This is a genomic window from uncultured Marinococcus sp., assembly GCF_947493875.1.
Lineage (GTDB): Bacteria > Bacillota > Bacilli > Bacillales > Marinococcaceae > Marinococcus.
On sequence record NZ_CANLSU010000003.1, the window covers coordinates 280,800 to 338,470 of the forward strand.

Annotated in this window: 48 protein-coding genes and 1 other RNA gene (1 of these 49 only partly in view); 25 read left to right on the forward strand and 24 right to left on the reverse strand. The window is 51.5% G+C overall.

The window, feature by feature from the left end:
• Positions 1–331: 331 nt before the first annotated feature.
• The 7 genes from Q0757_RS07185 (at position 332) to Q0757_RS07215 (ending at position 7,068) form a co-directional block, all read left to right on the forward strand.
• Positions 332–2,644, forward strand: coding sequence for a DEAD/DEAH box helicase (locus tag Q0757_RS07185; RefSeq protein WP_298785748.1), 2,313 nt, complete (start codon positions 332–334; stop codon positions 2,642–2,644).
• A complete protein-coding gene (locus Q0757_RS07190; RefSeq protein ID WP_298785750.1) occupies positions 2,634–3,878 on the forward strand; it encodes a ribonuclease H-like domain-containing protein in 1,245 nt (414 codons plus the stop codon). Before Q0757_RS07185 ends, Q0757_RS07190 begins: the two co-directional genes overlap by 11 nt.
• Positions 3,875–4,432, forward strand: a complete 558-nt coding sequence (locus tag Q0757_RS07195) for a DUF1273 domain-containing protein (RefSeq protein ID WP_298785752.1) — start codon at positions 3,875–3,877, stop codon at positions 4,430–4,432. Before Q0757_RS07190 ends, Q0757_RS07195 begins: the two co-directional genes overlap by 4 nt.
• A 131-nt stretch (positions 4,433–4,563) precedes the next feature.
• Positions 4,564–4,950 carry a cell division regulator GpsB gene (gene gpsB / locus Q0757_RS07200; protein WP_319631734.1) on the forward strand — a complete coding sequence of 129 codons (387 nt, stop codon included), beginning with the start codon at positions 4,564–4,566 and terminating at the stop codon, positions 4,948–4,950.
• Between the two features lie 18 nt (positions 4,951–4,968).
• Positions 4,969–5,376, forward strand: coding sequence for a ribonuclease HI family protein (locus tag Q0757_RS07205; protein ID WP_298785754.1), 408 nt, complete (start codon positions 4,969–4,971; stop codon positions 5,374–5,376).
• 71 nt (positions 5,377–5,447) lie between these two features.
• Positions 5,448–5,831: RNase P RNA component class B (rnpB, locus tag Q0757_RS07210), an RNA gene on the forward strand.
• A 91-nt stretch (positions 5,832–5,922) separates the two neighbouring features.
• Positions 5,923–7,068 carry a class I SAM-dependent RNA methyltransferase gene (locus Q0757_RS07215; RefSeq protein WP_298785756.1) on the forward strand — a complete coding sequence of 382 codons (1,146 nt, stop codon included), beginning with the start codon at positions 5,923–5,925 and terminating at the stop codon, positions 7,066–7,068.
• Here the strand turns inward: Q0757_RS07215 and Q0757_RS07220 are convergent.
• Positions 7,065–7,370, reverse strand: coding sequence for a HesB/YadR/YfhF family protein (locus Q0757_RS07220; RefSeq protein ID WP_298785758.1), 306 nt, complete (start codon positions 7,368–7,370; stop codon positions 7,065–7,067). The two genes, Q0757_RS07215 and Q0757_RS07220, sit on opposite strands and share 4 nt — an antisense overlap.
• A gap of 86 nt (positions 7,371–7,456) precedes the next feature.
• Between Q0757_RS07220 and Q0757_RS07225 the strand changes: the two genes are divergently transcribed.
• Together Q0757_RS07225 and Q0757_RS07230 are read left to right on the forward strand one after the other, a co-directional pair.
• Entirely contained in the window at positions 7,457–8,971 is a 1,515-nt protein-coding gene (locus tag Q0757_RS07225) for a carboxypeptidase M32 (protein WP_298785760.1), read from the forward strand.
• 125 nt (positions 8,972–9,096) lie between these two features.
• Positions 9,097–10,173 (forward strand): ABC transporter ATP-binding protein, encoded by a 1,077-nt coding sequence (locus Q0757_RS07230; protein ID WP_298785762.1) that lies wholly within the window; start codon positions 9,097–9,099, stop codon positions 10,171–10,173.
• A gap of 43 nt (positions 10,174–10,216) precedes the next feature.
• Here Q0757_RS07230 and Q0757_RS16995 read toward each other — a convergent pair whose 3' ends face one another.
• Positions 10,217–10,423, reverse strand: a complete 207-nt coding sequence (locus tag Q0757_RS16995; protein ID WP_366139524.1) for a hypothetical protein — start codon at positions 10,421–10,423, stop codon at positions 10,217–10,219.
• Here Q0757_RS16995 and Q0757_RS07235 point away from each other — a divergent pair.
• The 5 genes from Q0757_RS07235 (at position 10,347) to Q0757_RS07255 (ending at position 17,276) form a co-directional block, all read left to right on the forward strand.
• The gene (locus tag Q0757_RS07235; RefSeq protein ID WP_366139522.1) at positions 10,347–11,708 is read left to right on the forward strand and encodes an ABC transporter permease/substrate-binding protein; all 1,362 of its coding nucleotides are present in this window, start codon (positions 10,347–10,349) and stop codon (positions 11,706–11,708) included. The genes Q0757_RS16995 and Q0757_RS07235 overlap by 77 nt on opposite strands.
• Positions 11,709–11,744: 36 nt before the next feature.
• The gene (locus tag Q0757_RS07240; protein WP_298785765.1) at positions 11,745–12,149 is read left to right on the forward strand and encodes a CoA-binding protein; all 405 of its coding nucleotides are present in this window, start codon (positions 11,745–11,747) and stop codon (positions 12,147–12,149) included.
• A gap of 167 nt (positions 12,150–12,316) precedes the next feature.
• Entirely contained in the window at positions 12,317–14,293 is a 1,977-nt protein-coding gene (gene parE, locus Q0757_RS07245) for a DNA topoisomerase IV subunit B (RefSeq protein ID WP_298785767.1), read from the forward strand.
• The gene (gene parC, locus Q0757_RS07250; RefSeq protein ID WP_298785769.1) at positions 14,294–16,720 is read left to right on the forward strand and encodes a DNA topoisomerase IV subunit A; all 2,427 of its coding nucleotides are present in this window, start codon (positions 14,294–14,296) and stop codon (positions 16,718–16,720) included.
• A gap of 40 nt (positions 16,721–16,760) precedes the next feature.
• Positions 16,761–17,276 carry a metal-dependent hydrolase gene (locus tag Q0757_RS07255; RefSeq protein WP_298785771.1) on the forward strand — a complete coding sequence of 172 codons (516 nt, stop codon included), beginning with the start codon at positions 16,761–16,763 and terminating at the stop codon, positions 17,274–17,276.
• Between the two features lie 871 nt (positions 17,277–18,147).
• On the opposite strand, the gene Q0757_RS07260 is transcribed toward Q0757_RS07255, so the two are convergent.
• From Q0757_RS07260 to Q0757_RS07285, 6 genes are all read right to left on the reverse strand, one after another.
• On the reverse strand, positions 18,148–19,848 hold the full coding sequence (locus Q0757_RS07260) for a DNA-binding protein (protein WP_298785773.1): 1,701 nt from the start codon (positions 19,846–19,848) through the stop codon (positions 18,148–18,150).
• A 77-nt stretch (positions 19,849–19,925) separates the two neighbouring features.
• Complete coding sequence (locus Q0757_RS07265) at positions 19,926–20,072, reverse strand: hypothetical protein (protein WP_298785775.1); 147 nt, start codon at positions 20,070–20,072, stop codon at positions 19,926–19,928.
• 317 nt (positions 20,073–20,389) lie between these two features.
• Positions 20,390–20,731: a general stress protein gene (locus tag Q0757_RS07270; protein WP_298785777.1), complete on the reverse strand. Its 342-nt coding sequence runs from the start codon at positions 20,729–20,731 to the stop codon at positions 20,390–20,392.
• A gap of 33 nt (positions 20,732–20,764) precedes the next feature.
• Positions 20,765–21,361 (reverse strand): hypothetical protein, encoded by a 597-nt coding sequence (locus Q0757_RS07275; protein ID WP_298785779.1) that lies wholly within the window; start codon positions 21,359–21,361, stop codon positions 20,765–20,767.
• A gap of 226 nt (positions 21,362–21,587) precedes the next feature.
• Positions 21,588–22,436: a hypothetical protein gene (locus Q0757_RS07280; protein WP_298785780.1), complete on the reverse strand. Its 849-nt coding sequence runs from the start codon at positions 22,434–22,436 to the stop codon at positions 21,588–21,590.
• Between the two features lie 25 nt (positions 22,437–22,461).
• Entirely contained in the window at positions 22,462–23,277 is an 816-nt protein-coding gene (locus Q0757_RS07285; RefSeq protein ID WP_298785782.1) for a uroporphyrinogen-III synthase, read from the reverse strand.
• 174 nt (positions 23,278–23,451) lie between these two features.
• On the opposite strand from Q0757_RS07285, the gene Q0757_RS07290 reads away from it, so the two are divergent.
• Positions 23,452–25,050 (forward strand): ABC-F family ATP-binding cassette domain-containing protein, encoded by a 1,599-nt coding sequence (locus Q0757_RS07290; RefSeq protein ID WP_298785783.1) that lies wholly within the window; start codon positions 23,452–23,454, stop codon positions 25,048–25,050.
• Between the two features lie 185 nt (positions 25,051–25,235).
• On the opposite strand, the gene Q0757_RS07295 is transcribed toward Q0757_RS07290, so the two are convergent.
• Entirely contained in the window at positions 25,236–26,006 is a 771-nt protein-coding gene (locus tag Q0757_RS07295) for a S1C family serine protease (protein ID WP_298785785.1), read from the reverse strand.
• Positions 26,007–26,094: 88 nt separating this feature from the next.
• Here Q0757_RS07295 and Q0757_RS07300 point away from each other — a divergent pair, with 88 nt between their 5' ends.
• Positions 26,095–26,901: a YihY/virulence factor BrkB family protein gene (locus tag Q0757_RS07300; RefSeq protein WP_298785787.1), complete on the forward strand. Its 807-nt coding sequence runs from the start codon at positions 26,095–26,097 to the stop codon at positions 26,899–26,901.
• Positions 26,902–26,915: 14 nt separating this feature from the next.
• Here the strand turns inward: Q0757_RS07300 and Q0757_RS07305 are convergent, their stop codons facing one another.
• A complete protein-coding gene (locus Q0757_RS07305) occupies positions 26,916–27,311 on the reverse strand; it encodes a gamma-glutamylcyclotransferase (RefSeq protein ID WP_298785789.1) in 396 nt (131 codons plus the stop codon).
• 100 nt (positions 27,312–27,411) lie between these two features.
• On the opposite strand from Q0757_RS07305, the gene Q0757_RS07310 reads away from it, so the two are divergent.
• A complete protein-coding gene (locus tag Q0757_RS07310; RefSeq protein ID WP_298785791.1) occupies positions 27,412–28,191 on the forward strand; it encodes a carboxylesterase in 780 nt (259 codons plus the stop codon).
• A 33-nt stretch (positions 28,192–28,224) separates the two neighbouring features.
• On the opposite strand, the gene Q0757_RS07315 is transcribed toward Q0757_RS07310, so the two are convergent.
• The 5 genes from Q0757_RS07315 to Q0757_RS07335 form a co-directional block, all read right to left on the reverse strand.
• A complete protein-coding gene (locus Q0757_RS07315) occupies positions 28,225–28,428 on the reverse strand; it encodes a DUF6501 family protein (RefSeq protein ID WP_298785792.1) in 204 nt (67 codons plus the stop codon).
• 116 nt (positions 28,429–28,544) lie between these two features.
• Positions 28,545–29,753 carry a NupC/NupG family nucleoside CNT transporter gene (locus Q0757_RS07320; protein WP_298785794.1) on the reverse strand — a complete coding sequence of 403 codons (1,209 nt, stop codon included), beginning with the start codon at positions 29,751–29,753 and terminating at the stop codon, positions 28,545–28,547.
• A 232-nt stretch (positions 29,754–29,985) separates the two neighbouring features.
• Entirely contained in the window at positions 29,986–30,474 is a 489-nt protein-coding gene (locus Q0757_RS07325; RefSeq protein ID WP_022792179.1) for a hypothetical protein, read from the reverse strand.
• A gap of 110 nt (positions 30,475–30,584) precedes the next feature.
• Positions 30,585–31,637, reverse strand: a complete 1,053-nt coding sequence (locus Q0757_RS07330; RefSeq protein WP_298785801.1) for a C45 family peptidase — start codon at positions 31,635–31,637, stop codon at positions 30,585–30,587.
• Between the two features lie 133 nt (positions 31,638–31,770).
• Positions 31,771–32,205, reverse strand: coding sequence for a hypothetical protein (locus tag Q0757_RS07335; protein ID WP_298785803.1), 435 nt, complete (start codon positions 32,203–32,205; stop codon positions 31,771–31,773).
• Positions 32,206–32,472: 267 nt separating this feature from the next.
• On the opposite strand from Q0757_RS07335, the gene Q0757_RS07340 reads away from it, so the two are divergent.
• The 6 genes from Q0757_RS07340 to Q0757_RS07365 all read left to right on the forward strand — a co-directional run bounded on the left by Q0757_RS07340 (position 32,473) and on the right by Q0757_RS07365 (position 37,948).
• Positions 32,473–32,811, forward strand: coding sequence for a CHY zinc finger protein (locus Q0757_RS07340; RefSeq protein ID WP_298785806.1), 339 nt, complete (start codon positions 32,473–32,475; stop codon positions 32,809–32,811).
• Between the two features lie 151 nt (positions 32,812–32,962).
• Positions 32,963–34,711 carry a gamma-glutamyltransferase gene (locus Q0757_RS07345; protein WP_298785808.1) on the forward strand — a complete coding sequence of 583 codons (1,749 nt, stop codon included), beginning with the start codon at positions 32,963–32,965 and terminating at the stop codon, positions 34,709–34,711.
• Between the two features lie 13 nt (positions 34,712–34,724).
• Complete coding sequence (locus Q0757_RS07350) at positions 34,725–34,892, forward strand: hypothetical protein (RefSeq protein WP_298785809.1); 168 nt, start codon at positions 34,725–34,727, stop codon at positions 34,890–34,892.
• 186 nt (positions 34,893–35,078) lie between these two features.
• Positions 35,079–36,278 carry a poly-gamma-glutamate synthase PgsB gene (gene pgsB / locus Q0757_RS07355; RefSeq protein WP_298785811.1) on the forward strand — a complete coding sequence of 400 codons (1,200 nt, stop codon included), beginning with the start codon at positions 35,079–35,081 and terminating at the stop codon, positions 36,276–36,278.
• A 2-nt stretch (positions 36,279–36,280) separates the two neighbouring features.
• On the forward strand, positions 36,281–36,730 hold the full coding sequence (pgsC, locus tag Q0757_RS07360) for a poly-gamma-glutamate biosynthesis protein PgsC (RefSeq protein WP_298785812.1): 450 nt from the start codon (positions 36,281–36,283) through the stop codon (positions 36,728–36,730).
• 12 nt (positions 36,731–36,742) lie between these two features.
• Complete coding sequence (locus Q0757_RS07365) at positions 36,743–37,948, forward strand: CapA family protein (RefSeq protein WP_298785813.1); 1,206 nt, start codon at positions 36,743–36,745, stop codon at positions 37,946–37,948.
• A gap of 151 nt (positions 37,949–38,099) precedes the next feature.
• Here Q0757_RS07365 and Q0757_RS07370 read toward each other — a convergent pair whose 3' ends face one another.
• From Q0757_RS07370 to Q0757_RS07400, 7 genes are all read right to left on the reverse strand, one after another.
• A complete protein-coding gene (locus Q0757_RS07370) occupies positions 38,100–41,396 on the reverse strand; it encodes an SbcC/MukB-like Walker B domain-containing protein (RefSeq protein WP_298785814.1) in 3,297 nt (1,098 codons plus the stop codon).
• 1 nt (position 41,397) lies between these two features.
• A complete protein-coding gene (gene sbcD, locus Q0757_RS07375) occupies positions 41,398–42,555 on the reverse strand; it encodes an exonuclease subunit SbcD (RefSeq protein ID WP_298785815.1) in 1,158 nt (385 codons plus the stop codon).
• 24 nt (positions 42,556–42,579) lie between these two features.
• Positions 42,580–46,209 carry a helicase-exonuclease AddAB subunit AddA gene (gene addA / locus Q0757_RS07380; protein WP_298785816.1) on the reverse strand — a complete coding sequence of 1,210 codons (3,630 nt, stop codon included), beginning with the start codon at positions 46,207–46,209 and terminating at the stop codon, positions 42,580–42,582.
• On the reverse strand, positions 46,187–49,684 hold the full coding sequence (gene addB, locus Q0757_RS07385; RefSeq protein WP_298785817.1) for a helicase-exonuclease AddAB subunit AddB: 3,498 nt from the start codon (positions 49,682–49,684) through the stop codon (positions 46,187–46,189). Before addB ends, addA begins: the two co-directional genes overlap by 23 nt.
• A 144-nt stretch (positions 49,685–49,828) precedes the next feature.
• On the reverse strand, positions 49,829–50,152 hold the full coding sequence (locus Q0757_RS07390; RefSeq protein WP_298785819.1) for a hypothetical protein: 324 nt from the start codon (positions 50,150–50,152) through the stop codon (positions 49,829–49,831).
• 272 nt (positions 50,153–50,424) lie between these two features.
• Positions 50,425–51,723 carry a 2-oxoglutarate dehydrogenase complex dihydrolipoyllysine-residue succinyltransferase gene (odhB, locus tag Q0757_RS07395; protein ID WP_298785821.1) on the reverse strand — a complete coding sequence of 433 codons (1,299 nt, stop codon included), beginning with the start codon at positions 51,721–51,723 and terminating at the stop codon, positions 50,425–50,427.
• 13 nt (positions 51,724–51,736) lie between these two features.
• Positions 51,737–54,583, reverse strand: coding sequence for a 2-oxoglutarate dehydrogenase E1 component (locus Q0757_RS07400; protein ID WP_298785823.1), 2,847 nt, complete (start codon positions 54,581–54,583; stop codon positions 51,737–51,739).
• A 462-nt stretch (positions 54,584–55,045) separates the two neighbouring features.
• On the opposite strand from Q0757_RS07400, the gene Q0757_RS07405 reads away from it, so the two are divergent.
• Positions 55,046–55,825 (forward strand): HAD family hydrolase, encoded by a 780-nt coding sequence (locus Q0757_RS07405; RefSeq protein ID WP_298785825.1) that lies wholly within the window; start codon positions 55,046–55,048, stop codon positions 55,823–55,825.
• A gap of 13 nt (positions 55,826–55,838) precedes the next feature.
• On the opposite strand, the gene Q0757_RS07410 is transcribed toward Q0757_RS07405, so the two are convergent.
• Positions 55,839–56,108 carry a hypothetical protein gene (locus tag Q0757_RS07410; RefSeq protein WP_298785827.1) on the reverse strand — a complete coding sequence of 90 codons (270 nt, stop codon included), beginning with the start codon at positions 56,106–56,108 and terminating at the stop codon, positions 55,839–55,841.
• A gap of 129 nt (positions 56,109–56,237) precedes the next feature.
• Between Q0757_RS07410 and Q0757_RS07415 the strand changes: the two genes are divergently transcribed.
• Positions 56,238–57,575: a YjiH family protein gene (locus Q0757_RS07415; RefSeq protein ID WP_298785828.1), complete on the forward strand. Its 1,338-nt coding sequence runs from the start codon at positions 56,238–56,240 to the stop codon at positions 57,573–57,575.
• A 57-nt stretch (positions 57,576–57,632) separates the two neighbouring features.
• Here the strand turns inward: Q0757_RS07415 and Q0757_RS07420 are convergent, their stop codons facing one another.
• Positions 57,633–57,671, reverse strand: partial view of a hypothetical protein gene (locus tag Q0757_RS07420; protein ID WP_298785830.1) — the 3' end only. 282 nt of this gene lie beyond the right edge of the window; the window shows 39 of its 321 coding nt (coding positions 283–321); the start codon falls outside the window, past its right edge; it ends in the stop codon at positions 57,633–57,635.

The following is a 57,671-nucleotide window of genomic DNA, read 5'->3' on the forward strand; positions in this document are numbered from 1 at the left end:
ATTCAAAAAAATAATGAAATAACCGTTGACTGTATTATAACAACGGTATATAATTTGAATTACATTATAACAACACTAACGAAAAGGAGCGATTTAGGATGCGTCATTTCACAAGATCGAAAGAAGACCGTTATACCCCGGAAGAGGAAAATCAGACGATTCTCGACATGATTAATGACTATCACACCAACACTAAATAACGCTCACGTCCCGAAAAGGCTTCCCGCATACCGTTGCGGGAGGCCTTTTCTGTGTTATAACAACAAAAACAGCCGGGATAGAAAAACAAACATACATTCGCTATAATGGAAGTATGCTGAGGTGAGCAACCATGAAAAAACAATCCTTACAGGAGTTAATGCAATGGATGAAAACTGACCCGTCCATTGCCCCTAATATAGAATTCTGGCATACCGTCGACGAACGACCGGCGAAAACCGCGGCATTCCCGGAACAGCTGCATGAACGGCTGCGTGCCGGCCTTGCCGCCCGCGGCATCGATTCGCTGTACACTCATCAGCATTCGGCGTTTGAACAGGCGTACGGGCGGAAAGCCAATGTCGTCACCATCACGCCGACCGCCTCCGGGAAAACCCTGTGCTACAATCTTCCGGTGCTGCAGACGATCATGGACGAGCCGGAGGCACGCGCCCTGTACCTGTTTCCAACGAAAGCCCTCGCCCAGGACCAGAAGAGCGAGATCAATGAGTTTATCGAGGAAATCGGCGCCTCCATCAACAGCTACACGTATGACGGGGACACGCCGCCAACCATCCGGCAGTCGATCCGGCGTGCCGGCCATATTGTCATGACCAACCCGGACATGCTGCACTCGGCCATTCTGCCGCACCATACCAAATGGGTGTCGCTGTTTGAGCACCTGCGCTATATCGTCATTGACGAAATTCATACGTACCGCGGGGTCTTCGGGAGCCACGTGGCGAATGTGCTCCGCCGGCTGCTGCGGATTGCCCGCTACTACGGGGCCGAGCCGACGTTTATCACGACCTCCGCGACCATCGCCAATCCGCGTGAACTCGCCGAAACCCTTACCGAACAGCCCTTTGAACTCGTGGACAACAACGGGGCGCCGCAGGGGAAAAAACACTTTGTGTTTTACAACCCGCCGGTGATTAACGAAGCGATGAATATCCGCAAGGGCGTCCTCTCTGAGGTCAACCGGCTCGCCAACACGTTTCTCGAGCAGCACGTCCAGACGATTGTGTTTACGAAAAGCCGGGTGATGGTGGAGGTGATTTTAAGCCACCTGCAGCATTTGAACAGCAGGCAGACCGGCCAGCAGAGCCTCGTGACCGGCTACCGCGGCGGCTACCTGCCAAACCAGCGGCGGGCTATTGAGGAGGGACTCCGCTCCGGCGATATCATGGGCGTGATTTCCACCAACGCGCTCGAGCTTGGCGTCGACATCGGGCAGCTGCAGGTGTGCATCATGTCCGGCTATCCGGGCTCGATTGCAAGTGCCTGGCAGCAGGCCGGACGCGCGGGACGGCGCCAGTCGGAGTCGCTGATCGTCATGATCGCAGGCTCCAATCCGATCGACCAGTATATGATCCAGCATTCCGACTACTTTCTGGAGAAAAACCCTGAAACCGCGCGCATTCATCCCGATAACCTGATCATTCTCGTGGACCATGTGAAATGCGCTGCCTTTGAACTGCCGTTCCGGGACGACGACACGTTCGGCGGAGTCGACGTGAGCGACGTGCTTGAGTACCTGTCGGAGGAAAACGTCGTGCACCACCGGGGCTCCAAATGGTACTGGATGAGCGATTCGTTTCCGGCGCACGGCATCAGCCTGCGCTCGGCCTCGCAGGAGAACGTCGTCATCATCGACCAGACGGTGCCGTCCGCGTCCAAGGTGATCGGGCAGATGGACCGCTTCAGCGCGATGACCCTGCTGCATGACGAAGCCATCTACATTCACCAGGGCGTGCAGTACCAGGTGGTTTATCTGGACTGGGACGAGAAAAAAGCGTACGTGGAAGAGGTGCGGGTCGACTACTATACCGATGCCAACATGGCCGTTGAGCTGAAGGTGCTTGAAGAGGACCACACGGCCGACTATCCGTCGTATCACGCCGGCTTCGGTGATGTGATGGTGCACGCCAAGGTGACGATTTTTAAAAAAATCAAGCTGACGACGTTTGAAAACATCGGCTCGGGGACCGTGCACCTGCCGGAGGAGGAGCTGCATACAAATGCCTGCTGGCTCCATTTTCCCGGGGAGACCGTCCGGGAATTCGGGCGCGATACCCTCGAGCAGGCGATGATGGGACTTGCGAATGTCCTGCGGCACACCGCACCCGTGCGGGTCATGTGCGACCCGTCCGACATTCACGTGGTGCCGCAGATGAAGGCGACCCATTCGGAGCAGCCGACCATCTTTCTGTACGACCGCTATCCGGGCGGCGTCGGGCTCTCGTCCACCATTTTCAAGGATCTGCCCGACGTGCTCCGCGACTGCGCGTCGCTGATTGACGCCTGTCCGTGCCACGACGGATGCCCGTCCTGCATCGGATCGGATATTATGCTGAGCGGCAACACGAAAGCGACCGTGCTCGCATTCATTCACCGGCTTCAGGCCGAACAGGAGGTGAGCTCAACCGGTGAGCATGAAAAATAAACTCAAGCGAATGAAAACGCATCTGCAGGAAGAGACCCCGGCCGCTCCCGCTCCGCCCGAAGAAAACAGGGAGGAGGCAGGCATTCGGCACCTGGAGGAATGGGAAGCCTTCGGCGCAGTGCCGAAGCACTACGACGGGGAAACGATTTTAAAACGGACCGTTACGTATCCGCTGGACTACATCCACGGGAGCGCCTCCTTTGGCGAGCTGTTTACGGTGTTTGACCGCTGGCAGCAGGAGCCCGCGTTTCATCCGCTGCATCCGGAGGGCCGGCGCCCGGAGGACCTGCTGTTTTTTGATACGGAAACGACCGGGCTGAAGGGGGGGACCGGCACCACCATCTTTCTGCTTGGCGGCGCCCGGGTGTACACCGACCGCGTCGAGGTGTCGCAGTACTTTCTCCCCGGGCCGGAGCATGAAGTGGCGCTGTATCATTATTTTCTGACCGAATGCTATTCGGCGGAAAACCTGGTCACCTATAACGGAAAATCGTTTGACTGGCCGCAGGTGCAGACCCGGCATACGCTCGTGCGCAACCAGGTGCCGAAGCTTCCGGCCTTTGGCCACTTTGATCTTTTGCACGCGAGCCGCCGCCTGTTTGCCGAGCGGCTGGAATCGTGCCGGCTGAGTGTGGTGGAGCGGGATATTCTTGGATTCGTCCGTCACGACGACACGCCGGGATACCTCGCGCCGATGCTGTACTTTGACTACGTGAACGAGGGCCTTCCCGAGTTTGTAACCGGGATCCTCGAGCATAACGAGCAGGATATTTTGTCGCTGATCACGCTTTACATTGATATTTCCAAACGAATTCTTGCCGACGGGACGGGCGAGAAGCAGTCGCTTGCCGTCGCCAAATGGTTTGACCAGCAGAAGGAGTGGGCCAAAAGCGCCCAGCACTATACGGCCATGGTCGAAAACGGGGACGAGGACGGCGAAACAATGCACCGCTACGGTCTCAATTTAAAAAAACAGCACCGGTACGACGAAGCCATTCCCTGGTTTGAGAAGGTCTGGGAGCGCAACGAGGATTCGCGGTATACGCTCGAGGCCGGCGTGGAGCTTGCCAAATGGGAGGAGCACCGGGCGAAAAACCCCGAACGGGCGCTTCTGTACGCCGCAGGGGTCCAGAGCAAGGCGGAACGGGCCGGACTCACGCTTCCGGCCGGGCAGCAGGCCGACCTGCATAAACGGCTCGGGCGGCTGATGAATAAACGGGGGCGGACGTCTTGAGGCGCCTGGCCGCAACCGGCTACAAGCCGGCAGAGCTCGGCATCTTCAAAGACGACGCCCCCGAGATTGCCTACATCCGGAAAACGCTCGAAAAGCGGCTGCGGGCCCTGATTGAAGAGGGCAGCGAATGGCTGATTATTTCCGGACAGCCCGGGGTCGAATGGTGGGCCGCCGAAGCCTGGAACGGCCTGCGGGAGGAGTACGACCATATTCAGCTCGCCGTGCTCGAGCCGTTTCTTGAGCAGGACTCCATCTGGCCGGAGCATGTCCGCACCGCCTATGCACAGCTGAAGCAGAGCGCCGACTACGTGGATGCGATTTCCAAGCGCCCGTATGTGAATCCGTCGCAGCTGAAGGCCAAAAACGACTTTATTATTTCCCATACAGACGCCCTTTTGATTCTGTATGACGAGGAGCAGGAGGGCGTGCCGAAGTATATGCTTGCCTCTGCCGAGCGCCGCCAGCAGAGCGGCCATTATCCGGTCTTTACGATTGTGCCGGAGGACCTCGAGGAAACCGTGCGCGAGGAAGCCGAACGGGAATGGGACGGATAGGGGCAGGAAGGAAATTGACTTTTCTTATGTATTCTGAAAGAATATAAGCAGATAAATGCGTGGTCGTCCGCCCGGCAGGCGCCGTCGGCCGCGAATGTATCATACAAATAAAGCAGAGGTGGTCCTTGCTGATGGAACAGACACAGTTATCTGCCAAAGACATTTTAGACAAAGATTTCAAAAACAGTGTCAAAGGCTACAACAAAGACGAAGTCGACCAATTTTTAGACGTTATTATTCAGGACTATGAACGGTTCGAACAAAAGGTGCGCGAGCTCGAAGACCAGCTGAACCGTTCGCCGGAACAGCGGACAGCCGCATCGCCGGAGGGCGATTCCCGCTACCAGCGTACCGTGACGTCATCAATTTCCACCCGGTCCGAAAGCGGCGCCGGCAGTACGGACACCGCTTCGAACACCACCGCAGCCGAACCGGCCGCCGGGACAACCAATTACGATATTTTAAAACGGCTCTCGAACCTTGAAAAAGAAGTATTCGGCAAAAAACTATACGATTAAAGGCGGGGACGCGTGAATATGCGGACGATTCATATTGACGGAGCAAGCGCCGGCCAGCCCGGGCCTTCCGGCATCGGCATATTCGTCAAGCACGATGACGGCAGCGTGGAGGAATTTTCCCGCCCGCTCGGGTGCCTGACCAACAACGAAGCGGAATTTGAAGCGTGCGTGCATGCGTACGAGCTCTGCCGCGAGCGTGGCTGGCATTCGGCCTCGATCCGGACCGATTCGCAGCTTGTGAATGCATCGGTGGAAAAGCGGTTTGTCAAGCGAAAGCTGTATCAGCCGTATTTAGCCAGAATCCTGTGCGCTGAGGAGGAGCTGCCCCTTTGTTTTCTCAAATGGGTCCCCTCCCGCGATAACCGGGCGGCGGACCGGCTGGCCAGACAGGCCGTGCTCGCTTCGGGCAGGGAAAATCCGTGCTGACCCGCAGTTTCTTTGCTTGCTTCTTCCGCCCGGAACCGATATAATAGCACCTGGCCATAAAGAGCCGGGATTCGTTCAGGTGATCGCTGTATGTACCCATACAGAGGAAAGTCCATGCTCGCACAGCCTGAGACGGCTGTAGTGTTCGTGTCTGACGAAACCATAAGTCAGAGCAGCTTCGTTTTGGAGCTGACGGCGGGGAAACAGCCTGTGTCCATCCGGATATGGCTGGAGTCCCCTGAACAGTGCCACAGTGACGTAGTCCGGCTGGAAACGGCCGGAGTGGAACGCGGTAAACCCCTCGAGCGAGAAACCCAAAATTAGGTAGGGGCGCCTTTCGGAAGGAACACAACGGAACGGAAGGGCAGAATTTTTTCTGCAGATAGATGATTACCACCCGAGTGCAAGGTGAACAGCCGTTGGCAGCACAAGGGAACAGAACATGGCTTACACGAACGGTCCCGGCTTCTTGAAGCAAAACCCCTGGAGTAATTCAGGGGTTTTTTTAGTAGATATGAACGGACATTGACGTCCAAGGAGGAACCTATGACCCAACCAACATACACCTTAATCGCCACGGCGACGATGGGCCTCGAGGCTCTGGTCGCCAAAGAAATCAAAGCACTCGGCTACCGCCACCTGCGCACCGAAAACGGCCGCGTGGAATTCGAAGCGCCCGCCGAGGGCATTGCCCGGGCCAACCTGTGGCTGCGGACCGCCGGCCGGGTAAAAATCAAAATCGGCACGTTTACCGCAGAAACGTTTGATGAGCTGTTCGAACAGACAAAGGCCCTCCCGTGGGAGAAGTTTCTGCCCGAAAATGCCGAATTCCCCGTCAGCGGCCGCTCGGTCAAATCCACCCTGTTCAGCGTGTCGGACTGCCAGGCGATCGTCAAAAAAGCGATCGTGGAACGGCTGAAGCAGTCCTACCAGAGCGAATGGTTTCCGGAAAACGGGCCGCTCTATAAGCTCGACGTGGCGCTGCATAAGGATGAAGCCGTCCTGTCCCTCGACACCTCCGGCCCCGGCCTGAACCAGCGCGGCTACCGGGAAACGCATGCCCGGGCACCGCTCAAGGAAACGCTGGCGGCGTCCCTGATTATGCTTGCCAACTGGCACCCGGACCGCCCGCTCGTGGATTTATTCTGCGGCTCGGGCACGATTCCCATTGAAGCCGCTATGATTGGCCAGAACATGGCCCCCGGCGTGAACCGCTCGTTTGTGAGCGAAACGTGGCCGTGGGCCGAAGCGATGCAGTGGGAAACAGCCCGCCAGGAAGCCGAAGACCTTCTCCGCGACGATCAGCCGCTCATGATTACCGGCACCGACCTGGATCCAAAGGCCATTGAAGTGGCAGAGGAAAATGCCAAGGAAGCCGGCATGTACGGCCTGATCACGTTCAAGCAGATGGCCGCCCGCGACTTTAAGCCAAAGGGCGAGTACGGCGCGGTGATCAGCAACCCGCCGTACGGGGAACGAATCGGGGATCTTGCCGAGGTGGAGGAAGTGTATCGGGCCCTCGGCCGCATTGCCCGGGACACACCAACCTGGTCCTACTACGTGCTGACGTCGCATGAACGGTTTGAATCGCTGTTCGGCCGGGAGGCGACCAAACGGCGCAAGCTTTACAACGGCAACATCAAAACGGATTATTACCAGTACTGGGGGCCGCGGCCGCCCCGTTCGTCCTAATTGTTCGGATGATCGGTATCCCCGAGCCGGGGATTGTCAAAATGCAGGTAGTCAATGGCCGGGTGATAGCTGATCGTCATGCCGTCAAGGTACCACTGGTCCTGCGGCTCCACAAAAAAACGCACGCCTCCCGCTTCGGTCTGGTAGCTGGGGCCGGACGGCTCCCCGGGCTCCACCCCGATGGAAAAACCGCCGGAACCCACGCCCCCGATGCGGACAAACAGGCGCACGGACGCCCCGTCGCCGAGGTCCATCTCCTGCTTGTAGTGGCGGCCTGCTTCTTCAGTAATCGTCATTTGCATACGTATCTTTCGCTCCCTTCCACTCTTTGTTATATCATGAAGGAGAGAGTCACACCAAACAGAGTTCATACCAAGGAGGAATCGCCATGCCGGATTATGCACAGATTGAACGGGATTTTTTGACCGAGCAGCGCAGCCTGAATGCCTATGACCAGGCTCTCAGCCTGCTCGGATGGGACGCCCGGACTGGAGCGCCCAAAAAAGGGGTCGAGGAGCGCTCGGAAGTGGTGGGGGCACTTGCCACCGAGCTGTTTGCCCGGAAAACCTCCGGACGCCTGAAGGAAATGAGCCAGTATCTGCTCGAGCCGGAAGCGGCGTCGCAGATCTCTGCAGTCGCACGCAGAGCCGCGGAGGAAACCCTCACCGAGGTGGAACGGATGGAGCGCCTGCCCCAGGACGAGTATCAGGCGTTTACGACGCTTACTTCCAAAACCGAATCGTACTGGGAGGAGGCGAAAGCGTCCGGGGACTTCGAAGGGTTCCGCCCGTACCTCGAAGAAATCGTGGCCTACCAGCGCCGGTTCACCGAGTACCTCGGATACAACGGGCATCCGTATGACGCGCTGCTGCATGACTTTGAGCCCGGCATGACCGTCTCCACCCTCGATGCCACCTTTTCCCGGCTCCGTGACGGCCTCCTGCCGCTTGTGGAACAGGTGAAGGGAGCCCCGGTACGGCCGGACACGTCATTTTTGCACGCCCATGTTCCGAAGGACCGGCAGCGTGCCTTCAGCGAGCACGTGCTCCGGCAGATGACGTATGATTTTGAGGCCGGACGGCTCGATGAAACCGTGCACCCGTTTGCGGTCGGCCTGAACCGAAACGACGTGCGGGTCACCACCAAATACGACGAATCCGACTTCCGCACCGCGGTGTTCGGCACCATCCATGAAGGCGGCCATGCGCTGTACGAGCAGAACCTCGGCGCGGACCTGGCCGGGACGATTCTCGCAGACGGGGCCTCCATGGGTATCCACGAATCGCAGTCGCTGTTCTGGGAAAATTTCGTGGCGCGGACCCGTTCGTTCTGGGAAAACAACTTTGGCAGGCTCCAGGAGCTGAGCGGCCGCTTCCAGCACGTGGCCCTTGACGATTTTTACTTTGCTGTCAACAGCGTCGAACCGTCCCTCATCCGGATTGAGGCCGATGAAATGACCTATTCGCTGCACATTATTCTCCGCTACGAGCTGGAAAAAGCCCTGATCGAAGGCAGCCTGCAGGTGAAGGATCTTCCGGAGGCGTGGAACGAAAAAATGAAGCAGTATCTCGGCGTCGTGCCGTCCAATCATGCGGAAGGCGTGCTGCAGGACGTGCATTGGGCGGGCGGTGCTTTTGGCTACTTTCCGTCCTACGCGCTCGGCTATATCTACGCGGCCCAGCTCCAGCAGGCAATGATGCGCGATCTCCCGGCGTTCGATGATCTGATCGCAAGCGGCGATCTTGCGCCGGTCCGGCACTGGCTGACCAATCACGTGCACCAGCACGGCCGGATGAAACGGCCGGCCGACATCATGGTAGACGCCACCGGGGAAGGGACCAACCCGGAGCCGCTGCTTGCCCACCTGTCCCATAAATACCAGAGCCTGTACCGCTGGTCCTGATCCTGCTGCCCTGTGCAGCAGGGGTTCCGCCCCGGGACGTTTGAAGGATGCGCTTTTGTGAAATAAAGTAGAGACTCTAATAATTTAGATGTCCCTTGCACCAGAACCATAAGAGGGGGATTGGCATGATTACATTCACTGACATTGCAAAGACGTTTCCCGGTGCCGACGACCCGGCCGTTCAAAACTTTAACGCCACGGTCGAGCAGGGAGAATTTTTCGTCTTGATCGGCCCGAGCGGGTGCGGCAAGACGACCACGCTGAAAATGATCAACCGGCTGATTGAGCCAAGCACCGGCACCATCCGGATCCAGGACAAGGACATCCGGGAGTGGGACCGCCATGAGCTGCGGTGGAACGTCGGGTACGTGCTGCAGCAGATTGCGCTGTTTCCGACTATGACGATTGCCGAAAACATTGCGGTCGTTCCGGAAATGCGGCGTTGGAAGAAAAACGAGATCAAAGAACGCGTCGATGAACTGCTGCAGATGGTCGGCCTCGATCCGGATACATACCGCAACCGGAAGCCGTCGGAGCTGTCCGGCGGCCAGCAGCAGCGGATCGGGGTGATACGGGCCCTTGCCGCGGATCCGGACATCATCCTGATGGATGAGCCGTTCAGTGCGCTCGATCCGCTGAGCCGCGAACAGCTGCAGGAGGACATCCGTGCCCTGCAGCAGAACATCCAGAAAACGATTGTCTTCGTCACCCACGACATGGACGAGGCGCTCGCCCTCGGCGACCGGATCTGTCTCATGAAGGACGGCGATATCGTGCAGATCGGCACGCCGCGCGAGCTTAAAAATGAGCCGGCCAACGATTTTGTGCGCGACTTTATCGGGGACCGCCGGGATGAATGGGACACTCCGGTCCGGTCGGTTATGAGCGGACGCGACAGCCAGTACATCGCAAGCGTCCACGACATGCCCGAAATGCCGCTCTACCCGGCGCCGCTGTATATTTTCGACCAGAACGACACGTTTCTCGGCCGCCGGGACGGCGACTCGATTGCGTCCCAGAAAACCGTCATTTCCCCGGATCACGTGCTGTATGACGCCCTCAAGACCTTTAATGATACCGATGCCGAAGCGCTGCCGGTGCTCGAAGAAGGACGGCTCGTCGGCGCGCTCAGCTACAAGGACGTGATGCAGTTTCTGCAGAAAGCAAAGCTCGCACCCGCGGGAGGTGACACCGAATCATGAATTTACTCAAAAACACCTATCAGCTGTTTACCGACGAGCAGGGTCAGTTCTGGACCCTCGTGTGGGAGCACGTCAATATGAGTCTGATTTCGCTTCTGTGCGCGTCCTTTATTGCGGTGCCGGTCGGCGTGCTTCTGACCCGGCGCCGGTCAATTGCCGAACCGATCATCGGGATTGCCGCAGTGCTGCAGACGATTCCGAGTCTGGCCCTGCTCGGGTTCATGATTCTCATACTCAACCAGATCGGCACGGTGCCGGCCGTGGTCGCCCTGACCGCCTATGCGCTGCTTCCGATCCTGCGCAACACCTACACCGGCATTGCCGGTGTGGATCCGGCCCTCGTGGAAGCGGCCACCGGCATGGGAATGAATTCCTTCCGGCGCCTGCGCAAAATTGAGCTGCCGATGGCCATGCCGGTCATCATGGCCGGCATCCGGACCTCCATGGTTCTGATTGTCGGAACCGCCACCCTGGCGGCGCTGATCAGCGCCGGGGGCCTCGGCGATTTCATCATGACGGGCATCGACCGGGCGGACAACGCCTACATTCTGCTTGGCGCCGTTCCGGCCGCTCTACTGGCTCTGTTTTTTGACCTGGTGCTGCGGATCACCGAACGCACGTCCCAGGGCAAAGCGCTGGCCCCGGTCGCGGTTGTCCTCGGGGTGGCCCTGTTAGTGGTCATCACCCCGGCGCTTGCCTCCACCCAGGAGGAAGAGCTCGTCATCGGCGGGAAGGAAGGGGCCGAACCTGAAATTCTCGCCAATATGTACTCGCTGCTGATCGAGGAAAACACTGATCTTGATACGAGCGTGGAGGCCGGCCTGGGGAGCACCAGCATCGCCTTTAACGCCCTCGAGTCGGACGATATTGACATCTATCCGGAGTTTACCGGGACGGTTACCGCCAACCTGTATGACCAGGGCGTGCCGGCCGGAAGCACCCGTGAAGAGGTGTACGAGGAAGCGCGCAGCCTGCTTGCCGAGGACGACCTGGCCTATCTCGAGCCGATGGAGTACAACAATACGTATGCGCTGGCGCTCCGCGAGGAGGAAGCCGACAGCCTCGGCATTGAAACCATTTCGGACCTCGAACCGCACACCGATGAGCTCGTGCCCGGATTCACCTTTGAATTTGCCGACCGGCAGACCGACGGCTATCCCGCAATTGTCGACACGTACGGCTTTGAGTTTGACGAGGTGGAAACCCTGGACGCCGGCCTTCGTTCAAACGCGCTGCAGGAGGGTCAGATCGATTTGATTGACGCCTACTCTACTGATGCGTATATCATAGAGTACGGGCTTACCGTACTTGAAGACGACGAAAATGTGTTTCCGCCGTACCAGGGCGCTCCGCTATTAAAGCAGGAAACCCTCGATGACAATCCCGGCCTCGAAGAAGCGTTAAACCGCCTGGGCGGTCAGATTACCAACGAAGAAATGCAGGAAATGAACTACGAGGTGGACTACGAAAATGCCGACCACCGGGAGGTCGCCCGCAACTACCTCGAAGAACATGACCTGCTCGGCAGCAACTGACGGGCTGCCCGTTATTATCTCAAGGAGGGATACCCAATGAAAAACCCTGAACGACAAGAAATACGGGCCATACTCGACCGCAGCAAGCGTATCGCGGTCGTCGGCCTGTCGGATAACCCGTACCGGACGTCATACCAGATCAGCAAAGTGATGCTTGAAGCGGGTTATGACATCATTCCGGTCAACCCGACGGTGGAGCAAGTCTTTGACATTCCGGCCGTGGATTCGCTGAAGGATATCGAAGGGCACATTGATATCGTAAACGTCTTCCGCCGCAGCGAATTTCTCAAAGGCGTGGCCGAGGAAGCGGTCCAGGTGGACGCGGACGTGTTCTGGGCCCAACTCGGCCTGGTGAGCGAAGACGCGTACGAGATTGCAGCCAACGCAGGCATGACAGTGATCATGGACCGCTGCATTAAAGTGGAGCATGCGATCGCATAAGCACCGATTATACCGAACAGCATCCAGCCTTGGCGGGTTTCCCTGCCAAGGTTTTCCTGTCTGCAGAGGGGATTGTTCCAAAATAAAAACATATGTTCCCGTTCATTGACAAACTGTGTTAGTATGAAATATAACTAGAACGGAGAACGAAGAAGGGAGAGACAGGAGTGGCAGCAGATAAATCCTATCAATACAATGATGAATCCATTCAGGTACTGGAGGGGCTCGAGGCGGTACGGAAACGGCCGGGCATGTATATCGGCAGTACAGACAGCCGCGGGCTTCACCACCTGGTTTTTGAAATTCTTGATAATTCAGTCGATGAAGCGATCGCCGGCTACGGCAGCGTGATCGAAGTGACGCTCCACAAGGACGGAAGCGTGTCTGTGTCCGACCATGGGCGGGGCATGCCGACCGGCACCCACAGCTCCGGCAAGCCGACACCGGAAGTAATTCTGACCGTGCTTCATGCCGGCGGGAAATTCGGCCAGGGCGGCTACGCCACAAGCGGCGGCCTGCATGGCGTCGGTGCCTCGGTGGTCAATGCGCTGTCAGAATGGCTTGAAGTCACCATTTACCGGGACAACCAGATTTTTGAGCAGCGCTTTGAAAACGGCGGCCGTCCGGTAACGACGCTTGAACAGAAGGGAAATACCAAAAAAACCGGGACAACGATCCGCTTTAAGCCGGACGCGTCCATGTTCAATGCGGTGCACTACCAGTTTGACGTGCTTGCCGAACGCCTGCGCGAAGCAGCCTTTCTGTTAAAGGGCACAAGCATCCGCCTGCACGACAAACGCGACAAGGAACCGGTGAGCGAAGAGTTTCAGTTTGATACAGGTATTCAGGCCTTTGTCGAGTATTTAAACGAAGACAAGGAGACCCTGCATCCGGTCGTTTCCTTTGAAGGGAAGGCCCAGGACATCGAGGTGGACTTTTCGTTTCAGTTTACCGACGGCTACACCGAGAACATGCTGTCGTTTGTGAACAACGTCCGCACCCGCGACGGAGGGACCCATGAATCCGGTGCCCGCTCGGCGTTCACCCGTGTGCTCAACGAACACGCCCGCAAGCTGCAGCTGTTAAAGGACAAGGACAAAAACCTTGACGGCAGCGACATCCGCGAAGGGCTGACCGCCGTGGTCTCCATCCGGATCCCGGAGCATCTGCTGCAGTTTGAAGGGCAGACGAAAAGCAAGCTCGGGACCCCGGAGGCCCGTTCCGCGGTGGATCAGTACATCACGGACCGCCTGACGTACTTTCTCGAGGAAAACTCGACAATCAGCACGATGCTGATCAAAAAAGCCATCAAAGCCGCCCAGGTGCGCGAAGCGGCACGAAAAGCCCGTGAAGAAGCCCGGAACGGCAAAAAGAACCGGAAAAAAGACGCGCTCCTGAGCGGAAAACTTACCCCGGCCCAGTCCAAAAACCCGGACCGCAATGAGCTGTACCTCGTCGAGGGGGATTCGGCCGGCGGCTCGGCCAAGCAGGGGCGAGACCGCAAATTCCAGGCCGTGCTCCCGCTGCGCGGCAAGGTCATTAATACGGAAAAAGCGAAGCTCGATGACATTATGAAAAACGAAGAAATCCGCACCATCATCTATGCCCTCGGAGCCGGGGTCGGCACCGATTTCACCCTCGAGGACCGGAATTACGACAAGGTCGTCATCATGACAGACGCCGATACCGACGGTGCGCACATTCAGGTGCTTCTACTGACGTTTTTCTACCGCTACATGCGGGAGCTCGTGGAATCAGGAAAAGTTTATATTGCCCTGCCGCCGCTCTATAAGATCAGCAAGGGCAGCGGCCCCAAGCAAAAATCCGAATACGCCTGGGAGGAGAACGGCCTGCAGGAAGCCATCCAGCGCATTGGCAAGGGCTACGCCATCCAGCGCTACAAAGGACTCGGCGAAATGGATGCCTCCCAGCTGTGGGAAACGACGATGAATCCGGAGAGCCGGACCCTCATCCGGGTGACTGTGGAAGACGGCGCCCGCGCGGACCGGCGGGTATCCACGCTGATGGGAAATAAAGTGGAGCCCCGGCGCAAGTGGATTGAATCGAACGTGGCGTTTGGCATGGAAGAGGATTTGAATATTTTGGATAACACTGACCTGCAGATTATTAAGGAGGAACCGTAAGTGGCTGACGCAGAACAATACTTGGATCTGCGCCTCGAAGATGTTCTCGGCGAACGCTTCGGGCGCTACAGCAAATACATTATTCAGGAGCGTGCCCTCCCGGACGCACGGGACGGGTTAAAGCCTGTCCAGCGCCGGATTCTGTTTGCAATGCTTCAGGACGGAAACACCGCGGAAAAACCGTTCCGCAAAGCAGCAAAAACGGTCGGGAACGTGATCGGGAACTACCACCCGCACGGCGATTCCTCCGTGTATGAAGCGATGGTGCGGATGAGCCAGGAGTGGAAGGTCCGCGCCCCGCTTGTAGAGATGCACGGCAACAACGGCTCGGTCGACGGCGATCCGCCGGCGGCAATGCGGTATACAGAGGCACGGCTTGCCAACGTTTCATCGGAGCTGTTGAAAGACATTGAAAAACAGACAGTGGAGCATGTAACGAACTTTGACGATACCCAGGAAGAGCCGACCGTGCTGCCGGCTAAATTTCCGAATCTGCTGGTAAACGGATCCACCGGCATTTCCTCCGGCTATGCGACCGACATTCCGCCGCATCAGCCGGGAGAAATTATTGATGCTGCCGTCGCCCAGCTCGAGAATCCATCGGTGTCGACCGAGGAATTGATGCAGTACGTGCAGGGCCCAGATTTCCCAACCGGCGGCGTTATTCAGGGCAAGGACGGCATCCGCCAGGCGTATGAGACCGGACGGGGAAAAGTTGTCGTCCGGGCCAAAACGAGCATTGAGCAGGTGCGGGGCGGCCGGGAACAGATTCTGATCACCGAACTGCCGTATGAAGTCAACAAATCCACGCTCGTGAAGAAAATGGACGAGCTCCGGTTTGACCGCAAAGTGGACGGCGTCGCTGAGGTTCGCGATGACACGGACCGGACCGGCCTCCGGGTCGTCATTGAACTCAAAAAAGACGCCGATGCCCAGAGCGTGCTGAACTTTTATTACAAAATGACCGACCTGCAGGTGTCGTACAATTTCAATATGGTCGCCATCAGCAACCGCACCCCGCAGCTGATGAATTTAAAACAGCTGCTTGATGCCTATATCAGCCACCGCCGGAGCGTTGTCACCAACCGTTCCCAGTTTGACCTCAACAAAGCAGAACAGCGCCAGCACATCGTCGAAGGCCTGATCAAGGCTATCAGCATACTTGACCAGGTGATTGATACGATCCGCCAGTCGGAAAACAAGAAAAATGCGAAGGAAAATCTGGTGGAGCAGTTTGCCTTTACCGATGCGCAGGCCGAGGCCATTGTGAACCTGCAGCTGTACCGGTTAACCAATACCGACGTCACGCAGCTCGAAAAAGAAGCCGGTCAGCTCGAGAAAGAAATCAAGCGGCTTCGCGGCATCCTGTCGAGCGAAAAGAAGCTGCAGCAGGTGGTGAAAAAAGAACTCGAGGAAGTCAAGAAGCAGTATGACGACACCCGCCGTACCGTGATTGAAGCAGAAATAGAAGAGCTTAAAATCGACCGCGAAGTGATGATTCCGTCCGAGGACGTGATTGTTACCGCTACGGCAGAAGGATATATTAAACGCACGAGCCAGCGGTCCTATGCGGCTTCCAACACTGAACCGCCTGGAATGAAGGAAGAAGATTCCCTGTTGTTTTTCCGCGACATGAACACAACAGACATGCTGCTTTTGTTTACGAAAAAAGGACAGTTTATCTATCTGCCGGTACATATGCTCTCCGACATCCGCTGGAAGGATAACGGCCAGCATATCGGCAACGTTTCCCCGCTTGATCCGGGAGATGCGCTGGTGGCAGTAGTGCCGGTCCAGGAGTTTACCGAAGAGGATTATTTTGTGTTCATAACCCGTCAGGGCATGATCAAAAAAACGGCGATGACCGCTTATCAGGCTTCGCGCTATGGACGATCGATGATCGGAGTGAATGTAAAGGACGGGGACGAAGTGCTTTCCGTATACCAGACGAACGGGGAGCAGGAGCTGTTTCTCACCACTCATCAAAACTACGGGCTCCGCTTCCATGAACAGGAGGTTTCCCCAGTCGGTGTCCGGGCGGCCGGCGTCAAAGCCATTGATTTAAAAGACGACGATGTGGTCACCGGGGCGCATGTGACGTCAGCCTATGAAACCGAGGATGCAGTCATGGTCACCCAGCGCGGGGGCGTCAAACGCATGAGCCTCGATGATATACCGATAACAAACCGGGCCAAGCGGGGGGTCGTTCTCTGGAAGGAAGTCAAATCCAAACCGCACCGGATCATCGCGAGCTATATCCTGGACGGCGATCCGTTTGTGCTGCAGGCCCGGACGAAAAACATGACGGTTACGATTGACCCGGCGAAATACCGGAGAGTCGACCGTTACAGCAACGGTTCCTATGTTATTGATACGAAACAGCACGGAGTAATTGAAGCAGTATGGAAGGATATTCCGTACCAGTAAACAACTATCCGCTTGCTAACAAAAAGGACGCTGAACAACCATGAAAGCAGGAACACATGTGATCGGAGCAGTTACGGGCGGCCTGGCCGTTCAGTGGCTGACGCCGGTGCCGTTTGCTTTTTTTGAATGGGAGACAAGCATTTATGTCTCAAGCCTGGTATTTGGGGGCCTGGCGCCGGACATCTGCCAGCCCAATTCATGGATGGGGAGGCGGGTGCCGGGCATTTCCCACCTGATTTCGAAGCTGGTGGGGCACCGCACCTTTACTCACAGCCTCCTGCTTGTGCTGCTCGTCTTCCTGTCGCTTGCCCAGTGGCAGGAAGGATGGGGCCTCGCGCTGCAGTGGGGTATCAGCCTCGGTATTGCGAGCCATATTGTGCTTGATATGATGACCACCAAGGGCGTCCATGTGCTGTTTCCGCTGCACTATGCCTTTCGGTTCCCATTTACAACAAAAACCGGATCCACCTTTGGCGAAGGGCTGATCAACGCCTTGCTCATCGCCGGATTATTTTACGTGAGCTTTCAGCTGTTTTCGATCGATCTCACGCTGTAAGCCAATCCAATAAAAGCAATATCCAACGAGGAAGCATCAGTAATGAATCATACTGGTGCTTTTTATTCGTTTTGTCTCAAAACACGAAGTTATCTTTAGTATTGAAACAATAAATCACTAACTTCCGATAATATATATTATGTTAACTAGAAATAATTAAAGCACTCCAGGGTCCTAATTTGGCTTTATAACTTCGCCTTCCCTTTTAATCATCAACTTTGTATGCGGGCTGCGTTTTTAATTTCGCTTCTACGTGTCCTCCAGGCAGATTTTATAAATTCAGTGCTTGTATTTTCAACCTAGGCTATTGGATAAGGTTCATGCTGTGCTGAATTTTTTTGTGTGCTTTTAACTCTGCAGGAATGGCTGCCCGTGACCAAGGCGCGATTATTCCTTACAGCTGAACTCGTAAATCGCAGTAGCTGTTTTTGAATCAGCCAACTCATTAACAGCCGTATTTTGTCAGTTGGTCAAATAAACCTTTGTGAGTGTCCGGCAGCTTTTTATTCAATTTTTTTCGCCTGTTTTATAAGCCAATTCCGCTTTAAGAGTTTGCTGCATTATTTGCTATTTTATAATTATCATTTAATTCTCCGCTATATTTGCACGACTTATACTTTCTTCATCTGTCTCAGAATCAAATGAGACAGCCTCCGTTTCAATCCGCCGCCGCTAATGAAAGCTGGAGATGCTTTCTGCATCAAAACCAACAAAAAAAGACCCCCGAAGGAGTCTTTCATGACATTTTTGCTCTGTTTAACCGCAGGCAACGCCTGTTTTAATAGCCCTGTGGCACCGCTCCCGCTTCAGGGGCGCGTATTATGCCTGTCTGTGAGGTTAACGCCCTGAGAGCGCACAGCTTATAAAATCCCTACCACGGCTGGTCGGTGATTTCCTGGACTGTCCCCATGTCTTCGCTGCGGTTGACGGTAAAGGTAATCTCGTCGCCTTCCTTCATCAGCACAGCATCGGCGTCACTGGACGTATTGTAGACGTACAGGGTATCATCGCCCTCCAGCTTAAACTGGACAAGACTGGCGTCCTCGGCACCGGATGTGATGACGACCCGGTCAACGGTTCCCTGGGCTTCTTCCCGGTCCGCTTCACTCGCTTCCACGCCTTCATCGGTGGAAGCGAGCGCGGAACGGTAATTTTCCAGGGCGCCCTGGGCGGTTTCGCCAAACGCGTACACATCGGCATCGTTGGCTTTAATGTAAGCGTACTGCCGGAACAGACCCGACGGATCAAGCGTATTAACGACCCAGGTCGCGTTGCCGTTAATGTTGTACATGATCGGCATGCTGCCGGTCCATTCTTTTTCAGGAAACTGGCGGTTCACAATACCTCGCGCGCCCTGCGTGTCCATCGCGCCTGTATATTCCTCGCCGTTGTAAAGACGAAGCTCACCGGTACGGGCATCAATAAAGGAGACACCGAGGGTGGAGTCCGAATCTTCATTTGGACTGGTGAAATCCGTGAAATAGCTCATATTTCCGTCTGCATCAAAGACAGGCGTGACCTTATTTTCCGTGCCGTTTTCATTTGGAATAAGGACATCCTCTTTCCCAAACATGTAATTGAGCAGTCCCTGGCCGTATTTTCCGTACTTGTCATTCATGTCGCTCGCCATAGCAGGACTGTACGTGCTTTCAATAAACGACGGAGCGTTATCCGCTTTGTATTTGGACGCCTCCCCTGTTTCCGGGTCCACAACCACCACCTGCGCGTTCGTGTGATCCGTGTGCCACGTCAAGGCGCGGTTTTGATAGACGGTCTGAACATACCACGGCTTCCCTTCCTCATCCACCTCCAGGTAGGTGCTCCCGCTCTGGTACCAGGACGGGAAGGCGCTATAAATTACCCGGTTCAGCTTCTCGTTAAAAAAACTGCTGTTCGTGTATTGCATGGATGACTCCACAAAGGTCGGATTGTCGTTCGGATCGACCGCAGAAATCTGGAAGTATCCCGGGGTTCCATCACCGCGGAACCAGCGGAACAGGTTCGTGTAATCCACGTTGGCAACATACATCGGCTCCCCGTCAATCACCTGGGCCTGAATGTCGCCAAAGTCATAAAACTGTGCATTATCCACCTCCGACATCGCTTTTTGCATTTTATTACGGGCCGATTCAGGTGCCACCTGTACAGGCGTCTCCTCCTCGGAAAACGATGGTGGATTGTCCGCCACCTCACTGTTGTTGTCAATCGCTTCATGGGTCTCCTCATAGCTAAACAGGCTTCGTACGAGAAGCACAAGCAGAAATAGAAGAATCACCGCGCCGCCAAGAGCGGATATGTTGATGCTTTTATCAGGGACCCCTTCTCCTGAAGTCCTCGCCAGGGTGTAAAAGATCGCACTGAACACTAAAAGGGCCACGAGGTTGGGCCCGGCCAGTGACAGCATTGTCCATGCCGGAAGGACAAAGTAGCTGGCAATGACGGCTAAAACAAATGTCAGCCCAAGCGCGGGCAAAACGGATTTAACCAGTAAACGAGGTCGGATAATAGAAATAACCAGAGCGGCAATAAAAGAAAAAATCATTACAAGTAAAGCAGTCAGTAAAATCGTCAAAAAAACACTCCAAGCATCATAAAATTAGATTCGGTTGGCATCGAAAAGGTGTTAACTGCCTGTTCAGCGAGCGGTCGTTACTTCACAGCTGACACGCCGGGGTTCTTTACAGGCTCCTCCCGTTCAGTCTCTGTATGTACATCCTGTAGCCACTCCTGATGGATCCGCCATTCCGGAGCAGTACCGGGCTCTCGCCTTCTGACCATTACCACCTCCTTCGTCATGTTCTCTCTCCACCATAGCATACGCGTATAGTATGCTTCCCGTCATTTATAACCGCAAAAGCGGGCGCTCCCCCACCGGTAATATGATCATTTTTAAAATGAATTTACGAAATACACACTGAAATCCCGGTAATCGACAGTATCAGGAGCCATTCTTTCCGATTGCCGCTATACATAAGCTAGGATATTCGCACACTGCTGGAAAAGGGATACCAATGACGAAGGCACCAAAAACAAAGCTAAGCATTATTATATCAGTCCTTCTAATGTAAAAAAATGGTTATCTATGTGAAATAAAAAAGCCCTGATGCCAGGGCTTAAAATTCGACTTGATCCTGATTGGTCACGACAAGCAGCGTCTTGCCTTTTTGGAGTTCTTCTTCGAGGCGTTCGGATTTTTCCGAATCAAACCCCAGCTTCTGCAGCTTCGTTAAAATGGTCTTCGTTTTTCCGCGGAATACGTTTTTCAGGCTTGTGCCGAAGCCGACCACTTTCATTCCTACTTTTTTGGCGTCTGTTTCCTTCCTTGCCCGGCGGTCATGATCATTATCGTACGCCAGGATATACATATCCTCGTCGCGGATGCCATCGTTACGAAGTTTATCAATCGTTTCACTCAGTGTTTCATCGTTATGGAAAATCTTGAACTTGGGTTCCATTCGCTTCACCTCATAAAATTAGTATAGGTTCATTCAGGCATTGGATGCTTTTTTTAATTTCTTTAACGTTTTTGCCGGCTTTTGCGTCGAGGCTTTCGTGCCTTCAAATTTTTCTTCTTCGTATTCCTCTTCCTGCTCCCAGGCGTCTTCATTCCCGCTGCCGGCAGACGTTTCCGCGGCGCTCTCTTCCGTTTCAGGCAGAGACTGCTCCCCGCTGTTTTCACCTTCTGCAGCGGTTCTGTCAGGAGCATACGCGGACCCCTGGATTTTTTCACCGGTATGGATGACCGCTTCCCCGACGTGATAGCGCAGAGTGTAGATTTTCTTTTTGATTTTTTTCGGCACCTTGGCCATTGCAAACACAGCCGCGGATACCTTGGCGACCCGCTTGACGGTTTTTACCGTGCCTTTGGCTTTTTTCTCCATGCCCTGGCCGGATTTAATGGCCTGACTCAGCGGCTCCGGGCTCAGCTTCCGGGCTTTTTTTGCGGTCTGGTTGACGTTTTTTTCTGCTTTTTTGCCGATGTCTTTACGCAGCAATGGCAGCGCCCCGCCGATTAAACTGCCGGCAGCCATGAACGCGTAGGTAAGGTTGTCATTGCCCCTGGAGCTTTTCTTCTTGCTGCTCACTGTTCCACCACCATTCAAAGGTATGATTGCATGTACCATACCCGTATCTGTTTGGTCTTAAGCCAGACTTGGAGCATAAACATACTTTAGGTCTAGAGGAAAGGAGGATCTGCTCCCGCTAACGACAAGCCCGTTGGTTAACACGTTTTGGGCACAAAAAAGCGGCCCCCGCAAGAACCGCTTTTTCTATTCTTCTGCACTGCCCGTCAACGTATAGCTGAAGCCGTTAATCTGTCTGCTCCTCCGACGGCTCCAGGATCAGGGTATTGTTTTCCTGACGGATGCGTTTTTCCTTCAGCAGCGATCCAACCGCCCGCTTGAATGCCGCCTTGCTGAGGCCGAATTCCTTCCGGATGGTCTCCGGACTGCTCCGGTCCCCGAACGGAAGCGTGCCGCCTTCCTGCTCAATCCGCTCCAACAGCAGCCGGGCGTCTTCGCCAATTGCTACTTCCTTCGGCGGATACATCGAGGCGTTTAGCGACCCGTCCTCCTGGCGGTGGGTAACACGCACCTTCAGCTTTTCGCCTACATGCGGCCGGTGGGTCCAGTCCGATTCATGAACAAAGATTTTGTAGCGGTCGGCGGTTAATAAAAAGGCACCGAAAGGCGGCGAACTGTAAACCGTGGCGTTGACCCAACTGTGATGCAGGTCCGCTGGTGCCGGCGCCATTACCTGCTGTACGTCGTCTTCACTGGCCGGAAAGGCTCGCAGGCCGCCGGCCGTGTACTCCAGGTGCACAAACAGAAACTCCCCGGGAGCGGGCCAGTACGCTTCATCCTGCAGGTAGTCATGCCGTTCGACCGGTGCCTTCCACCGTTCGTCGACCGCTACTTCGATACCACGGTCCGCATCGCTTGTCACGACATCGAGCCAGGCAAAGCCTTCCTCCTCTACGTCGGGCAGATGCACGTCCAGCCGTTTGTTTCCTTCTTCGTCAAACCAGCTGATCGCCTCCACCTGGTCCCCGGTGGAAAGCTCCCCGTTAGTATCTTCTTTGTACAGCCGGGCGATTTGGGCTCCTGAAGCAAGCACATAGTATTCGCCTTTATCATTTAATACGTTCCATCGCTGCATGCGTGAGAATAGTTGTTTCAATGGATTAGTCCTTTCGTTGTTCAAAATGTTTGGACAGAGCGACAATCATGGCGCCCATCCGTTCGTTGTCCGGCACCACATAGTCACCGATGCCTCTTTCTCTTAATGCTTCCGCCGTCACTTTACCGACCGCCGTCGGCATCACCTGATGACGGAGTGCTTCCTGCAGCTCTTCAGTACGGCCATCCTTCCCGGCATACTGAAAGAGAGCGTGCACCTGGATGGCAGTGGTAAAACAGATCGCGTCGCTGCCGGCATTCAAAATGGTTTCGAGGCATTCGGCTGCGACTGCCTCTTCGGGAGGCGTGTGCTGATACGGCAGAATGTCGTACACTTTGGCCCCGTGCTCCTCGAGGTACCGGCGGAGTCTCGGATTTTCAATACCGTGCAGCTGCACCATGACCCGCTTCTGCCGGAAATCGTGGCCCTCCAGGGCGCGGATCATGCCTTCGGTCGTGCCGTCATCATCGCGGGCTGCGATCTCACACTCCAGGCTCTTTAAGACATTAGCGGTCTTGTAGCCGCGGGCCGCTACCTTTGTCTGCTGAATTTTTTGCACAAATGCTTCCCGGATGCCTTCCTCCTCCGCAATATCCAGCATCGCGTTCAGCCCCATGCCCGTCATGAATATGCTCCAGTCCACCGGCTGCTCGAGATAGGCACGCATCGGCGCCCGCAGCTGTTCTTCATTTAAAAACGATGTTCCCTGGAGCGGATAGTTAAGCGGCTCTCCCCCCTGCCGCCGAATCAGCTCTTCCATTTCCTCTGTCTTCCGGGATGCGGCAAGAATCACCTGCCGTCCGCTTAATCCTTTGGCCACCGAAATGCCTCCTTTGGTATCTATCCGTTTTCTGCATTTACTATATCATGCTTTTTCTGTCTCTGACAGCAGTGCCGGTCTTCTTTTCTGCGGAAAACTCCTCCTTTCCCTGTTCATTTTGAACCGCCGCGTGTTAGTATGAAACAGACTGTTATTTATAAAGGAGATATGAACATGATCGATGTACAAAACGTTGGACTCCGATTCGGGGATCAAATTTTATTTGAAGACGTTAATATAAAGTTCACCCCCGGCAACTGCTACGGCTTGATCGGAGCGAACGGGGCCGGCAAATCCACGTTCTTAAAAATTCTTTCCGGGGAGATTGACTCCCAGAGCGGAAACGTAATCATGGATAAAGATTCACGGCTTGCCGTGCTGAAACAGGACCACTTCGCATACGAGGAATATACGGTCATCGACGTGGTCATTATGGGCCACAGCCGCCTGTATGAAGTGATGAACGAAAAGAACGAAATTTATATGAAACCGGACTTTTCCGACGAAGACGGCATGAAAGCGGCAGAGCTTGAAGCGGAATTCGCGGAAATGAACGGGTACGAAGCGGAAACAGAAGCCGCCCAGCTGCTGCAGGGTCTCGGCATTACCGAGGATCTGCACCAGAAGCCGATGTCATCGTTGAGCGGTTCTCAGAAGGTTAAAGTGCTGCTCGCCCAGGCACTGTTCGGCGATCCGGACGTGCTGCTCCTGGACGAACCGACCAACAACCTGGACGTGCAGGCGGTACACTGGCTCGAGGAATTCCTGATTAACTTTGAAAATACGGTCATTGTCGTTTCCCACGACCGTCACTTCCTGAACCAGGTGTGCACGCACATTGCAGATCTCGACTTTAACAAAATTGAACTGTACGTCGGCAACTATGACTTCTGGTACGAATCCAGCCAGCTCGCCCAGAAGATGGCCCGCGAACAGAACAAGAAAAAAGAAGAACAAATCAAGGAACTAAAAGAATTTATTGCCCGCTTCAGCGCGAACGCCTCCAAGTCCAAACAGGCTACCTCCCGGAAAAAGACACTGGATAAAATTTCACTTGATGACATCAAGCCGTCCTCGAGAAAGTATCCGTTTGTGCAATTTAAGCCGAACCGGGAGCTTGGCAAGGACCTGCTGACAGTGGAAAACCTGTCGAAAACCATTGACGGCGTCAAGGTGCTTGATAACGTCAATTTCACCCTCAACAGCGGTGACAAAGTCGCGTTTGTCGGCGAAGAGGAAACGAAAAAAACTGTTCTGCTGCAGATTTTAGCCGGGGAAATGGAGCCGGACAGCGGCGACTATAAATGGGGATTGACCACCAGCCGCTCCTACTTCCCGAAAGACAATTCTGCGTACTTTGAAGGCCTGAACATCAACCTGGTGGACTGGCTGCGCCAGTATTCCCCGGACGATCAGAGCGAAACGTTTATCCGCGGCTTCCTCGGACGGATGCTCTTTTCCGGCGAAGAAGTATTTAAAAAAGCGGATGTGCTTTCCGGTGGCGAAAAAGTCCGCTGCATGCTTTCCAAAATGATGCTGAGCGGTGCGAACGTTCTTATTATGGATGAGCCAACCAACCACCTGGACCTCGAAGCCATTCAGGCGTTAAACAACGGCCTGAAGTCATTTAACGGTTCGGTTCTCTTCACGTCCCATGACCATGAATTTGTTCAAACGATCGCTAACCGGATTATTGAATTTACTCCGGAAGGTATGATCGACAAAGAAATGAGCTACGACGAGTATATCGAAGAGCAGTATGCTCGCGCGTAACATTTTCATGTAATCTATCAGGCACCAGGGTGTTCGCGCCCTGGTGTTTTTTAGTGCTTATTTGTAATTTTCTATTTCTCTTCTAATTATGATAATTTTATTTTATAATAAATACGGTAAATGAAATTTTTAATTATTTAAAATAGTTACCGCGAATCTACGCCACCCGCGGTAAATTGCTGCTTTTAATTATCTTCAGTTTGAGCGATCACCTCACGAACACGCTCCACTGGTACCGCAAGCCCGTAGCGTTCCCCCTGCTGTGAACTGCTTGCAAACACAACACCAGTTACCTCTCCCTCTTCTGTCAGCACCGGACTGCCACTGCTTCCATTGAACACAGGAGCGTCAAGCACCAGCTGCTCCTCCTCCCTCTCGACGATGTCTCCGCGATTGGCCACATCTGAAAAACCGAGTGGGTTTCCAATCACGATAACCCCGGATCCGGCAGATAGACTCGCGTCTGCCAGTGTAACGCTGCCACCGTCCCAATGTCCCTTTAGTGTCACAACAGCAAGATCGGCCTGGTTATCTACTGCTTCCACTGCTGCTTCTGCAAGGTCGCCATCCCCAGTTTCGACTGCTACACTGTCCGCCCCTTCAACTACATGGTAATTTGTAACGAAAACGTTGGCGTCTTCTACAAAAAAGCCTGTTCCAAAGGACGTTTCCCCGTTCTTCACTGCCTGAACTTTTGTGACCGCCTCCTGCCACTGCTGCACCTCCTCCTGCTTGGACAGCTGATACGAAGCTGTTAAAAAAGACCAGGCGTCCAGACGGAAGGTATCAATTAAATAATAGGCGGATTGAAAAACCAGCATCCCCGCCATCAGCACTGCAATTACCCGGAACAAACCACGGCGTTTATTTTTCGGCTTCCGCGGCGGCTCCGGCTCAAAGTCTCCTGGATCCGGCTCACCTTCGAGGCGTTCTTCCCATTCTTCGTCTCTACTCATACACCTCTCCTTTTCCGCCTCTTCTCATTCTCTACTTCTGTATTATAATGAGAAAAAGAGACTTCCGCAAAAAAAGGAGGGTTATCCTATGCATTTTTTTCAATCTTTCCTTAAAAAAAGCATTGAAGATAAAATTTATGACATCGCCGCCCAGCTGGCTTATTACTTTCTTCTCGCCATGCTCCCTCTATTAATGCTGCTGATCAGTATTATCGGCTTTTTTTCCATCAATACGGACGACACCCTTTCACTTATCAGTGCCTATGTTCCCGGGGGAGCCTTTACGATTATTCAGAACAACCTGAATGCAATTTTGAATTCGCAGTCATTTGGTCTGCTGTCGCTCAGTACAGTCGCTACACTCTGGCTGAGCCTGATGGGCACATTCGCCATTATCCGTGCGATCAACGCCGCCTACCGCCTGAAGATCCCTTCTTTTTTATCCATGCTGGGAAAGGGTATCGTTATCGTGTTGTCTTTGCTGCTCGCCATCATCCTATCCCTGTTGCTTCCTATCTACGGCGAACCGCTCGGTGTCTTGCTTTTTCGCTTTCTCGGCCTCGATGATTATTTCCTGCAGCTGTGGGGCTGGATTCGCTGGGTGATCAGCTTTTTGGTAATAGGCTCGATCCTTGCCATGATTTACAAAGTAGTGCCCAACCGAAAAACCACCTGGAGAGAATCCCTTCCCGGAGCTACTCTTGCCCTATTCACCTGGCAGGCAGCTTCTTTTGGATTTTCGTTTTATGTCAGCGCCAGTGATTATTCCATGATATATGGCAATTTGGGAAATTTAATCGTGCTGATGCTCTGGTTTTATCTTACAGGGTTCGCCATTCTTCTGGGCGGAGAATGGAATGCATGTCTCCATGAAAGAGACAAGAAAACTATTTGAATATATCTTTAATTTCATCCCTGTCTTTTCCTGGAGGACAACAAATACTCACGCCAGGACCCTGAAGGAATAAGTGGATAGTGTTCTGCCTGCAAAAGGGAGTACGTGTATATCCACCCTTCTTTTTTTCTTTCAGCATCTTTGACCCACACCCTTTCGTATTCATTCGTCTGCCCCGGTTGTTCGTACTGTTCAAGCCAGTCGAGTACACTCATAGCCGCATCATCTACATGTACCCATTCCCCTACAACGTTCATTCCATTTTCATCGATAACAATCGCAGGGTACGGACCATTGTTGTATAAAAAACCCTTCACTATTCCGCTTTCTGTTTTATATACATGGTTTTCAATGTAGTGATAATTGTTTAATTTTTGCAACAGTGTTCCATATACAAATACTGTTTGCATTATAAACCTCCTTAAATTGACAAACCTCATAACTGAAGCTATAATAATCCTTAGTAAATTAATCAGAATAGTTAACTTTAAATTAAAGGAGAGAATGGCCATGCCTCAGGTTCCCCGAGTGCTCCCAGGCGCTGAATCGCTATATTTTCCTGGTGGAGAAACGGCTGTGCTGGTCTGTCACGGTTTTTTAGGCACTCCACAAAGTGTACAGCATGTGTGCCGCCTGCTGGCTCAAAACGGCTTTACAGTTTATGCTCCCAGACTACAAGGCCATGGCACCTCCTATCAAGATCTTGCACGCTTTACACACCAGGATTGGATTAAGGACATTCACACCGCGTACCAGTCGCTCCGCGCCAAACACAGCCGTGTCTTTATTGCTGGGCAGTCCATGGGAGGGACCCTTGCTCTTCATGCCGCTGCTTTCTTTCAGGATGCTGCTGGTATTGCTTTAATAAACCCGGCCATAGACGTCCCGCAAATGAAGCGCGCGGTCACGCAGACGTCTGCTGCTTTCATTAAAGAAGAGCTTCCTGATATTCGGACTCCTCAGGAAGAAGAAATTACGTATTCTCACGTTCCGACCGCTTCAGTACATTCTCTGCTTGAGTTAACCGCCTCCGTGAGCCCGCAGATATCTTCTATTTCATGTCCGGCGTTTGTCGCAGCATCACGAATCGATCATGTTGTACCACCGGCCAATGCTGTCGCTATACACGAGAACCTTTCTTCTTCTTTTAAATCATTTGTATGGCTCGAACACTCCTATCACGTAGCGACGCTTGATGCTGACCGGGATTTCCTTGCCAAACGTTTATCCTCCTGGATGTCTTCGGTCGTTTCTGCTGATTCTTTCTCTTCTCATAATTACATTATGTAAACCAAAAGGAGCTGCAATCGCTGCAGCTCCTTTTTATGCTTCTTCAAAGTAGTCTTTATAAAAACCGCCGATGCGGCCGGTATTGTCGATAATAAAAATAAATTCATCCGTTTCGTTTTTTACCGGATACTGCTTCCCCGGGGTCAGCACACTGTCGACCTTGTATTTGGCTGCGTCAGCATGCCGGCATGTAACATATCTCAAGGTTTCACTGTTTTTCCACTGCTCATGAATCATGGTAGGCCTCCTAATCATTTGAGTATTTTTTTATTGTAGCATATCACCTGCTGCGACGCTGTCATAGATACAAAAAAGCGCCCCTTCGAAAAGGAGCGCTCGCGTTTATGATGAGTTTACAGTATAAACATACCGGCAATCGCTGCGCTCAGAAGCGATACTAAAGCTCCGGCCGCTACTGCTTTCAGTCCCATTTGGGCGATATCGTTGCGGCGCGTCGGCGCCAGCGAAGCGAAGCCGCCTAAAATGATAGCAAGGGATGAAAGGTTCGCAAATCCACAAAGCGCAAAGGTAATGATCGCCTGGGACTTTTCACTGAAGGTATCAATTTCCGGTGCAAAGTTCGCATAGGCGACAAATTCATTCAGCACCAGCTTCTGACCGATAAATCCTCCGGCCTGAAGAGCTTCACTCCATGGTACGCCAATCATGAAGGCAACCGGGGCGAACACATAACCAAGAAGCAGTTCAAGCGTAATGCCATCAGCGCCAAACCAGCCTGTCACCCACCCAAGGAGCAAATTAATCATTGCAATCAAAGCAACAAACGCAATCAGCATCGCCCCGACGTTCAAGGCGAGCTGAAGCCCGGTAGACGCTCCGCGGGCCGCCGCGTCAATCACGTTGTGGGACTCAGTGTCTTTTTCTATTTCGATTTCATCCGTGGTCAGGCTGAGGTCCGGCTCCGGAAAAATCACTTTGGCGATAATCAGACCGCCCGGCGCGGCCATGAAGCTTGCTGCAAGCAGAAAATCCAAAGGAATGCCGAGTCCGGCATAACCAAACAGCACCGAGCCGGCCACCGACCCGAGCCCGCCGGTCATAACAGCGAACAGCTCGGATTTTGTCATGTTCGACAGAAATGGACGAACCACAAGCGGAGCTTCCGTCTGTCCAACGAATACGTTCGCTGCCGCGGACATGGATTCGGCTTTACTCGTTTTAAGCAGCGCAGAAAGTATGCCGCCGATAAACTTGATGATTATCTGCATAACTCCGATGTAGTACAAAACACCAATCAGCGAGGAAAAAAAGATAATAACCGGAAGTACAGTAAATGCAAATGCCCCGGTATCAGTAATTTCTTCTCCAAATAGGAATATGTACCCTTCGCTGGCAGTGTCGATTACAGATTGCACTCGAACAACCAGCCATTCGAATGCCGCACTCCCCCACGTGGAGCCCAGCACCAAAAATGCAAATACGAGCTGGAACAGGAGCCCTACGAGTACGGGACGAAAACGAATTGATTTTTTGCGGGAAGATAGTAAAAAAGCTAAAAACAGGACAAAAACAATCCCCATCAATCCCCATAATATGTTCATATACCCACCACCATGTATGTAAGATTGATCTAATCCATAAAGAATAGATCAAAGTTAATGTATCAAAAGGCGGGCATGAAGTAAATAACTATCTACTCTTATGCTTAAAAATTATGTAATTTCTCAATTCTCAGTCAGCTTAACCCCTTATTAATAAGAAAGCGGTTACGAAATTCGCAGGCAATAAAAGCAGAAAACCCTGGAAGTTCACCAGGGTTTTCTGCACAATATATTACTCCACGCTTAAGCGCAGGTCCGGCAAGTGATTTAAAATAAACTGAGCTTTATTTGTGTCTACCTTCATCTTAAACTGGCGGTAATATTTCAATGCTGTCTCAAAATGTGCAGGCATATGATGATATTCATCCATAACGCGGTCAAAGGCGTCGTAGGCAAGCATTAATGAACTGACCATCTCTGTAAGAGGTAAAATATATTTATCAGTGCCGTGGTGCGGAGATGTGCACAGTGTCATCTGCTCTACCTGGTCGTCAAAAAAAGCAGCAGCATCCTCTACGTACGGGCGGTACACAGATTGAACACTTTTTGCTTTTTCTTCAAAATACGAGCGCCATTCGCGGCAGAAGCTGATCATATACGGAAGATCATCCCGCGTAATAACGATATCAAAGCCTGCCTGGCGGACACGGTCCATACTCATTGGTTCCATCTTTTCCTGGTGTAAAGGCAGATAAAAGAATTTGCGACGATACGCTTTCATGCTGCACCCCGTCTTTCTACTATTTTCGAGCATATTTTAAAATATTATAACATTTTGTTCCAGTGTTTCCTACTGTTTTCCCTTACTTTTTTAGATTTACCCTGCCCTGCTTACCATTCAAAGGAAAATGGCATGTCCGTATCTACTCTCCCCCTGATTTTTGTGATCCGAAGCGGCTTTTCGTTCAGCCAGTCCGCAAACGGAAGCGGCACCGGATACCGGTTTCCGCCGATGCCTACGTATATCTTTTTTTCCGCAGGGAGGTATTGCGCTGTATGAATAGTACCCGACCAGTGTTCGTAATCATTCGAATAAATGGAGTCGGTGTCATGATTAAAGCGGGCGAAGGCGCTGTAGGCCGTTTCCCGGTCCCAGTCGATGGAACGGATGCGGGATTCCCGTTCCCGGGAGTTGCCCATCAGATGGCGGTTTTCCTCCCGCATGAAGGGCATATTAAAATGGTTGGTGCAGGCTACTTCCCCAGCAGGACGCACGGCAGTGCCACGGGGTGACGCTTCCACCACAGCACTTTCTCCAGAGGCGTCCATCATGGAGTAATTGAACGAGTGCCGATGCGGAAGCTCCTGCAGGAGCCGGACCGCCTCTGTGGTGCTCCGGCACGTTTCAAGCACAATCCGGAGCAGGTTGGAGCAGACAATGCCAGGCTTTGGCTTTATGCGGTGAACAAAATGGTAGCCGATAGAAAGGCCGTATTCATTCATCGCATCCGAACGACCGATAATCCGCTGGGCAAACCCGGCCGTTCCAGGTCCATTAACTGGCTTAGTGAATAAAAACCGCCCTTCATACGTACTCGGCAGGTAGTCATAGTTTCGAATGTACATGCCGTTGGCCATCAGTCCGCTGCAGCCCGAACGCACCTTTGATGCCTGATAGCCGCTGAACTCCTGGAGCACATCCTGAAACGGCCACTCAAGTCCTTCAGCCAGCCCTTTCAGCTCTTCCCACAAACCAGGGACATACAGCTGATACAGTTTTTTTACATCTTCGACCGGAACATCAAACTTCGCAAGCGAACGCTTTAAACGCTCATTGTAATGGTAACGCACGAGCGGGGTATGTTTTAAGTAGCGGCCCTGCTGATAGCCGATGTCTGCATAGGTCCCTTTGTATGCTTTTACGTCTACGTGAATATTTTTCATCGATCCTTTGGACTCCTTTGCCCTGCTTTTCTGTTCGATTTTAAGTATAGAAAAAACAAGCCTTTTTATCGAACCATATGCATATTAGCATAAAAAAACGCCCAGAAACCGGGCGTTTGAAAAATTTTAAATTTTACAGGCAGGACCAGCGTCTTACATCACTGATGAGTTCAAGTGTTTCGCTGTCGCGAAAAGCAGTCTGTTCGAGCGTCTCTTTGAACAGATAGATGACAATGGTATGACGGTCCCGGTTATCAATCATTTCCACTCCGGTTTTTCCTTCATTGCCATTTACAATATCGAGATCCAGGCGTTCGCTTACATCTTCAATGGAAGTTCTGCCTTTCGGAATATCAAGCACCACTTTCAGGAAGTTTTCCCTGTCATCATTGATCATGCCCCAGCGCTTTCCGAACCAGGCCCGGCATCCGGTCATGCTTACCAGCGTATATCCGTACGGAGGAGTCGGGACAAGTTTCGTGCTGGCCCATCCTCTTAATTCCATCGCATTTGACAATTCTTTCGCTTTTTCCTGAACGAATGTCAGTTGATTTTCCTGTACTTCCATTTTATAGCCTCCTTAACAATCTCGTTTTACCGCTTGGTTTGCCTACCACTCCCTACGATATACATTTGTCCATGTGTGTAAATAAATATATCATAATTGAAAGCAGTTGTCGATAAAATGAAAGAAAATTCAAACAATGTTCTCTGCTGAATTTAAGGTTAATGCTTTTTCATTATACCTTATTTTCACACTTTTAAAACATCTCGTAAAAATTGCACTTTTACTGTTAGAATACGATAGAGAGTGTTAATATAAGGAGATGAGTTTTTGAGCTGGTCAAAAGTGAAAGTTCGAGGCGTTTCTTTAGATGAAGAAACAAGATGCGCCCATTATCATACATCTGTCGATATTGTTGCCATGAAGTTTTATTGCTGTGGACGCTGGTACAGCTGCCACGCATGTCATGAAGAAAGCGAGAGCCACCCTATAGAACCCTGGCCTGCTTCTTTATTTTCCGAAGAAGCAGTTTTGTGTGGAAAGTGCTGGCACACTATGAGCGTGTCTGATTATCTTCATGCTGATCATCGATGCCCGAATTGTCATGCGGCATTCAACCCAGGATGCCAGCGCCATGCTTCCATCTATTTTTCGACATCCCGGGGCTGAGAAATTTTTGAAAACCATTAGGTCTTCCTGACCTTTCTTTTCAACATAGATGCCTTTATTATAGATAAGTCGTTAATAGGTGAAGCACTGGCGGTGTCAAATGACGTTCAAAAACTACTCAGATCATCCAGAAAGGAGTTTGACCCGACCCGTGAATGCACAAAAATTAACGTACATACTTGCCGCGGTAGTCGTTGCAGGACTGCTTATTTACGTAGGAGTAACAAATTTTGGAGGAAGCGATCAAAGCGGCTCCAGTTCGGAAGAAGAAAGTGCTCAAAATGACTCGAATTCCAGTTCAGGTGCTTCGAGCGACATAGCCTCCGGTTCCGGCTACGAAGGTTACGGAGTCAGTACGGATAATGAACTTGCTACAGATGCAGGAATGGAAATTCTTGAACAGGGAGGAAACGCAGCGGATGCTGCAGTTGCCACCTCCTTCGCCCTTACGGTAACTGAACCATACGGTTCCGGCATCGGCGGCGGCGGTGCTGCCCTCGTAATGAACGGGCCGAACGCCGATCCTGCAGTGTACGACTACCGGGAGGAGGCCTCCACGACTAATCGCGCGCTGAACGTGGCAGTCCCTGGCTTTGTTAAAGGCATGGCTGCCCTGCACGAAGAACAGGGAAGCGGGCAGTTCACCCTCGCGGAACTGATGGAGCCTGCTATTGAATATGCAGAAGAGGGTTATGAAGTTAACGACTACCTGGCGAGCCGTATGTACTACGCTCAGCCCAGATTGAACCAGCAAAATTCTCCTGCTTTTTTCGATGAAAGCGGCAATCCTCTCAGTGAAGGCGATATGCTGGTACAGGATGAATACGCCCAGACACTCCGCACCATTCAGGAGAACGGACCGGAGAGTTTATACAGTGCGGACGGGGCTATCGCCCAGCAGCTGACGACGGATTATTCACACATCACCCCGGAAAGTCTCGAGCAGTATGATGTACAGACTCCGGATGTAGCTCAGGGAACTTTTGAAGGACAGAGTGTGTACAGTGCTCCTTCCCCTCTTTCCGGCGTGACCCTGATTCAAATGCTTGGAATGGGTGAGCGGCTGAATATTGGTGAAGCACTGCAGGGAAATGAAGCAGATTACATTCATATGATGAGTGCCATTACGCGGGAAGCTTATTATCACCGTCTTGAAAATTTGGGAGATCCGGCGTTTAATGAAATCAGCACTGAGGAATATGTGAGTGAGGGTACCATCGATGACTTGGCAGAAAACGTCCGTGAGGAACGTCTGGACACGGAAGAGCTTGAAAACGCAACAGGGTATAATTCTTCCGATGGCCAGAATACAATTACCCACTCGAGTACCACTCACGTAAACGTGATGGACGCCGATGGTAATACAGTGGCTCTCACAAACACGCTGGGTAATTTCTTTGGCAGCGGACAGACATCCGCAGGCATGTTCTTAAATAACCAGCTGAATAATTATAATGAGACCGAGTCATCGCCAAACAAAATTGAAATTGGTAAGCGCCCAAGAAGCTTTATTGCTCCTACTATTATTAAGGACCCAGAGGAAGATACAATAATGGGCATTGGGTCGCCGGGCGGATCGCGCATCCCAACTGCAATGGCTGAAGTTATTTTCCGCATGGAATATTTAGATCAGAGCTATGAAGAAGCTTTCGCCGCTAACCGTTCCTTTGTGGATGTCGTCGAAGGACAGGCAACGCTTGCTATCGAAAACGGAGATCAGGAAGAGAACGCTGAGCTCATTGAAGAAATCAACACCAAATACGGGGACCGCTACTTTATCGCCCCGGACAAAGGCCCTTCCTATTTCGGAAACGTCACGGCTTTAATCAAAGACTATGATGATGAAGAAATGCAGGGTATCATTGATCAGCGCCGGGGAGGCTCTGCTCAGACTGAATAAAGGAGAAGTGAATGTGAACATTTTAAAAAAAATCGGCCCCTACCTCTTTTTGTTTGCTTTAGTGCTGTTTATGTATTTCTTTAAGGTGGATGCTGAGTTGTCCACCACAGAAGAAGTTGAAATCAACAGCGCGTTGAATACCCCGCCGGAAGTAGAAGAAGAAAATACAAATACCCAGTAACTATTTTCTTGAATCAGCGTCTTAGTATAGGCATTGTTTTGCGGGAGTGTCTCTTACACACAAGAGACACTCTACGCTTGCAATGAGGCGATTACTCCTGGCAGAAGCGGGTATGGAATACTGTTGGTCTTATTTGACATTCAAAGGGAGATAATAATTAGAGAGTAATGAGGAGGGAAAGCGTCGATGATATTATTGTACGGTTCATGTATAGCAATTGCGTTAGTGGGCATTTTTGAGCTGCGCCGGCACCAGAAAAGGGTCGATCAGATCCCACTCCGCGTTAATGTGAACGGCGTTCGCGGCAAATCAACAGTGACCCGCTTGATTACGGGAATGCTGAGCGAAGCTGATTACAAGGTAGTCGGCAAGACCACCGGGACACAGGCACGAAGAATTTACTGGGACCGGACAGAAAAACCAATCGAACGTTCACTAGAGGGACCGAATATTCGGGAACAAAAAGAAATTTTAAAGCACGCTTCGAGTCTTGAAGCCAATGCATTCGTCAGCGAATGTATGGCAATCAATCCGGACTATCAGCGCGTGCTGCAGGAAAAATTTCTCCAGGCAAACGTCAGCGTCATTTTAAACGTATTTGAAGACCATATGGAAACACTTGGGCCAACCTTAAAATACGTAGCCGAAGCCTTCAGCACCACTATTCCATATAACGGCAAACTCATTTTGTCAAACGGCCCCTACTTTCACTACTTCAGTGAAATAGCTGAAAAAAGAAATACAGAAGTATATCTTGCCAATCCGGAAGAAATCCCGGACGGCTTTATCGACAAGTTTGATTATATGCTTTTCCCGGAAAATATTGCTGCTGCTCTTGCTGTAGCACGCGCAGTCGATATTGATAAGCGTACGGCTCTTTCCGGTATGCTGAATGCCAATCCAGACCCTGGTGCTCTGCGGATCGTCACTCTTGAAGACGGCAGCCGGGAACGCTCCCACTTCGTAAACGGCTTCGCCGCAAACGATGCCAGGTCCACACTCGAGATCTGGTCACGCGTACGGTCTTCAAGCTATATGACCGACAATCCGATGATCATTATCAACTGCCGTGAAGACCGGGTAGACCGGACCGAAGAATTCACAAAGTATGTTCTGCCTTATTTACCGGCAGAAAAACTAATTCTTATCGGCGGAAACGTACGGCCGATTACCCAGGCCTTTGACCAGGGCGACCTGCCGTTTAATTCCGTTATTAATCTGGAGGGTGAAGATGCAGATGCCATCCTGGCCCGGGTGAAACGGGAAGCCTCTCATTCACTTATTTTCGGAATTGGAAACATTCACGGAGCTGCTGAAGAATTTATGGAAAAGCTTTATGATTCACCGGAAACACTCATTAGTAAAGTCGGCGAGGAGGCCATGTAACATTGTTTGGTACAGATCTTTATATCGCATTAGTCGTAGGAGTTATTATCAGTTTGATATACGCAGAAAAGACAGGAATTATGCCGGCCGGGCTGATTGCGCCCGGCTATTTGGCAATTGTTTTTGATCAGCCTGTTTTTCTACTCGTGATTTTTCTCATTAGTTTCTTGACCTATTTGATTGTCGCTCACGGTTTGTCCCGTATTATGATTCTTTACGGACGCCGGAAATTTGCAGCCATGTTGTCCACAGGGATTGTGTTAAAGTTAATCTTTGACTACTTTTACCCTATTCTGCCTTTTGAAATATACGAGTTTCGCGGTCTCGGGGTTATCGTTCCGGGATTGATTGCAAACGCAATGCAGCGCCAGGGCGTCGTTCCCACTGTGGCAAGTACGCTTGTGCTTACCGCTGCAACATTTGTTATCATCACGCTATACTATTTAATTTAGGGGTTATTACATATGGCCAAGCGATTATTAAACTTCAAAGAAAAGTATTTAGCCTACACCAAACGCCAGCGAAGAAAGGCCGGCAAGCATGCCGTGCTCGGGGTCATTATCTGCCTCGTGGCAATGACTCTGATTCGGGTGGTGGAGCCTTCTGCTGCTGAAAGTGAGTATGAACAGGAGCAGGACACTATCTTCACTTCTGCCATGGTCGGTGACATGATGACCGGGCGTCACGTAGAAGAAATTGCTGAACAGGAAGGGTATGACTCTCTTTTTCAATATGCAAAACCAACGCTCCAGGCAGCTGATTATACGACCGGAAATTTTGAAAATCCAATTGTAGATAACCCAGATCAAACCGAACCAGCAGATAAAATTATTAATCTGTCTTCTAAATCTGATGCTATTAACGGACTTGAAGACGCAGGCTTTGATTCTGTCAATCTGGCAAACAACCATATGATGGACTATCAATATGCCGGTTTGAACGAAACTCTTCAGGCATTTCAAAATTCAAGTATTAATGTGGTAGGAGCCGGTGCTAATGAGGCCGAAGCTCATGACTACCTATTGAACACCTATAATGGCATGGATGTGGCTACACTTGGCGTTAACGATATTACGTACGCGAATATGGAACAGGCCGGTCCAAACTCTCCTGGTATTTTAACGAGCCAGGATCCGAGTGCTTATATTGACGCCGTTCAGCGCGCAGACGCGAATGCGGATCTGGTTATCGTAAACGTCCACTTCGGCCAGGAATACGACAGCACGCCTACTACACGCCAGCGTCAGATGACAGAAGCGATCGCGGATGCTGGTGCTGATGTGATTGTCGGTACTCACCCGCACGTGCTGCAATCGGTGGAAGTATACAATGACACATTTATCATGCACTCTATTGGTAACTTCGTGTTTGATCAGGGCTGGACTAGAACGAGAGACAGCGTCATAGCAAATTATTCTCTTGGCGAAGATGGCACTGCCCATCTGGAAATGCAGCCTTTCCGGGTATTTGAAGCTACGCCCCGCCCGGTCGAAAGTGCGTTTCACCGTGAGCGGATCTTCCGTCAGCTCACAAAGGATACACAAAATAAGGATGCTATTGTAGAGAATGGCGAACATCTTGTTTTTGAGGCAGATCACTCGAGTGTCCTTCAAAGCATGGAGCAAAATAGCAATCAAAACAGCAACCAGAACAGCACTCAAAACCAATAAAAATATCACTTATGCACCTGCCGGTTTTAACCGGTGGGTGTTTTTTATTTTAGGTATTGTAACTAATGGTAGGGTCTGAAGTTTAAAATATTTTTATTACAGTAAATGAAATTTTTATTTTTCCTAAAAATAGCCCCTGATTTTTCAGGGGCTACATCGTTTCCATCATTATAGTCGATCCATTCCCTCCAGGAGTTGCCGGAGTCACCATCAGCCGTTTTGGCACCCGCTGCTGCATATCCGGTACATGGCTGATAACACCTACCGATAAGTATTCCCCGTGAAGGTTTTCCAGAGCATCCATCACTGTATCGAGCAGATCCTGATCCAACGTCCCAAACCCTTCATCCAAAAAGAAGAATTCCAGCGGATATTGCCCTTTCAGCTGAATGGACGTTGAAAGCGACAGCGCAAGAGCAAGAGACGTTAAAAATGTCTCTCCTCCGGACAGCGTAGAAACCGGACGGTACACTCCCCCATTGGCATCATCACGAATAACGAAAGCATTCTGCTCATTTACTTCAATGGCATAGCGTCCTCTCGTTAAGGCATGCAGACGCTGGGAAGCTTCTCTTGTTACCTGCACCAGCTGTTCTTCGGCAAGAAATTCGACAAATTTTCTTCCCTTCATAATTTGATCGAGATCTTCCAGCCGCTCTTTTTCTGCCTGCCTCTCGAGCCGGTTTTTTTCCAGCTCCTGATAACGTTCTACCTTCCGTTCGATATCTTCAAGCTTTTCTTTGATGCCGCCGAGCGTTTCTTTGTACCTGTCCCACTCGTTAGAAGCTTCGTAGTACTGCTCCTCTATTTTGTTAAAGGCCTCTTTGGTCACCCGTTCGTTTTCAAGCTTTGTCTGCAGCCGCTGCTGTTCATACTGCAGTTCTTTTTGTTTTGTATCAAACTCTTCTACTTCTCGCTGCAGCTCTGTTTTTTGTTCCTCCGATAACGAATAGGCAAGCACCTCCTCTGAGGAAACAGTGGAACCTTTCTGCTGCTTTTGACGGAGCCATTCGGCTTCAGCCGCTTTTCGTTTGTTTTCAGATTTTTGCAGTGATTCCGAGCTTTCCCTGCTTGAGGCTTTAGTACGCTCATATTCCCTCTCTGCTTCTCTCTGCCTTTCCTGCAGTTCTTCTTTTTCCGCTTTAAGCGCATCCGCCCGCTTGTCGACTGCGCTCTTCCATTCCTGTTTGGTTCTTCCTTCAAGCTGCTCATTGAGCTTCTGTTCCGCTGCCTGCCTGGCCTCTGCGGTCTGCTTCCATTCTGAAACCGCTACAGCCTCCCGGCTTTTTATCTCGTAGAAATGGCGCTCCCGGGAAGCACGTTCCTCCCGTTTTTCCTCAAGATACTTCTGGCCGTTATCAATACGCTGCTGGATACCTTTAATTGCTTTTTTGCGCTCCTTCGCCCGTTCGTATTCCGAATCAAATTGATCCAGGCGAAGAGGCCTAAATGTCTGTTCCCACTGGTCTTTTTGCTCCTGCCACTGCTTTTGAAGCTGTTTAAGTTTATGTTCCTGCTCTTTGGCTTCCGTTTCCTGTTGGGCTGCTTTCACGGAAATACGGTCTTTTCGCCGGTTCCACTCCTCCCAGGAACGATTCAATGCCTGGGTCTGCTCCTTTAGCCGGTCTATCGTCTCCATCTCTGCTTCCCAGCGGGTAACCACGATGCCTTCCTCTGTTTCCTCCGGATAACCTTCTTCTTTCTGCTCTTCTCCGGAAGGCAGCGTAGAAACCAGATGCTGCAGACCGATCTTCGTATGCTCCCAGGCGGTTTTCCACTGGCGCAGCACTTCAATTTCTTCCGTTATGTTCCCTTGTGCTTCTTCTTCCGGCCTGGGAGCCGGTGACGGGTGCTCCACCGCTCCGCATACCGGGCAGGGGTCTCCGTGTTTCAGTTCTTCTGCGAGCATATGCAGTTGCCGTTTCTGCTGGGCCTGCTGTTTTTTTTCAAAACGCCTTAATTCCTGCTCGATAAGCCGGATATGCGCCGCTGCCCGGCTATACCAGTAATAGATATTCTGCGTCGTCTCCTCCGTACGTTTCTGAAGTGTCTGTTGTTCCTTTTCTGCCTCTTTGGCTTCTCCAGCTGTTTCCTCCAATTTTTCTTTAGACGCAGCTTCCCTGGCCTGCTGGTCATTCAGCTGCTGATGGAGGGCGTCGAGCCATTGCTTTTTCGATAAAGCCTCCCCCATATCCGGCAGATGCTCTTCCTTCTGCTCGGCATCGGCATAGTCCTGCTTGAGCTTTTCGAGCAGCCTCCGTGCTTCCTGCTCCTTATTCTGTAAGTCGGTCACCTGATCGGAAGCTTCCTGATATAACTTACGCTGTTTTTCCACCTCTTCAAGCTTTTGTTTCTCCAGCTCATGATGCTGCTGATATTCAGCTTCAATGGTTTCGATCTGCTCGAACCGGCGATACCAGTGCTGAAGCAGCCGTTCTTCCTCTTCCCAACGTTTTTCATTCTGCTCTGCTTTTATTCCCGCCTCCTGTTTTTTGCGTTTTGCCTCTTCGTGCACCTTTTGTTTTTCTTTTAGGTCGTGCTCCTGCTCGCTGTACTCCTGCCTTGCTTTTTGAAAGCTGTCCGCATACGGATACAGCGCTTCATACATTTCATTTTCCTTTAACGTACGGCGCTTGTGTTCAATTGCAGGGCTCGTTTTTTCCCATTCCTGCATGGAGGCTTCCAGAAGCTTAAGCTCTTCAGTCCAGTGAAATTTTTGTTTCACTTCTTCGTACTGTTTTCTTCGCTCTTCTACATGCTTCTGCTGCCTTTGAACAAGCTGAACCCAGCGGGCGTGCTCTTCTTCGGCTTTTTTTAGATCCTCTCCGGAAGCCGGTCCGAGTCCCTGCTGTTCCGCTTCGATGTTATGTACGTCCTGCTCGGCCGATGCTTTCCGGGATTTGACGGAGGCAATCAGCTGGTTGCCGTACCGTTCAAGATGAAACAGCCGCTCGAGCATTTTGCTTCGGTCACTGCCTCCGAGATGCAGAAATTCCGCAAATTTCCCCTGCGGAAGCACGACCGCACGGGTGAAATCATCGAGGGTAAGACCGAGAAGCTCTTCGATTTTCTGATTGACCGCTTTTGTTTTTTCTGCAAGCACTACCGGCTCTCCCGTCAGATCAGTCAACCGGCACAGCTTTCCTGCCATGGTTGCTTCCCCTGTGCGTTTATAGTGGCGTTCGATATGATACACCGATGGTCCGAGCGAAAACGTAAAGGACACACGCAGCTCGTTTTCTGACTGGTTCATGATCCCCTCGGTTTTAGAAGCCCGTTCCACATTTCCATATAAGGCTAACGTCATGGCATCGAGCAGCGAAGATTTTCCGCTGCCGGTTGGTCCGAAAATACCGAAGACCCCGTTTTCACAAAGCGTTTTAAAATCCACCGTCTGTTTCTGGCGGAAGCTGTGCAGTCCCTGTATCTGCAGTTGTAATGGTTTCATTTTATCCGTCCTCTTGCTGAATAAGTTCTAAAAAGAGATTGGTCACCGACGGGTCAGGTACAGCTCCGCCGGACTGCTTTTCATAAAAGCGTTCAAACAGCTGATCGATGGGAATATGTTTTTTGCTTTCCACGGGTTCAAGCTCCTGCCGGGAATAGACCGGACGTATCGTCAGCAGGCCGGTATGCTTTGTCCGCAGGGCATGAATGTCTTCAATGGACAGCTGGTTTTCCACATACACATCCACCTCTACCCAGGCATTCCAGTCCCGCTGCTCCTCCACCCACTGCTGCAGCTCCGCGAGCCCGTTTCTTGCTTTCCATATGCTGAGCGGCTTCCCAGCCGTTAAAGGAATCGTAGAAATATGAACTTCTTTTTGGCTGTCATTTGTGTCAATAATCGTCACCGACTTCTGCTGCCCTGCTTCAGAAAAGCTGTAGGCAAGCGGAGACCCGGAGTACCTCGCCGGGCCGCCTGCTCCTCGTACATCCTGAGGCCGGTGCATGTGGCCCAGTGCCGTATAAACAGCGTGCTCCGGCAGGCTGTCGGCGGTGACAGTATAAGCTCCGCCTACTTCAATCGGGCGTTCGGAATCACTGGCGTCGCTGCCGGCAATAAACAGGTGGCTCATACCGACAAGCGTGTCTTCTGGCCGCCGGGAGGCTGCAAGCCGCTGAAAAATCTCCTGAACTTTTTGATTGTAGGCATCACGGAGATCTATTTCCGTTGCCTCCTGCATAAATGCCTGCTTCAGCCTTGATTCCGAAGGATACGGAAGCGTCTGCACATACAGCCGCTCTTCTGAAACCGGCACAATCACCGGGTCGATGCCCGGATACCCACGCAAATGGATACCGTGCTTTTGCAGCAGTGTCCGCGAGGCCGCCAGCCGTTCCGGATGATCATGATTGCCGGCAATAACGATGACCGGCACCCGTCCGTTATTGCTCATCCGGGCCATGGCTTCATAAAACATCTCCTCAGCGGCGGCAGGCGGATTGACAGAATCAAACACATCTCCTGCCATCAGTACCGCATCAATATTTTCTTCTTCGATCATCTGGATGATTTCATCCAGGATGGCCTGCTGTTCTTCGAGACGCGAACGCCCTTCAAGCGTCCGCCCCAAGTGCCAGTCAGCGGTGTGCAATAAGCGCATAAACTATTGCCTCCTTTTCTTTTCTTATCGGCCGTTCATTGGAATAGTCTGCATGCCGTCGAAGGCAAAAATGTAAGCTTCCGGTATAGCCGTGCCCCATATGCTCTCCAGGGACGCGCGGTATAAGTCCAGCTGGGTCTGGTAGCTTTCCCGCAAGAATTCCTGCTGCTGCTTTGGATTTCCTGGAAACCGGGACTGCACCCGGTCCGTTTTGTAATCAATCAGCACCCAGCGGCCATCCGCTTCCTGTATTACGAGGTCTGCAATTCCCTGAAGGAGCTGCCGGTTTTCAAGGCCGTCCCCGGTCACTCCTGCCGTAATAGGAACTTCCTTCTGAACTGTTTTGGCTGCCAGCACGCGCCGGCCCAGTTCAGTTTCGAAAAAGGCAGTGACTGCAGCAGTATCAACGCTTGCCGCCTGGGCGCCGGTAATGTATTCATCGTCTGTCAGCCTGCGCAGCAGCCGCTCCACCCGCTCTTCATCCGGGATACCGGTAAAGGACAGCTGCTCCATGACAATATGAAGAACGGTTCCTTTTTCTGCCGGACTTACGGCTTCTTCCATCATAAATGACGGTCTACGTGCATAGGAGGAAGTAAAAGTAGCAGCATGCCGCTGTTCAGCCTGTGGATCTTCCGAGCGCCGTTTCCATTCACTTACCGAAATTTTGGCCGCATGACGGGTGTCTTCCTTATAGGGATAACGCCAGTACATACGGCGCCTGACTTCTTCGTCCCATTCCTCTCCCGCCGGCACCTCTTCTTTATCCTTTACCGCCTGCAGCCAATCCTGCGCTGCCGCCTCCTCCTGTCCTGATCCAATCTGCAGGGTCGAGGCCGGCACAATATGAACCCTCCAGGAGGAGTGATCCGCCACATTCTTTGAGGTCTGCTGCTCTAACGGGTCCACTTCAGCATGCTGCAGCAGGACGGGCATCAGCCAGTCAAATGCGTGCTGGGCTTCTAAGCGGTCGTGCAGTTCAAGCGTGCTTCCGGCCTGGGCACTTTTCTGCTCCCATTCTTCAAATTTCTTTTCTACCTTCTGCATCGAGCTTACGAGGATCAGCTGTTCTTCTGCTCTTGTAAACGCTACGTACAGCACACGCAGTTCTTCAGCAAGAGCTTCCGTCTTCATCCGGTTTTTGATGGCTGCGTGCGGCAGTGTCGGCCAGCTGACGCGCTGCGTGGGATCGACATATTTCATGCCGATCCCAAGCTCTTTATGAAAAAGAAGAGGCTGCCGCTGATCCTGCACGTTAAAGCCCTTCTGCAGTCCGGCAGCATAAACGATCGGAAATTCCAGTCCCTTGCTTTTATGGATGCTCATAAACCGGACGACGTCTTCCTGTTCCCCAAGCGCCCGGGCGGTCCCCAGGTCTTCTTTTCGGTTTTTCATGCCTTCAATAAAGCGAAGGAAGCGGAACACGCCGCGAAACGACGTCGATTCATACACACGGGCACGATCGTACAGGGCAAGAAGGTTCGCCCGCCGCTGTTTACCTCCGTGCAGCCCGGAGCAGAAATCCAGATAGCCCGTCTCTTCGAGCAGCGCCCATATAAATTCTGACAACGGCTCGTATTTGGACCGGCTGCGCCAGCCTTCAAGCTGTTCCAGAAACGCCTGGGCCTGTGGATGCATACTCGAGGAGCCAGCGGCGGCCAACTCTACACACTGATAAAAAGAAGCATCTTTGTCTTCCAGCCGCACTGCTGCGAGCATCTCTTCATCCCAGCCGATAATCGGCGAGCGGAGCACAGAGGCGAGCGGAATGTCCTGCAGCGGATTATCAATAATCTGCAGCAGGGAAATCATGATTTGAATTTCAACTGCCTGAAAATACCCCCCGGACACTTCTGCGTAGACAGGGATACCGTACGCCTGCATTTCCTCCATCATTTCATTCACCCACGGCATCGAACGCATTAAAATCACGTGATCCCGGTAGACCGGCCGACGCTTTTCGCCTGTCTCCTGATCGGTCACCCAGCCGTTCTGCATCGAATCGCTGACCGCCTGCGCGATCCACCGGGCCTCTGCCCGGGCGTTGGTCAGCTCCGCTGCCTGCGGATCATTCTCTGCAACATCCTCCTGATCAATTACGGCCACTTCGGTTACCATGTCCCCGAGGTCCGGGTACTGATCGTTGCCCCATTTCAGCTCTGCCTCGCTGTCATAGGCAATGCCGCCCAGGTCGTTATCCATCAGCTGGCGGAATAAGTAGTTGACGGCATCTAACACCTGCCTGCGGCTGCGGAAGTTTTTATCGAGCATAATCCGTTCGCCGTCATCGCTTTTTCCGTAACGCTGGAATTTTTCTAAAAACAGATCCGGCTCCGCCAGACGAAAACGGTAAATGCTCTGTTTGACATCTCCAACCATAAACAGATTATTACCGGAGGAGAGCTGCGTGACGATTTTTTCCTGCACAAAGTTAGTGTCCTGGTACTCGTCTACGAGCACCTCCTGGAAAAATCCGCGGTAATGATCGGAAGCTTCTTCAAAAGCCAGAATCTGCAGGCATGTATGCTCCAGGTCGGAAAAATCCATCATTGCCCGCTTTTGCTTCACCTCGTAGTACCGCTCGCTGAATGCCTGCACCAGCCGGCACAGCTCCCGGACCGATGGATAGAGAGCCGCAATATCGCTCAGCGCATCCTCCTGATTTTCCGCCACCATTTCCTCCTGAAGCTTCTGAATGACCTTTTTGGCTCCGTCCCGGTTATTTCTTATCTGTTCCCGCCGCTCCGGTGCTGCGTCCGCCTCCTTTTTGCTGGCCAGCTTTTTAAAGGTGAACCCGGCAAGCGTCTGCTGCATGTCTTTCCATGTCTTGGCTTCCAGAGCCCTCCGGCACGTATCAAGCTCCTCCTGCAGAAGCTCTAGGTTTGCCTTTGGTCCGTCCGGCTGACCGGCAGCGGCAATCGCATTTTCATACTTGAGGACAGCGCCGGCAAGAGAAGTCTCTGCCTGCTGCATCATTTCACGCCCCCACGGAAGCTCTTCGATCGACCTGCTTCCGTCTGTATGGTACTGGTCAGCCACCTCCTGCAGCCACTCTGCCGGATCCGCGTGCGCCCGGGAATACTTAAACAGGCGCAGTACTGCTTCACGCAGCGAGTCGTCGCTCCGGTCCTTATTCAGCCGGTCGGCAAGCAGAACAAAATCATCGTTGTTTTCTGCGGCGTAGTTTTCCTCGAGCAGCTCCTCAAGCAGCTCCTCCTGGATCATGGCTCCTTCATTCTGATCCATAATGCGAAACTGGGGGTCCACATCCACGAGGTAATAATACGTACGGATGACATTCATACAGAATGAGTGAAGCGTGGAGATGGAGGCCCGGTTTAACAGCGCCAGCTGCCTGCGGATATGCAGGTTGGAAGGGTCTGCCTTTAATTTTTCCTCGAGCGCTTTTCCTACCCTTGTTTTCATTTCTGCTGCGGCTGCGTTGGTAAACGTGACGATCAAAAGCCGGTCTACGTCCACAGGCTCTTCAGCCTGCGTAATTTTCCGGATGACCCGCTCCACGAGCACAGCGGTTTTTCCGCTTCCTGCGGCGGCAGAAACTAAAATATTTGAGCCTTCTGCCTGTATTGCCTCCCACTGGCTGTCCGTCCAGCGGGCGTCTGTCGGTTTTTCAGGAATGGTCCTCAGACTCATCGTTTTCCTCCTCCTGGAACAGCGTCTCCCATTTCATGCCCCCGCTCCGAAAGCTCCGGAATTCGTTGCCCGGAAACCCGCGGTCGAATTGGCATACAGAATGAAATTCACAGTAGTCACATGCTTTTTTTTGTTTCATTTGAAAAGGCTGAATGCTCGTATCGCCTGCTCTCAGCTGCTCACCGATATGGCGGATTTTTTCACGGATATGGCCGCGAAGACGTTCAAACTGTTCTTTTGACACGACCGGTGACTGTTTATTAAACCCTCCGCCTTTATTCAGACGCGCAGGTACAATAAACGAATCGGCGCCCGCCTCAAGCCGTTCATCCATCATTTTGGCAATGCCGGGGTCGTCCGGCAGAATGCCTTTCATGCGAAACTGCTTCATCATCTCCTGCTCAATATCCTCCGGAGACCATGACCGCCCCGCCTGAATGATAGGATTGTGTACGTTGAAATACAGTACGCCGGCCGGGTCTGCTTTCGTTCCGAGCCATTCTTCGGAAAAGGAGAGCACTACATCCAGATAGACGAGCATCTGCAGCGCCAGTCCGAAAAATACTTCTTCCGGACGCAGGTCTTTAGCACTGGACTTGTAATCAATCACCCGGAGCAGCACCCCGCTGTCTGACACCGCCTGGTCCACGCGGTCAATTCTTCCCGCTACTTCCATCTGAGTGCCATCAGACAGTTCAAACAGGAGCGGCGGAATTTCCTCGCTCGGTCCAAAGCCTACTTCAAGCCCGATAGGCGAAAAGCGGCTGGATTTTGCCTGCTGGCTCAAAATCATCGAAGCCCGCTGCACGGTTTCTTCAAGCTTTTTTAATAAATACTGGTGTCTGGAATTGCTTAAAAGAATCTGGCGCTGAATGGCCGGAGCCAGTTCATGCACCGCTTCTTCGGCATAATCACGGGCATTTTGCTCGGAAAGCTCCTCCCACGTCCGCCCGTCCCGGTACACCGCTTTTGTTACATCCTTTAAAGCCGCGTGAAACAGCTGCCCGATATCCGGCGCTTCGAGCTTATACAGCTGTCTCTCCTTCAGCTTCAACCCATACGAAGCAAACTGCCGGAAAGCACAGGCTTCATACTGCTCCATCCGCGACACGCTCGTTTTCATTTTCCGCCCGTACAGCTCCCGGGTTGTTTCCCTCGACAGAGCTACTGCTTCATTACGGTAAAACAGGCTTTTCGTCAGTTTTTCCATACGGTTGTTTTTGACAAAAATATTGTACACGCTCCACCAGAGTTCAGCCACGTCCTCTCCCTGCCTGCAGCGTTCAAGTTCCCCAATCAAAAAGCTCATTGTTTTCATGGAGGCATTTACAAAATGCAGCTGCTCCTCTTTGCTGTAGACACCTGGTTCGTTTTGAATCAGCACCGGTGCCTGGTCCGGGAACATGTCCAGGAGCTGCTGGATCACAATCGAGGGCTGAAGCCGCTTTCCTTCTTCATCCGCCATTGGGTAGCTGACAATCAGTTTGTCAGAGGGCAGACTCATCGTGCGATAAATGAGGAAGTTTTCATTCAGAAGCTTTGCCTCCCCGCTTTCTTCAAGCTCAATGCCCTGCTGCTCGAGCCAGTCCCGGTCTCCCTCCTGCAGCATACTGCTTTCTTCGAGGGCAGCCGGAAGGACACCTTCGTTTACGCCGAGCAGATACACCACTTTAATATCCAGCAGCCGTGAACGTTCCATATCAGCTGCAGTTACCTGGTCCAGGGAAGGAGGCACAATCGAAAAAGTCGCTTTCGTAAAGCCAGCTTCCATCATCTGTTGAAAGGTCTGCATCCCTGCCTTATCATCGCCGGCCACCTCTACCATCTGCTCTAGCAGGTCCACGATCATGTCCCAGATCTGCTCATGCTCTCTTGCCATCTCCAGACGGTTATGATGGAGGCAGTCATCGCGCATCATTTCAAGTTTTTCCGGTATCCGGAGCTCCTCTAAAAATGTAAATAATGCACCCGCTTTTTCCCGTACAGTCCGTGCTTTTTTCAGTCTTGCCTGCAGCGAGAATAATGGAGCACTCAACCGCATTCGTGTCTGATGAATGTCTCTTTCGATCTCGTGGTTGTCTTTATGCTCCCAGTCGTCCTCCACATTGGTGGCATGGTACCGGTAGACCCACTGTTCTTCGCTTTTCCAGTCTTTTTCTTTGACGTTTCGGGCGAGCACGTAGTTTTCCAGAAAGTCCACCTGTTTTCTCGCTTCCGTCCAGGACTCATGCACGTCAAACAGCATATCTGTTTTAAATGTCCGGAATACTGACTCGTATCTCCACCGTTCTGCAATGGTCTCAAGCGCTGACCGGATAAATTCCACTACCGGGTGATTCAGTACCGGGCGCGTTTCATCCACAAACACCGGAACCCGGTAATCCTGAAACACGGTTTCAATTATATGATTGTAATCCCCCGGGTTTCTGGCGACGACGGCAATATCCTCATACCTGTAATTATGATCCCGGACAAGCGCCGCGATATCCCGCGCACATTCCTCCACCTCTGTGCGGCGGTTGACCGCATTTTTAACTGTAACAGCATCTCCGCCCCGGCTTGTTTTATAGGAACGGTTTTCCATGAACCTCTCTAAATGCTGCAGCGCTTCGTGCTTATTTGTCGCTCCGCCGTTAAACCAGTACGGCTTCTCCACCGCTACGGCGTGCTCCTCTGCCAGCCCGTTCAGCTGGTAATACGTTTTTGCTGTCTGTCTGAACATATCCGGAGCTGGATGTGTGTCTTCCTTATTTGTTAAATCGTCGAGCGTCAATGCCACCCGCACATCCTGCGAGTACTGAAGCAGCTGCCCGACCACTGAAAGCTCCTGCGGCGTGAACCTGTGGAAGCCATCAATATAAACGACTGCTTCTGCAAGGTATGCAGACGAGGCTACTTTTTCAGTCAGCCAGAACAGCTGCTCTTCACTTCCGATGTAGCGGTCACCAATGATCTTATCCATCTCTTCCCAAATGAGCAGAAGGTCCTGCAGCTTTGCGGTTAAAATGCGGTCAGCGCCGGTTGCTCCGCTGCTTTCCAGCTCTGTCGCCATATCACGCATAGCCGTTTTGGATACGTTATGAGTTTTCCATTCTGTAATTACTTCATCGACCTGGTCAATGAAACCATCCGTATAGCTCGACGTTTCATACAGCCGAAAATGCTTACGCTGTTCACTGATCACTTTGCGGATCAGCATCTGTTTACCTGTTTTCTGAAGGGCGGTTTTGGCTGCTCCTCCCGTTTCCTGAAAAACCTTCCACGCAAGTCTCGGGAAGCTGTAAACCTGGGCCCTTGTCATCCCTTTTTCCGACAGGCGGACAAGCTGTTGTTCCACCTGGAAAGTCATTTGATCAGGGGTAATAACGATAACCGGAGGTCCGTTGGGATCACGGGTGATCATTTCATTGATCTCTTGGTACATGGCGGTGGACTTACCCATTCCGGAGCGTCCGAGATAAAATTGTAGGCTCATGAACATTCTCCTCTGCCGGCTTAAAAACCGGATCATATGTTTGGTTTTATTATATCAGATTTTTAATTTTTTGTTTAATACAGTATGTGAAATTAATTAATTTCCATACAAAAAACGCCCTGCTGCCAGGACGTTTTTCACTTATTAGGAAACAGCGTTCGCTGTTTTTTGTGGTTTGCTGAATCGTTTTACTCCTGCGCAGTTGAGATGTTCGAACGGACCGAATCCATGGAGGAATAGGCGCAATTCTTTTTTCAGCTGCAGGCGTTCATGGACATACACCGAAATGTCTTCAAACTGGTAACGCGTATATGTGGCAGTTTCAGCAGGTGTGCCTACCTGTACTACTGTATCGACTGGGCCTTTGTCTTTTTTCTGATTCCAAAAATAAAATGGGTCCAGCGTAACTACGCCTCCATCTTTTCTAATACGCGCAGCTGTTTTTCGGTCCATCTTAATATTGCTCATACTATCCCTCCTTGGTATATCGTGTTCTCTCAACGATCACATAAATGATTATATCAATAGATAGAAACGGAACGCAAGCGTTAAACGAAGAAAAAATCATTTATTTTCATTTCATCTCTGTTTTTACGATAAAATGGCTGAAAATCAGAGATTATCGCGGAATATGAAAAAATATGAGTTTTCTTATCGTCAGCCTGGCACCAGTATAAGCCCTGCCTTTTTGTTTTTCTGCAAAGAAAAAACCCGCCGGGAAGCGGGCTTTTTTTCGTATATTACCCTTCAAGCAGAAGGTTTTCCGGATCTTCAAGCAGCTGTTTCAGCGTTACAAGAAAGCTTACTGCTTCTTTGCCATCTACGATGCGGTGATCATAGGAAAGGGCTGTATACATCATTGGACGGTTCTCCATCGTATCCTGGTCGATGGCCACCGGGCGCCACTGGATCGTGTGCATCCCGAGTATACCTACCTGCGGAGCGTTCAAAATCGGTGTCGAAAGCAGCGAACCGAAAACGCCTCCGTTCGTAATAGTGAAGGTACCGCCCTGAAGATCTTTCAAGGTTAATTTATTATCGCGGGCTTTTAAGGAAAGGTCCATAATTTCCTGTTCAATTTCAGCAAACGTTTTACGGTCTGCATCCCGGACTACTGGTACTACGAGGCCATCATCAGTGGAAACAGCCATGCCGATATCATAGAACTGCTTTTTAATCACTTCTGTAGCCTGGATTTCCGCGTTAAGCAGCGGATATTTTTTCAACGCCGCGATAACACCCTTCGTAAAGAAGGACATAAATCCGAGGCGTACGTCGTGCTGTTCCTGGAACGTATCCTTCCGGCGCTTTCTCAGATCCATGATTGCTGACATGTCCACTTCGTTAAACGTGGTCAGCATCGCTGTTTCCTGCTGGACTTCCTTCAGCCGGCTCGCGATCGTCTGACGGCGGCGGGACATTTTGATGCGCTCAACCGGTTTGCCTTCGAATTCGTCTTTCTCGGTTTTTGCAGCAGGTTTTTCCGGCTGTTTTTCTTCTTTTTTGCTGCTTCCTTTGACCTCATTATCCACATCTTCTTTGCGGACGCGGCCCTTTGGATCACTTCCGGACACTTCGTTCAAGTCAATGCCCTGCTCGCGGGCATATTTACGCACAGATGGAGAAGCAACAGGGCGGTCTGCCGGAGATTCTTCTTTCGATTCTTCTTCCGTGCTTTCTTTTGATTTATCTGCTGCCGGCTCTTTGGAAGCCTCCTGTTTTTCTTCCTGCTTTTCTTCGCTTTCCTTTTCGGGAGCCGCTTCCTCCGAGCTTTTCTCTTCTGAGCTTCCGCCGCCGGCTTCACCGTTTTCATCCACAACGGCAATTACTTCGCCGACCTCTACGTTGTCTCCCTCTTCTTTTAACAGTTCCTGGAGGACACCAGTTTTTTCCGACGGGATTTCCACATTCACTTTGTCAGTTTCAAGCTCAGCGATGTTTTCTCCCTGTTCGACTTTGTCCCCTGGTTTTTTTAACCATTCTGCGATTGTTCCCTCTGTAACGGATTCGCCTAGTTCTGGTACTTTGATCTCTGCCATGACTGCGTCCTCCTTATTCGTTTCCTTTTAGGGCTTCCTGGATGATGCGGTTCTGTTCTTTTTTATGGATTGTAGGGTCGCCTTCTGCCGGACTTGACCTTCTGCGGCGCCCGATGTAATCCACCGATGCTCCTTTTGGAGCCAGGTTATGCAGGAGCGGGTACATGTAATACCATGCGCCCATGTTCTTCGGCTCTTCCTGGACCCATTGGATCGATTTTACGTTTGGATACGCTTCTAGGATGTCACGAATTTCTTCTTCCGGAAACGGATAGAGCTCTTCAATCCGGACAATATGGATATCACTCGGTACTTCACCGTCGGCCAGTGCTTCATGCAGGTCGATCGTCATTTTTCCAGTACCTACGAGCAGGCGTTTTACTTTCTTTTTGTCTTTGCCCGTCAGCGGATCCTCCACTACGGATTGGAAAGCACCTTCACCGAAGGCTTCCGGTTCGCTTGCTACGGTCTGATTACGCAGCAGGCTTTTTGGTGTCATGAGTACAAGCGGACGCATTTCGTCTTTTCCGAGAAATTCCGCCTGGCGCCGGAGCAGATGAAAGTATTGTGCTGAACTTGAAAGGTAAGCGACATTCCAGTTGTTTTCTGCCGAGAGTGTCAGGAAACGTTCGAGTCTTGCACTCGAGTGCTCCGGTCCCTGTCCTTCGTAGCCGTGCGGGAGCAGAAAGACCATACCGGACTTTTGTCCCCATTTGGCGCGGCCCGCAGATACAAATTGATCAAATATCACCTGCGCAGCGTTACCGAAATCACCAAACTGGGCTTCCCAGAGTGTCAGCGTTTCCGGGGCCTGCACATTGTAACCATATTCAAAACCTACAATACCGTTTTCGGAGAGCGGACTGTTGTATAGTGCAAAGGCTGCATTTGCTTTCGAGAACGCATGCATAGGGGAGTACATATCACCGTTTTTATGGTCATGGAGCACCAGATGTCTCTGCGCGAACGTACCGCGCTGGGAATCCTGACCAGTTAAACGCACCGGTGTCCCGTCCGCCAGAATCGTTGCGAAAGCCAGCGCTTCGGCATGGCCCCAGTCCACTTTGCCGCCTTCTTCCATAGCCGGACCGCGGCGCTCAAGAATTTTTCTTAATTTCGGAAAGACGTTAAAGTTTTCCGGCCAGGTAATAAGCTCCTGGTTAATTTCTTTCAGTTCATTTAAGTCATAGCCGGTCTCAACTTTAGGAAGACGTTTTTCCACTTCTTCCGGAACAGGTCCAAGCTCGGTTTCCGCTTCTTTATCCTCTGCTACTTTATTGTATTGGTCCCGCAGATGATTCAGCGTATCCTCTTTCAGCTGATCAGTTTCTGATTTGTCCCAGAAGCCGATTTCATCCAGATGGTCCGCATAATGCTCCCTAACAGTCGGATGCTCCCTGATCAATCCGTAAAGGTACGGCTGGGTTGCCGCCGGTTCGTCCGTTTCGTTATGGCCATAACGGCGGTAGCCAATCAAGTCAATCAGGAAGTCTTTGTTAAATTTATTTCTGTATTCGTAAGCCAGCTGTACGGCCGCAAGACAGGCCTCCGGTTCATCCGCATTCACGTGAATAACCGGGATTTCGTATCCCTTGGCCGGGTCGCTCGAATAGGTGGTACTTCTTGCTTCATCCGTGTCGGTTGTAAAACCGAGCTGGTTATTGGCAATAATATGCACGGTGCCGCCAGTCTGATACCCTTTCAGCCGGCTCATGTTCAGGGTTTCTGTTACGACGCCCTCGCCGGGAAAAGCCGCATCCCCGTGCACTAAAATAGCCATGGCCTTAGAGCCGTCCTGCTGCGGAAAGCCCGGTTCGCTGCAGTCATCCTGGGCTGCCCTCGTATAGCCTTCCACAACCGGATTGACGTATTCCAGGTGACTCGGATTGTTGGCCAGGGAAATACGGGACTCAAACGATTCCTGATTAATGTTTTTATCTGCCCCCAGGTGATACTTTACATCTCCTGTCCAGCCGTAATTAATCCCGACAGAGCCTTCCGAAGGCACGAGATCTTTGTTTGGAGAGTGCTGAAACTCAGAGAAGATCAGGTCGTAAGGCTTCCCGATAACTTTAGCCAGGACACTCAAACGACCCCGGTGGGCCATGCCGATCATAATGTTTCTTGCCCCGTCCTGCATCGCACTGTGGGTGAGCTCTTCCATGATAGGAGCAAGAATGTCAATTCCTTCTATAGAAAAACGTTTCTGGCCGACAAACGTTTTCTGCAGAAACTGCTCAAATGCTTCTACTTCCGTAAGGCTTTTCAACAGAGCTTTGCGTTTATCCTCCGACACATCGCTGTAAATTTCGCCTGCCTCCACCTTGCGGTTGAGCCAGCGGTGTTCCTCCACGTCATGAACGTGGTCGAATTCAAAAGCGATGGTTTTAGTATACATCTGCTTTAAATGCTCGATTGCTTCGAGTCCGTCTGACACTGATTCCGGCGCATCCGGACATAGGATTTCCTTTGGTATGGTCCGAAGATCTTCTTCACTTAACCCATATTCTTCTATGCGAAGAAATGAGGTTTCCCCGTTTGGTTCCTGAAGCGGGTTGATGTCTGCAGACAGATGGCCGTGAATGCGGATGTTTTCAGCAAGTTTGACTGCATCCGCGATCTTTTCCATATTTAGTCCGGCACCGACTGCCTGGTCTTTATCCTCCACAGCAGGAGCATAGCTGACTGCTGCTTCCCCATTTGAAGACGGAGGTCCGTACTGGTCGAACCAGCTTTTGATCTCCGGCTCCACGGCGTCAGGATCTTCTTTGTACACGTCGTATTGCTCCCACATATAACCCAGATTGGGACCATAAAATTCCTGCCAGGCTTCTTCAGCCCTGGATTGATGCTTACTCATCGAGTGATACCCCCAGCTTATGTGATCAATAAGTTTTCTAAACTATCATATTAGTCGTTTAATATCTATGAAGGTGAACCATTTGGAATGGAGTCTCCACCATCACTTCCCTTCTTCGACTCAACCAATTCTTCGAGAACATGCCTTATCATAAATCAGACATATTTTAACATGCTTAGAGCAGGTGCTCAAAACCTTACACAGCCAAGTATACGAAAATATGTATGTTCCTCGCTGCAGGAAGCCGGAAATCCGCCTGATTGCTGTTTTCCGGCATCTTTAAAGCGGCATTTCTTATGAAGCGTTCTCACACACCTACATTGTACACTAATTCTTTTCACTTGACAGTCCCTAAACTGAATTATTTGCTTTTCCGGGCGGATCGGCATATTTCTTTTTCTTAAATATTAATCGCTGTGCTATGATTTATACATACTTTTTCACTTTCACAGGGGGATTTTCATGAAAACACTTATTTTTGATTTAGACGACACCCTGCTCTGGGATAAAAAAAGCATCACTGAAGCGCTGCGGGCCACGGCCTTCGATGCTGAAATACGTACTGGTGTAAAGGCACACCTGCTCATGGAAACCGTGCAGCGGACGGCCCCCGAGCTGTATAAAAAACTCTCTGTATATGATTTCACTAAAACGATAGGCATTAACGCATTCGAAGGCCTCTGGGGAAACTTTGACGATATTGAACACCGTCGCTTCCAGGAAATGAGCCGGCTTATTTCCTCCTACCAAAAAGAAACCTGGACACGTGCGCTTGCAGCCCATGGCGTTCACCAACCGGAAACAGGGGAATGGCTGAAAGACCGTTTTATTATGCATCGGCGACATCTTCCATACGTATACGCTGATACGTTTGAAGTCCTTCACACACTAAAGAACAATTACCAGCTGCTGATGCTCACAAACGGCTCTCCAAGTCTGCAGCGGCTGAAGCTGTCACTCACCCCGGCCCTTGTACCTTTTTTTGACCATATTATTATCAGTGGCGAATTCGGTGTGGGCAAACCTGATCCTTCCATCTTTACTCATGCGCTGCATCTCGCAGGCGCCGCTCCTGAAGATACGCTGATGGTCGGCGACAACATGAACACCGATATTGCCGGGGCAAAAAATACCGGGATCAACAGCGCCTGGATTAACCATGACGGGAGCGTCCCGGCCCATGAATTCCGGGCAGAGCATGAACTGACAGCCCTCGGGGATCTGCTGCACCTGCTTCGCTGAACAGGCTTCCGGTTCACAAAAACGGACGGAGTTTTTTGACATATCGCTTCACGCGGAACAGCACCTCGCGCTGAAGCGAAGGACGGGGGATCTGGGAAGCAACTGCTTTCACGTCAGGATAGACTCCGTAAGCGTGGTAGGCTACCGGAATGACAGCTTCAAATAAAATATCGCCCTTTTCACGGTGTATTACTTCAGTTCTCACCTCCGCTATATGCGTCTGGAGTTCGTCCTCCGGCTCCTTTAAATAAACAGATTCAACATCAAAGATATATTGCGGCATGCCTTGATCGTGGCTCCTTTCCCTTGAGACGAATAAAAATGTTCTTTGCAAATGGCGGGTTTCGTGTTAATTTAGTACAATGTTTGTAGTAATTATACATAAAATTGTATGAATATCGAGGTGAAGAAAATGAGTTCCACCCCATCCACCAGGGCCTCGAGCGCCCTAAAATTTATTATTCCTTCATTGATTGGGATCTTTTTATTCATGGTACCTATCTCTACTGACGACGGCTTAACCGTTCCGGTGGCTCTTCTTGCCGGATGGCTCGAAGGCTTACTGAGCGGTATACTGCCTGCAATGGGCGTTATTTTTATCGGCATCTCCGTCGCCGGCGCCATTATTGCCCGGTTCCGACCGTTTTCCTCCGGCATTGCCGTGTCGTTGTTTCATGTGACTAACGGCTGGCTGCTCATTCGGATTTTAGGCTTTATTTTTGCCTTCTTAACTCTTTTTCAAATCGGGCCAGCCTGGCTTGTCGGGGACGCCACCGGTGGTCTTTTGCTCTATTCCCTGATTCTCCTCTTAATTACCGTCTTCTTTTTTGCCGGTTATTTTCTCCCGTTTCTGCTTAATTTCGGTCTGCTTGAATTTTTCGGTTCAATCCTGACTATTTTAATGCGCCCATTATTTACCCTTCCGGGACGCTCATCGATTGACGGTCTTGCTTCATGGCTGGGAGACGGCACAATTGGGGTGCTTTTGACGAGCCAGCAGTATGAAAGCGGCCACTACACGCAGCGCGAAGCCGCTGTTATCAGTACGACGTTTTCGGTAGTCAGTATCACATTCACTATCACGATCCTCGGGGAGCTCGATCTGCTTGCCTACACGCTGCCTTATTACCTCACCATCGTGGCAGCCGGTGTGGTGTGCGCCCTCATTATGCCGCGGATTCCTCCGCTGTCGCGGAAGAAAAACGAGTATTACAACCAGCAGCCGGCAGAGGAAATCGCCAATGGACATACTGGCAAAAACCCAGTTTCCTCCGGGTGGGAAAAAGCACTCGATAAAGCTTCCCGCACTCATTGGTCTTCCGTCCTAATCAGCGGCACAAAAAACGTACTTGATATGTGGATCAGCGTCATACCAATCGTCATGGGCCTTGGCACCATCGCTGTGGTTATTGCAGAATTCACTCCGCTTTTTGCCTGGCTCGGCGCTCCGTTTGTTCCGCTCCTGCAGCTGATGCAGGTGCCGGAGGCTGTAGCAGCCAGCGAAACGATGCTTATCGGCTTTGCCGACATGTTCCTGCCGGCGATTCTTGGTACGGATATTGAAAGCGAAATGACACGCTTCATTATCGGAGCCCTCTCGGTTAGTCAGCTCATTTATATGTCCGAAGTCGGCGGCCTGCTGCTTGGGAGCAAGCTTCCTGTCCGTTTTACCGACCTGGTGCTGATCTTTCTGGAGAGAACCATCATTTCACTTCCGGTCATTGTTTTAATCGCTCATTTTATCTTTTAACAAAAAGAAGACGCATAAAAGAAATCATAAAAAGCCGGCGGGCCCCGCCGGCTTTCTTTATGCTTCTGTACGCTGTTTTCCGTACCAGTCATCAAG

Coding starts and splice junctions, on each gene's coding strand:
- Q0757_RS07230 (WP_298785762.1), top strand. CDS start 9,097: ATGATTACATTCACTGACATTGCAAAGACGTTTCCCGGTGCCGACGAC.
- pgsB (WP_298785811.1), top strand. CDS start 35,079: ATGATATTATTGTACGGTTCATGTATAGCAATTGCGTTAGTGGGCATT.
- addA (WP_298785816.1), bottom strand. CDS start 46,209: ATGAGTCTGAGGACCATTCCTGAAAAACCGACAGACGCCCGCTGGACG.
- Q0757_RS07300 (WP_298785787.1), top strand. CDS start 26,095: ATGCATTTTTTTCAATCTTTCCTTAAAAAAAGCATTGAAGATAAAATT.
- Q0757_RS07290 (WP_298785783.1), top strand. CDS start 23,452: ATGATCGATGTACAAAACGTTGGACTCCGATTCGGGGATCAAATTTTA.
- Q0757_RS07240 (WP_298785765.1), top strand. CDS start 11,745: ATGAAAAACCCTGAACGACAAGAAATACGGGCCATACTCGACCGCAGC.
- Q0757_RS07215 (WP_298785756.1), top strand. CDS start 5,923: ATGACCCAACCAACATACACCTTAATCGCCACGGCGACGATGGGCCTC.
- sbcD (WP_298785815.1), bottom strand. CDS start 42,555: ATGCGCTTATTGCACACCGCTGACTGGCACTTGGGGCGGACGCTTGAA.
- odhB (WP_298785821.1), bottom strand. CDS start 51,723: ATGGCAGAGATCAAAGTACCAGAACTAGGCGAATCCGTTACAGAGGGA.
- Q0757_RS07405 (WP_298785825.1), top strand. CDS start 55,046: ATGAAAACACTTATTTTTGATTTAGACGACACCCTGCTCTGGGATAAA.
- Q0757_RS07400 (WP_298785823.1), bottom strand. CDS start 54,583: ATGAGTAAGCATCAATCCAGGGCTGAAGAAGCCTGGCAGGAATTTTAT.
- Q0757_RS07315 (WP_298785792.1), bottom strand. CDS start 28,428: ATGATTCATGAGCAGTGGAAAAACAGTGAAACCTTGAGATATGTTACA.
- Q0757_RS07335 (WP_298785803.1), bottom strand. CDS start 32,205: ATGGAAGTACAGGAAAATCAACTGACATTCGTTCAGGAAAAAGCGAAA.
- Q0757_RS07410 (WP_298785827.1), bottom strand. CDS start 56,108: ATGCCGCAATATATCTTTGATGTTGAATCTGTTTATTTAAAGGAGCCG.
- Q0757_RS07280 (WP_298785780.1), bottom strand. CDS start 22,436: ATGCAGCGATGGAACGTATTAAATGATAAAGGCGAATACTATGTGCTT.
- Q0757_RS07270 (WP_298785777.1), bottom strand. CDS start 20,731: ATGGAACCCAAGTTCAAGATTTTCCATAACGATGAAACACTGAGTGAA.
- Q0757_RS07305 (WP_298785789.1), bottom strand. CDS start 27,311: ATGCAAACAGTATTTGTATATGGAACACTGTTGCAAAAATTAAACAAT.
- Q0757_RS07295 (WP_298785785.1), bottom strand. CDS start 26,006: ATGAGTAGAGACGAAGAATGGGAAGAACGCCTCGAAGGTGAGCCGGAT.
- Q0757_RS07225 (WP_298785760.1), top strand. CDS start 7,457: ATGCCGGATTATGCACAGATTGAACGGGATTTTTTGACCGAGCAGCGC.
- Q0757_RS07365 (WP_298785813.1), top strand. CDS start 36,743: ATGGCCAAGCGATTATTAAACTTCAAAGAAAAGTATTTAGCCTACACC.
- gpsB (WP_319631734.1), top strand. CDS start 4,564: ATGGAACAGACACAGTTATCTGCCAAAGACATTTTAGACAAAGATTTC.
- Q0757_RS07320 (WP_298785794.1), bottom strand. CDS start 29,753: ATGAACATATTATGGGGATTGATGGGGATTGTTTTTGTCCTGTTTTTA.
- Q0757_RS07330 (WP_298785801.1), bottom strand. CDS start 31,637: ATGAAAAATATTCACGTAGACGTAAAAGCATACAAAGGGACCTATGCA.
- Q0757_RS07310 (WP_298785791.1), top strand. CDS start 27,412: ATGCCTCAGGTTCCCCGAGTGCTCCCAGGCGCTGAATCGCTATATTTT.
- Q0757_RS07390 (WP_298785819.1), bottom strand. CDS start 50,152: ATGAGCAATATTAAGATGGACCGAAAAACAGCTGCGCGTATTAGAAAA.
- Q0757_RS07190 (WP_298785750.1), top strand. CDS start 2,634: ATGAAAAATAAACTCAAGCGAATGAAAACGCATCTGCAGGAAGAGACC.
- Q0757_RS07205 (WP_298785754.1), top strand. CDS start 4,969: ATGCGGACGATTCATATTGACGGAGCAAGCGCCGGCCAGCCCGGGCCT.
- Q0757_RS07415 (WP_298785828.1), top strand. CDS start 56,238: ATGAGTTCCACCCCATCCACCAGGGCCTCGAGCGCCCTAAAATTTATT.
- addB (WP_298785817.1), bottom strand. CDS start 49,684: ATGAGCCTACAATTTTATCTCGGACGCTCCGGAATGGGTAAGTCCACC.
- Q0757_RS07185 (WP_298785748.1), top strand. CDS start 332: ATGAAAAAACAATCCTTACAGGAGTTAATGCAATGGATGAAAACTGAC.
- Q0757_RS07265 (WP_298785775.1), bottom strand. CDS start 20,072: ATGACGAAGGAGGTGGTAATGGTCAGAAGGCGAGAGCCCGGTACTGCT.
- Q0757_RS07370 (WP_298785814.1), bottom strand. CDS start 41,396: ATGAAACCATTACAACTGCAGATACAGGGACTGCACAGCTTCCGCCAG.
- Q0757_RS07220 (WP_298785758.1), bottom strand. CDS start 7,370: ATGCAAATGACGATTACTGAAGAAGCAGGCCGCCACTACAAGCAGGAG.
- Q0757_RS07255 (WP_298785771.1), top strand. CDS start 16,761: ATGAAAGCAGGAACACATGTGATCGGAGCAGTTACGGGCGGCCTGGCC.
- Q0757_RS07325 (WP_022792179.1), bottom strand. CDS start 30,474: ATGAAAGCGTATCGTCGCAAATTCTTTTATCTGCCTTTACACCAGGAA.